This is a genomic window from Streptomyces sp. NPDC001728 (assembly GCF_040297565.1).
GTDB lineage: Bacteria > Actinomycetota > Actinomycetes > Streptomycetales > Streptomycetaceae > Streptomyces.
Genome location: NZ_JBEOZK010000015.1, coordinates 114827 through 172497 on the forward strand (window position 1 = coordinate 114827; position 57671 = coordinate 172497).

The window sequence follows — 57671 nt, forward strand, 5'->3', positions numbered from 1 at the left end:
TGCAGCGGGCCCGCCCGGCGCGGGTCCAGGTTGACGCACCGGGACCGCTTGGACGGGTTGGCCCGCTCGGCGCGGGTGGGGTGGTCCCGGCGGAAGTACAGCAGCTCCGGCACCTGGTGGAAGGGGCCGTTCAGGCCGATCTCGGCGACGAACGTGCGGTCCGCGTGGTGGTAGCTGTCGTGCGGCTTCACCCGGCGCAGCACGTCGGCCCGCATCACCCCGTAGAAGTCGTCGCCGCCGGGCTCGAACAGCATGCTGCGGAAGCGCTCCGGCGGGCGGGGGGAGGCGGTGGCGAGCCCGTACTCGTACGGGACCTTCACCTGGCCCTCGCCGTCGATGACCGCCTGGTCGGCGTGGGCGAGGATCACCTCCGGGCGCTCGTCCAGCGCCTCCACACAGCGCCGCAGCAGGTCCCGGGCGTACAGGTCGTCGTGCGAGGCCCACTTGAACAGCTCGCCGCGGCACTCGGTGAACACGTAGTTGTGGTTCGGTGCGGCGCCGATGTTCCGGGGCAGCCGGATGTAGCGGATGCGCGAGTCCCGCGCGGCGTACGTACGGCAGACGTCCCGGGTCCCGTCGGTCGAGGCGTTGTCGGAGATGACCAGCTCGAAGTCCTCGTAGGTCTGGCCGAGCAGGGCTTCGAGCGATTCGGCGAGGTACTCCTCGCCGTTGTACACGGGCAGGCCGACGCTCAGCCTGGGTCGGGAGGTCATGAGGTCCTCACTTCGGGGATGGGATTCCGGTGGTGCTCGCGCAGGGCGGCACGCAGCTGCAGCCACCACACGGCCGAGCTGCCCAGGGTGGCGGCGGCGACGCCCCAGGCCGAGCCGGCCGTGCCGGCCGCCGCGGCGCCGCCGAGCCCGCCGACGACGTAGCAGGCGGAGGCGGTCAGTTGGCTGCGCAGACTGCGCCTGGCTGCGCCGAGCGCGCGCAGCCCGGCCGCCGCGCCGGTGCCGAGTCCGGCGCCCGCGACGCCGAGGGTGACCGGCACGATGAGCTGGGAGGCGGAGTGCCAGACGCCGCCGAGCACGAGCTCGCCGAGCCGGTCCGGGACGAGCAGCAGTGCCCCGCCCCAGAGCGTCGCGGCGACGGCCTGACCGCCGCCCAGCAGCAGACAGAACGCGGCGAGGCGGTGCGGGGCCCGCCGCAGCACCCGCGCCGCCTCCGCGACGGTGACCAGGGAGAGCCCCATCAGCACGGCGAGGAACGGGCCGAGCAGCAGCTCCGCGCCCCGGACCACCCCCACCGCGCCGACGCCGACGATCGCGCCGAGCCCGTACGCCCGCAGCTGGCTCGCACCGCTGTTGGTGACGTTCTCGACGAGGTACCGGGAGCCCAGGTCGTGGTGCTCGCGCAGCCACTCGCGTGCTCCGGCAGGCCGGGGCCGGACGCCGGACTGGACGACGCCGTACACCGCGGCCACCGCGGCGGACACCCCCCAGGCGAGCACGAAGGCGCCCACGCTGCCGTCACGGGCCGCCACCACCATGGCGGGGACGAGCGCGACCGCCCACACCATGTCGTTGACGAACGCCTTCCGCCCGGCGCCGGCGGCGAAGAACGCGAACCGCCAGGCGTCCTGGAGCAGCAGCCCCGGCAGGACGACACCGAGGCAGGCGAACGCGCCCCCCACCCGGCCGCCGAGAGCGAGGCCGAACAGCAGCGACGCCGCGCCGAGGGCGGCGCCCACGCCGAGCGCCGTACCCGCCGACCGGGCCACCGCGGTGCGCCAGGAAGCGGCCGGGACAGCGCTGAAGCGCACCACCAGCGGATCGGTGGCGAGGCCGCGGGAGACGTTGAGCACCACGCCGTAGGTCACCCAGGCCAGGCTGAACACACCGAAGGCGGTCAGCCCCAGCGACCGTGCGACGTAGATGCCCACCGCGAAGTTGGACACGCTGGAGGCCGCCTGGTCTGCCAACCCCCAGGACAGCCTCCCCGCGACGGCCCGCCGGGCGGCCGACCGGGTGCTCTCCGCCTCCGCCGGCGGCTTCGTCGTGTTCCCTCCTTCGGCGGCCATGGGTGTCATGCCTTGATCAGCCCGGCGCCGCGCAGGGCGTCGGCCGCCGCGGCGACGGTGTCGAAGGGCAGCCCCGACCGCCGGGCGATGTCCAGCAGGCTGTGCCCGCCGTCGGAGAGGTTGAGCACCCAGAGCATGGCCATCTGCGCCTGCTTGGTGTCGCTGCGCCCGCCGAGTGCTTCGTACAGCCCGCGCCGGCCCAACTGCGGCTCGCCGTAGGGGCTGAGGTTGACGTACCGCCGGTTGCGGTCGAGCACGGCGAACGCCTCCCGGCAGACGGCGAGAGTGTCCGCCATCGCCTCCGGGGAGACGAACTCCGGGTTGTCCGCCGAGGTGTGATACTCGGGGTAACCGGCGTACGGGGTCCGGGTGAGCGAGCCCACGCCGAGATCGAACCCGGGTGAGCAGAACTGCCGCTCGTCATACCCGTACGGAGTGAACTCGTTCACGCCGTACGGGCGTTCGGAGGCGGCGAGGACGTGCCGCATCACCCGGTCGATCTCCGCGTCGCCGCGTCGGCTCTGCTTGTACGTCAGCCGGCCCCGGTCTCCCGCGCAGGCCAGCACGAGCCCGTGCTTGACCTGGTCCACCCGCTCCGCGTTGCGGGCCAGCCAGGTGATCGCCCCGATCGTGCCGGGCGCGAACAGGAACCGGTAGGTGTAGTACGGGTTCCGCTCCGCCAGCTCACGGGCGAGGAACGTCGCCACCGCGATCCCCGCCAGGTTGTCGTTGGCCAGCGACGGATGGCAGACGTGGCACGAGACGATCACCTCCTCGGCCACCTGCCCCGGCACCACGTGCTCGGCGTAGGTGAGATGCCCGTCGGCGAGGGTGGAGTCGACGCACACCTCGTACTCGCCGTCCGGCATCGCGTCCAGGGTCTCCTGCGCCAGACAGAACCCCCACTCCGGCTTGTAGTAACTGGTGCGGTACGGCACCCAGGACGGCTGGTCCGGCAGGGTGTGCAGATGCCCCCGCAGCTCGGACAGCGGCATGGTCCGCGCCACCGGCACGCTGTAGCCGAGCACGTGCAGGCTGGACGCGGCGAAGTCGACGACCCGGTGGCCGGAGCCGTCGGCGATGTACGCGTCCCGGATGTTCCACTCCTGCGGCACCGTCCAGTCGAGCACCTGCGTCCCGGTCGGCACCTCGTGCACCTGAAGCGGGATGTACTCGCCGACGATGTCCAGGGTGGCGCGCACACCGTCGCCCGTGATGCTCCGGCACAGCGGGTACAGCCGCTCCACCAGCTCGTGCATCCGGTCGCCGGCCGCGCGCGCCCCCCGGGCGACCGCGTCGTTCTCCTCGTCGGCCGTGGTCACCGGCGCCACCGCAGGGTGTCGTCGACGGCGCCGGCCTCGGACGCCGCGCGCAGCACGGCCAGACGGGTGAAGCGTCGCTCGAAGTCCTCCCTGGTCAGGTCGAACTGCCGGTAGGCGTCGGCGAGTTCGAGCGCGCCCCGCTTCACCGTCCATTCGCAGTCGAAGCCGGGAATCGCGGCGCGGAACCGGGAGAAGTCCACCCGGTACGAGCGCGGGTCGGCGCCGTTCTCGCCGGTGATCCGCACCTTCGAGCCGGGCACCGCCTCGGCGACCTGCTCGGCGATCTCGGCGACCGTGACGTTGTTGACCTCGCTGCCGATGTTGAACGCCCGGTCGTGCACCGCCTCCCGGGGCGCGACCAGCGCCGCCGCGAAGGCCCGCGCGATGTCGGCGGCGTGCACCAGCGGTCGCCAGGGGGTGCCGTCGGACAGCACGAGCACCTCGCCGGACAGCAGCGCGTGGCCCACCAGGTTGTTCAGCACGATGTCGGCGCGCAGCCTGGGGGAGTAGCCGAAGGCCGTGGCGTTGCGCATGTACACCGGGCTGAACCCGTCGTCGGCCAGCGCGTGCAGGTCGTCCTCCACCCGCACCTTGGACTCCGCGTACGGCGTGACCGGGCGCAGCGGAGCGTCCTCGGCCACCAGCTCGTCGCCGCCGGCGGCGCCGTACACCGAGCATGTCGACGCGTACAGGAAGCGCCGCGCCCCGGCCTCGCGGGCCAGCCGGGCGAGCCGTACGGACGCGTGGTGGTTGATGTCGTAGGTGAGGTCCGGCGCCAGCGAGCCCAGCGGGTCGTTGGAGAGCGCGGCCAGGTGGATCACGGCGTCCACCCCGGCCACGTGCTCGGCCGTGACGTCGCGCAGGTCCACCCGCGGTCCCGGCGGATCGGCGGGCGTCGGCCCGAGCACGCAGTCGGCGAACAGGCCGGCGTCGAGGCCGACGACCTCGTGCCCGGCGGCGGCGAGGACGGGAGCCATGACGGTGCCCAGATAGCCCTGGTGCCCGGTCAGCAGTACGCGCAAGGTTCATTCCCCCAGGTCGAGAGTGAGTTTGGTGACGGCGAACGCCTCGGCGTAGCGCGCGTGGCATTCGATCCCGCGAATCCGGGCGAGCCCGAGGAAGGCCTCCCGGTCGTACCAGGGCCGGTGCCGCTGCGAGGGATAGTGCTCCTGCAGCAGCCGCACCTTCTGTTCGGCGATCTCCGGCGACAGCGGCTGGTACGCCACCGGGCGGCCGAGATCGGCGTCCCACTTCACGATCTCGTAGCCGAGCACGAGATGGTCGCGGAACGCGGTGGGAAGCAGTCGCGCCAGACCGCGGTGGTCCTGATGGGCGTCCTCGGTGCGCGGGGCGAGCACCAGATCGGGGTCGGTCCGCTCGCGCAGCTCCTCGACGGCTGCCTTCGCCTCGTCCCAGTGCGCCGGAAGGCGGCCGTCCGGCAGCTTGAGCACGCTCAGCCGCAGATCGGCACCCGGGCAGAAGGCGGCCAGCGCGGCCCGCTCCTCCTGCTCCCGCTCACCGCCCCCGCCGGAGAGCACCAGCGCGTCGACGCGCAGCCCCGGCCGTGCGAGACACAGCGTGAGCAGCGTGCCCCCGGCGCCGATGGCGATGTCGTCGCAGTGGGCGCCCACCGCGACGACCCGCTCCACGCGCCCGCCCCCGAGCCGGATCACGCCCGCGCCCCGGAGCCGCCCGGGGCGACGGTCACGCCGTCCCGCTCCCACACCGCCCACGGACGCTCGCCCCTGGCGTACGCCTCGTCGAGCGCCGCCCGCTCCTTCACGGTGTCGGTCGGCTTCCAGAAGCCCCGGTGCTGGTGCGCCACCAGACGGCCGCGCTTGGCCAGTTCGGCGCAGCCGTCGGCGACCAGGTCGCCGTTCTCCGGGATGTGGTCGAAGACCTCCTGGCGGAGCACGAAGTAGCCGCCGTTCTCCCACAGCGGCAGCTCGCTCACCGGGGTGATGCCCCCCACCAGGCCGTTGTCGCCCAGGTCCACACAGTGGAACGAGGACTGCGGCGGCACCACCATCATCGACGCACCCGCGTCGCGCCGGGAGAACCGGTCGATCATCTCCGGCAGCGGGGCGTCGGTGACCACGTCGGCGTAGTTGGCGAGGAACATCTCGTCGCCGTCCAGATGGTGCCGCACCCGGCGCAGCCGCTCCCCGATCGGCGACTCCATGCCGGTCTGCGCGAAGGTGATCGTCCAGTCCGATATGTCGGTGGACAGCAGCTCGGGCCGCCCGCCCCGCAGCACGAAGTCGTTGGACGTCGTCTCCTCGTAGTTGAGGAAGAAGTTCTTGATGTGGTCGGCCCCGTACCCCAGGCACAGGATGAACTCCGTGTGCCCGTAGTACGCGTAGTAGCGCATGACGTGCCAGATCAGCGGCCTCGGGCCGACCATCGCCATCGGCTTGGGCACGTCGTCGGAGGCTCCGCTGCGCATCCGCAGCCCGTATCCGCCGCAGAACAGTACGACCTTCATGACTTCACCTCGACAACGCTCAGTTCCGGGATGGGGAAGACGAGCCGGCCGCCCCACTCGTGGACGAAGGACAGCTGCTCGGTCAGCTCCTCCCGCAGGTTCCAGGGGAGGACCAGGACGTAGTCCGGCCTGTCGGCGGCGATCCGCTCGGGCGGCAGGATCGGGATGCGGGTGCCCGGGGTGAACCTGCCGTGCTTGTAGGGGTTGCGGTCCACCGTGTACGCGAGCAGGTCGGGCCGGATCCCGCAGTGGTTGAGCAGGGTGTTGCCCTTGCCCGGGGCGCCGTAGCCGACGACCGTCTCGCCGCGCTCGGCCGCCTCGATGAGGAACCGCAGCAGGTCCCGGCGCACCTTGGCCACCCGGGCGGAGAACTCGGCGTAGCCGGAGAGGTCCCGCAGCCCGGCGGCCTTCTCCCGGTCGAGCACCTCGGACACGCGCTGCGACGGCTCGCCGGCCACCTCGGACGGCCGCGCCCACAGCCGGATCGAGCCGCCGTGCGTGGGCAGCAACTCGACGTCCACGAGCGTCAGTCCGCCACTCGCCAGCGCCCGGACCGCCGACGCCACCGTGTAGTACTGGAAGTGCTCGTGGTAGATCGTGTCGTACTGGTTCTCCTCGATCAGGGTCAGCAGGTGCTGCACCTCGACCGAGACCCAGCCGTCGTCCGCGACCAGGGCCCGCAGCCCCTGGGTGAACCCGACCACGTCGGGGATGTGCGCGTACACGTTGTTCGCCACGACCAGATCCGCCGGGCCGTGCTCGGCGCGGACGGTCGCACCGGTCTCCGGGCTCAGGAACTCCGTGACGGTGGGCACCCCCGCCTCCCGCGCGGTCGCCCCCACGTTCACCGAGGGCTCGACGCCCAGGCAGCGGATCCCCCGGTCCACCACGTGCTTCAGCAGGTACCCGTCGTTGCTCGCGACCTCGACCACGAACGCGCCGGGCCCGAGAGCGAGCCGCTCCACGGAGTCGGCCACGAAGGTCCGCGCGTGCTCCACCCAGGAGGTCGAGTACGAGGAGAAGTACGCGTACTCCTCGAACGTCTCCTCCGGCGTGATCAGCGGCGGGATCTGCGCGAGCCAGCACTCCGTGCACACCCGAAGGTGCAGTGGGTACGCGGGCTCCGGCAGGTCCAGCCGGTCCGCGGCGAGAAAGCTCTCGCACGGAGGCGTCGCCCCCAGGTCGACGACGCTCGTCAGCTCCGCCGAGCCGCAGAGTCGGCATCGTGTCATCTGCTACCCCCCATTGATTCCGTCCGACCCGCTGTCGCGGTGCGGTACTCCTCCACCAGGCGCTCCAGACCGACGGCCGGGCTGAAACCCCGCTCGTAACGGCGCCGGGCCGCCCGGCCCATCTCCCTGTTGCGGTCCGGTCCGGTCGTGATCCGGCGCAGACAGGACGCCAGCGAGGCGGGATCGCCCGGCCGGTGCAACAGCCCGGTCACCCCGTCCTCGACGAGTTCGACGAAGGCGCCGTGACCGGCGGCCACGGCCGGGACCCCGGCCGCCATCGCCTCCGCGACCACCAGGCCGAAGGTCTCCTGGGCCATCGACGGGGCGACCACGCCGACCGACCGCGACACCGCCTCCCGGCACTGGGCCGGGTCGTACAGGCCGACGTACCGCACGTCGTCCCGGCCCGCCGCCCAGGCGGTGACCTCCGCCTCCAGCGGCCCCGCACCTGCGATGACCAGCGGCACACCCACCCCGCCGTCGGCCGCCAGCGCGTCCCACGCGGTCATCAGCAGCCGCACGCCCTTGGCTTCCGCGAGCCGGCCGAGGAAGAGCAGATGCTCGCCGTCGCCCGTCCGGGCGGTGCCCGGGTCGGGCACGAAGTTATGCTTCACCGCGAGGCGCTCGGCGGGCATGCCCGACCGCACCAGGATGTCGCGCTGCGCCGCCGAGATGCAGAGGAACCGCTGCACGCCGGACCACCACCGCCGCCGGTTGACCGCCAGGCTGACCGCGAGCGGAACCGTCGCGAGCCGGGAGTTCCGGTAGCAGCCGTGCCGGACGGCCGGCAGCGCCGCCGCCGATCCCACGCACTCGGTGCACGCCCGGCCGTCCCGGTGCAGCGTGCCCGGCGGGCAGACCTGGGTGTAGTTGTGCAGCGTGGCGACCACGGGCACACCGGCGTCGGCGCAGGCGGCGAGGACCGCGGGCGACAGGAGCGGGAAGACGTTGTGGACGTGCACCACGTCCGGCCGCTCGGAACGGAGCCGGGCGGCGAGTTCCGTGCGGACCGCCGGATTCCACGGCACCAGGAGCGGCACCGCCACCTTGCCGAGCAGCGACCGGGCGGCGATGTCGTCGCTGCGCCGCTCGAACAGGTCGACCCGGTGGCCGGCCGCGCGCAGCAGCCCGACCTCCTCGTCGACGACCCTGTTCTCCCCGCTCGGCTGCGCCGAGGAGTAGCGGTTGTGCACCACAAGGACATGCATGGTCAGGTCACCTCCGGGCCCAACGCGGGACGCGTTGTCGGGGAACTTCGACCGCCGGCAGCGGCTCGGGTACGGGTGCGGGCACCACGAGCAGCGAGGCGGCCAGGGTCAGATGCAGGAGATACGCCGAGGCGTCGCCGAGACCGACCTCGGTGTACGAGGAGAGCGCGCAGTAGCTGATCAGGAAGATCGCGCAGGCCCTCGGCAGCGAGGGCGGACGCAGCAGCGCCACGGCCCCGAGCACGATGACCATCGCGGCCACGATGGTGACGCCGATCAGCCCCTGTTCGTCGTAGACGGCCAGCCAGCTGTTGTCGATCGGCAGCCCGTCGAACGACTTGTCGCCCAGACCCGTGCCGAACAGACGCTCCGAGGTCGTCCGGGGCGCCGCGAGCAGGGCGTCCCAGACCTTGGCCCGGCCGGTGAGGTTGGACAGGTTCTGCTGGCTCTGTCCGCGCAGGAACCAGGCCCGCAGCGCGGAACCGAAGACCACCGCGGCCACCGTGGCGCTCAGCACCGCCCAGGCGAAGAACCGGCGGGCGGCCCCGCTGGTCAGGACCAGCGAGCCGATCGCCAGCACCAGCCCGATGATCAGACCGAGGGTGGCGGTCCGGGTATGGGTCATCGCCAGCAGGACGAGCGAGGGCACGATGATCACCGTCGCGCTCACCCCGGAGATCCGGCGGTTCAGTGCCAGCAGCACCGTGAGCCCGATGACCACCGCCGCGTACTGCCCGATCTGCGGCGGCGTCAGCGGCCACAGCGCGCCGACCAGACGCCCGCCGTAGTACTCGGGCATGGCCGTGCCCGGTGAGACGACCAGACCCGCGGCCACCAGCCCGAGCACCGCGAAGTACATCCGGATGTGATGGCGGACGAACGTCAGCCCACCGTCCCACCAGCGGCTGAGCAGCCACAGCGTGGCGACGAAGAGAGCAAGCCGGGCACAGCGGAACAGCGCGCCGAAGCCGACCTCCAGATGCACGCTGGAGATCACGCTCGGCACCAGCAGCAGGGTCAGCAGGAACACGAAGGCGCTCGGCCGGATGCGCAGTTGGAGATTGGCCGCGAGCGCCAGCGCGAACGCGGCGACCAGCGCGCCCATGGTGGCCATCTGGATGAGGGAGCGGGGCAGCGGGACGACGGTCTTCGCCCCGGCGGAGCCGAGCGTGTTGAGGGCGAGCAGCGCCCACGCCGTACCGACGAACTTCGACGTGTGGTCCCCGGCCATCTCAACCACCGTCCCGTACGCGGATCGTGCTGCCCGCGTCCTGTCGGTACGGCGCGCCCCGCCACTGCCCGAAACCGAGCGTCCGGCCCGCGTCGTGGGCGACGAACGTCCACGGTCCGACGTAGGCGTTGTCGTGCCAGCGGTTCTGCTGGCCGCTCGTGATCGCCCCGGCCACGCGCTCGCCCCGGTACGGCGACCAGTCCGGATCGGTGCCGTAGTTGGCGAGCACCGCCATCCGGTCGCAGCCCACCGTGCAGCCGACGACGGACTTGTCCAGCACGAAGCGGTTGGCGTGGATGTCCACCCGCTGGGTCTTCCACCGGCAGTCGGCGTAGAGCGGGGGGCGGGAGATCGCCGGCGGCGCGCAGCGGCCGGTGTCCTTCACCAGCAAGGTGCAGTAGCCGGTCGAGGTGTTGGCCGCGCTGTTGCAGAACCGGTCGGCGTTCTCCCACAGGGTGATCCCGGACCAGTTGTCCTCCAGCAGGTTCCGGTAGATCTCGATCCTGTCCGTACGGGCCCTGACCCGGGGTTCCCCGCCGGACTCGGAGACGTACACGGTGCCGTACGGGAAGTCGTCGCCCTGCCCGGCGGCGTCGCGGCCCTCGACCCAGTTGTTCCGCCGGATCGTGTTGTTCCTGACGACCGCGTTGTAGCTGGTCTCGTAGATCAGCGCGGCGCCGTCGTTGCCTTCGAGGACGTTGCCCTCGACGAGGAAGTCGTTGTTGTTGGTGTCCGCCCACAACCCGGCCCCGCGGTTGTCGTGCACCCAGTTGCCCCGTACGTCGGCGCCGTCCACGGCCCAGAACTTGATGCCCCCGGTGCAGCCGCAGCCCGGCTCCCGCCGCTCCCAGTCGTCGGTGTTGTTGCCCACGACCTCGTTGCCCTCGACCACCAGACCCTTGATGGAGTCACCGGTCTTGTAGGCGTTCATCCCGTACTGCCCGTTGTCGCGCAGACAGCTGCCGCGCAGCTGCTGGCGAGCACCGGCCATCAGCCCCGCGCCGGAGTTGTACTGGATCGTCGCGTGCTCGATCACCCATCCGTCGGCCATGTCGTGGTTGACCACGCCCTCGTTGTTGGGCGCGACGAAGTGCTGCACGGTGAGGAAGCGGAGGGAGACGTCACGGGCGGTGCCCCCGAACGCGTACTGGTTGACCTTCCGGCCGTCGAGCACGGCGCCGGGCGCGCCGAGGTAGCGGTTCCCCTCCTTGGGCATGACCTGCGCATACAGGTCCCGCTCCAGGGTGTGGGTGCCCGGCCGGAGCCAGAAGGTGGTGCCCGGTGGGCTGCTCTCGGTCTTCGCGGCGAGGTCGCCCACCACCGCGGGGTCGACCGTCACCGCCCCCGGCGGCGGCTTCGCCGGCCCGACGGCCGGCTCGGCGCACACCCGCGCGACGGCGGTGGCGGACGCACCGGAGCCGGAGGGCACCCCGGACGGGGACGGCGCCCCGGACGAGGAGCGCGCACCCGTGGGTCCCGCCGGGGCGTCCGACGTGCTCGTGCAGCCGGTCGCCGCCAGCAGGAGCAGCACCAGCGGCGCCGTCCGGCGCCGCCGCTCGATCATCACACGTCCTCCCGGGCGCGGAACCTGAGGACCGTGGTGAAGCCCTCCGCGCCTTCGGTGAAGCCGGTGCCGACCAGGGTCGTGGCGGGTTCCTTGCGCCCGAAGCCCGGGGAGTACCAGCCCAGCGGCGGGTCGCTCTCGCCGCGGTGCGCCCGCCAGGACAGCTCCCCGGGCAGGTCGAGCACTGCGGAGCGGTCCTCGCCGTCCCGGGTCCAGACGAGCACCGCCCGGTTCCCCACCAGCTCCGCACCGACCGCCGGGCCGAGGTGGAACGCGAGGCGCACGGGCCCGCGCTCGCCGTGGACCTCGTCGACCACCCGCAGCTCCTGGCTCTCGGCGGTCAGCTCTACCCGGCGGCGGTGCACGGAGCCCTGGTAGCCGTCGTGCTCGGCGGACCAGCGGGCCGTCCCCCCGTCGGAGACGTCGGACGGGCCCGTGGCCAGGACCCGGGTGCGGGCGTGCCGGGTCCACAGGAACGGGCCGCCGGAGACGGACTGGTCGGCGCCGTCCCGCTCCAGGGTGTTGTGGCCGAGCGTCGACCGGAAGTACCGCCGCCACTCGGGCTGCCCGTGGTAGCAGTACGTCCCCGGGTCGGCGAGCACGTCGACGCCGTCGTGCCGGACCTCCACGGACAGCGCGTCCGCGTGCGCGTGCGCGGCGATGGAAAGGAACCCGTGCGGACCTCCGTCGCAGCGGCACCAGATCCCCTCCGGACCCCGCAGGATGGTCATGCCCGCGTCGGCGAAATGTCCCGGCCGGGCCGCCGGACGGGACACGGCCGATGCGGTACCGCCCTTCGCGTACGGCCGGACGAGCGCGGCGAGCAGCGGGGTGCGCACATCGGTGCCGGCCACGTCCGGCCACCAGTCGAGCCGCCCGAACACGGCGTCCCCGGTGGCGAGCAGCGAGCCCCAGCGGTCGGTGCCCGCACCGTCCACCACCAGCCCGTGGCCGTCATCCGCGTCCCCCTGGCGCGGCGGACGCAGCCGTCCGTCCACGACGGCCGCGAGCGCGTCGGTCATCCGCAGCAGCACCAGCCGGACCGACGCGGGGACCGGCGCCCCGAAGGCATCCGCCTCCGCCACCGCCGCCAGGCCGAGTTCGAGGACCAGCCCGTGGTACTCGGTGGCCAGCTCACGGTTGAGTCCGGAGAGGAAGGTGTTGCTCCGCAGCTGCCGGTCGAGGGACCGCAGCGCGTCGGCCCGCCAGCGCGCCGAGGCCGGGAACCAGTCGAACGCGCAGGCAGCGGCGAACTGCCCGGCGGCCTCCGCGATGACGTGGTTGTTCGCCGAGGACCCCCGGCTGGGGAAGCCGGCCAGCCAGCGCTGGTGGTGCCAGATCTGATGGAGCGCCACCGGGTTGTCCTCGAAGAGCCCGGCCGCACCGGGCCAGCCGTCGAGCAGCCGGCGGACCCACACCCAGGACAGCAGCCGGATGCCCAGCTCGATGCCACTGGTCCAGTGCACCCCGCGCAGCGGCGCGTTCGCCGCCCACCACGACCTCAGGTGATCGGAGACCCGCTCGGCGTACCGCTCGTCCCCGGTGACCGCGTAGGCGGCGGCGAGCACGGTGAGGTACTGGTGCCGGGACAGCTCCCAGATCTGCTTGATGTCCCCGACCGCCTCCTCGTCCCGGTACGGGACGTCGAAGGCGTAGCCCCAGGGCGCACGGCGACCGGTCTTCGGGTCGTACCACCAGTCCGGGTCGACCAGGTCGTCGCGTTCCACCCCGAAGAACCCGGCGTGCCCGGCCATCAGCCGGTCCGCCTCCGCGACCAGCCGCTTCGCGGCGTCCGGGGCGATCGAGGCGACCGTCCCGGCGGGCAGCACGGCGGTGAACCGGGCGCCGGTCACCCTCGGGGCCCTCGGCCGCGCCGACCGCCAGTGCCGCCTGCGCGCCGCGTCGACGGCCCGGCCGCCGACCTCCGCCGGTCCCATCCGGGACAGCCGCCGGAGGTACCAGCCCGGACTTCCCGAGCTCACGGTCATCGCGTCCTCGCCATCGACACCGGAGCACCGCCCGCCAGGGCGTCCTGTACGGCGAGGGTGGCCGTGGTGGTGGCGACCAGCGACTCCAGCGGCACCGGCATCGGCCCGCCGGTCCGTACGGCCCTGACGAACGCGGCCAGCTCGGCGGACTGGCCCTTGTCCCGGGCCTTGGGCAGCCGCGAGGAGACCCACGCCTTGCGTCCGCCGTCGTACACGGCGGCACGGACGAAGTCGTCGAGCCGCAGCACCCTGCCGTCCGCCACCAGGTCCAGCGTCTCCTTGGGGAAGCCGGGCGCGCCGGTGGTGACGTAGCTGATGGTGGCAGTGGAGCCGTCCGGGTAGCCCAGCACGACCTGCAGGTCCTCGTTGCCGGCCGTGCCGACCGCGTACACCGACACCGGATCGGCCCCGAGCAGCCAGCTCGCCGTGTCGACGAAGTGCCCGCCCTCACCGACGAACCGGGTGCCCTCGGTGCCCTGCCTGAGGTACCAGCTGCCGTGGTCGAGGCGGCCCGCGTTGACCAGGTAGCGGAGGCTCGCCGGACCGGTCCGGGCACCGAACCGCTGCCGGGCCTCCCGCAGCATCGGCGCGAAGCGGCGGTTGAAGCCCACCTGCAGCCGGTCGTTGCCGGACTCCTCCACCGCCGCGAGCACGCCGGCCAGCTCCTCGTGGTCGAGGGCGAGCGGCTTCTCCACGAACACCGTCTTCCCGGCGAGCAGCGCCTGCCGGGTCAGTTCGGCGTGCGAGCTGTGCCGGGTGACCACGAACACCGCGTCGACGGAGCTGTCGCCGAGCACGGCGTCGAGATCGGTGGTCGCCGAGGCGAAGCCGAACTTCCGCCGCGCGTTGGCCGCGGACAGCGCCGTCGTGGTGACGACCGTGGACAACTCGACGCCCTCGCGCCCGGCCAGGTGCGGCAGCAGCATCGACGTGGCGTAGTTCCCCGCGCCGACGAACGCCAGCCGCACCGGCCTCCCGGGGGCGCGGACCGGGGCGGACGCACCGCCGGTGCCCCGCCGCACCACCGGCACGGCCACCGCCGGAGCCTCCGCCTCCGAGGTGTCCTCGGGGTACCGGAACAGCACGGCCACCGCCTTCAGATCGCCGTCCTTCAGACTGCGGTACGTCTCGACGGCGTCGTCGAAGTCGGCGACATGGGAGACCAGCTGCTCCACGTCGACGCTGCCCCGGGCGAGCAGATCGAGGAAGCAGGCCAGGTTGCGGCGCTCGGTCCAGCGCACATAGCCGATCGGGTAGTCCCGCCCCGCGAGCTCGTACTCCGGGTCGTAGCGCCCGGGGCCGTAACTGCGGGAGAACCGGACGTCGAGCTCCTTCTCGTAGTACGCGTTCCACGGCAGGTCCAGGCTGCACTTGCCGATGTCGACGACCCGGCCGCGGTCCCGGCTCATCCGGGCGGCCAGCTCCACGGGCTGGTTGCTGTCCCCGCCGGCGGCCAGATACACCTGGTCCACCCCGTGCCCGTCGGTGAGTTCGGCGACGGCGTTCGCCACGCCCGCCGAGGACGGATCGCCGCAGGCCGCCGCGCCCAGCCGCTCGGCGAGGTCGCAGCGCGCCGGATCGGGGTCGACGCCGATGACGCGGACGCCCGAGGCGACGAGCAGCTGCACCACCAGCTGGCCGATCAGCCCGAGACCGATGACCAGCGCCACCTCGCCGAGCTGCGGTTCGCCCTGGCGGACGCCCTGCAACGCGATCGACCCGACGGTGCCGAAGGCCGCGTGCCGGGGCGCGAGGCCCTCCGGCACCCGGGCGTAGAGGTTCTTCGGCACCCAGTTCAGCTCGGCGTGCAGCGCGTGCTCGTTGCCGGCGCAGGCCACGAGGTCGCCGACCTTCACATCGTCGATCCCGGGGCCGACCTGCTCGACCACCCCGCACAGCGAGTAGCCGAGCGGCGTGTACGAGTCCAGCTTGCCCATCACCTTGCGGTAGGTGGCGGGCACGCCGTTGGTGGCGACGCTCTGGACGACCTTGGCCACCTGGTCCGGTCGCGAACGCGCCTTGCCCAGCATCGACATGCCGGCCTCGGACACCTTCATCAGCTCGGTCCCGGTGGAGATCAGCGAGTACGCGGTCCTGACCAGCACACCGCCCGGCTTGCACCCCGGCACCGGCACGTCCAGCACCGTCAGCTCGCCGCTCTTGTAGTTCTGTACGACCTGTTTCACCGAAGTCCTCTTGTCTCTACGCAGTCAAGGAAGCGCTCTGGCCGGACCCGGAGGTCGCGCCGCGATACCAGTACTCGAGGGTCAGCACATGCCACAGATGCTTGGAGTAGTCCTGCTGTCCGGCGGCGTCCGCGGCGACCATGCGCGCCAGCGCGTCCCGGCGGAGCAGCCCCGAGCCGACGAGCATGCCGTCGTGCACCACCTCTTGCACCAGCGGCGCCAGATCCCGGCTCATCCAGGCCCGCAAGGGGGCGCTGAACAGGCCCTTGGGGCGGTACACGATCTCCCGGGGCAGGACCGAACTCGCCGCCTCCTTGAGGACGGCCTTGCCCTGCCGGCCGACGATCTTGCGGTCGCCGGGCACGGCGAACGCCGCCCGGACCACCTCGACGTCCACGTACGGCACCCGCACCTCGGTCGACGCGGCCATGCTCGACCGGTCCGTGTACGCGAGGTTCAGCCCCGGCAGGAACATCCTGGCGTCGGCCAGGCACATCCGGTTGACGAAGTCGTCGAGGTCGTTGTCCCCGTAGACGTCCGCGTGCTCGGTCAGCACGTCGTCGACCGTCCCCGCCAGGTCCGGATCGATCAGGGCGAGCAGCTCGTCCTGGTCGTACATGGTGTAGCTCCGCCGGAACGCGGTCTCCTCCGGCAGATCGGCGAAGGAGAGGAACCGCTTCGCGAAGCGCACCGACCGGTACCCCCGCCGGGCCGAAGCCACCGGCAGCCGGCCCACGGCCGCCGACACGCCGCGCCGCAGGGGCCGGGGGACGCGTTGGTAGCGCAGCGCGATCCGGTTGGCCAGGTGCTTGCGGTACCCGGCGAACAGCTCGTCGGCCCCCATCCCCGAGAGCATCACCTTGACCCCCGCCTCCCGGGCGGCCGAGCAGATCAGGAAGGTGTTGATCGCGGCGGGATCACCGATCGGCTCGTCCAGGTGGTACGTCATCCGGGGCAGCAGATCCAGCACGTCCGGAGCGATCTCGATCTCGTGCAGATCGACCCCGAACCGCTCGGCCACCTGCCGCGCGTACCGCAGATCGTCCGGCATCGCCTCGAACCTGGCGTCCTCCGCGCGGAACCCGATCGTGTAGGCGGAGATCCCCGGACGCTCCCGGGCCGCGAGCGCGGTCAGATAGCTGGAGTCGAGACCGCCGGAGAGGAAGGTCGCCACGGGGACGTCGGAGAGCAGATGACGCCGGGTCGACTCCTCGACCACCGCGGCGAGATCCGGCAGCTCACCGGACCGGGCCCGCTCCCGGCCCTCGGCGGCCACCTCCCGCAGGTTCCAGAACCGGCCGCGGTCCACCCGGCCGTCCGGCCGGAACCGCAGCCAGCTTCCCGGCGGCAGCTTCTCCGCCTCGCGGAACGCACACCGCGAGTCCGGCACCCAGTAGTACAGCAGCGAGGCCACCAGGGCCGCGTGGTCCACCTCCAGGGAACCGCCGGTCACGGCGGAGAGCGCCTTCAGCTCCGAGGCGAACACCAGACCCTCGCCGCGCCGCAGCAGGAACAGCGGCTTGATGCCGAGCTGGTCGCGGGCGAGCACCAGCTCCCCGGTCCGCTCGTCGAAGATCCCGAACGCGAACATGCCGCGCAGCCGGGGCAGGCAGTCCGTGCCCCAGCGCCGCCAGGCCTCCAGCAGCACCTCCGTGTCGGAGGTACCGCGGAAGCGCACCCCGGCGGCCGTCAGCTCCGCACGCAGCTCCGGCGCGTTGTACAGCTCGCCGTTGTACGTCAGGACGAGGCCGTCCGAGGCCATCGGCTGGGCGCCGGTCCCCGACAGGTCGACGATGGCGAGCCGGCGGTGCCCGAGGTGCACCTCGCCGTCACCGACGGGATGGCTGTACCGGCCCGCCCCGTCCGGGCCCCGGTGGGCGAGGGTGTCGGTGAGCCGGTCGGTCACGGCCTTCCCGTCCGGCCACCGGTACGCACCTGCGATGCCACACATGTCCTACCTCACCTCCTGGTCACTGTCGGGTCCCGTCGACGCCCACATCGGCAGCCGCTCCCTGCGCCGCCGGCCCGTGCCGTTCTGCCGGGCCGGCCCCTCGTCCGGGCCGCGCGGCGCGGCCCGGGGCCCGTCCCACAACGTGCCGTCGCTCCGGTCACGCGGATCGGGGTCGATCACCACCACACCGAGCACCGCGACGCGCTGCTCCGCGAGCTGCCGCGCCACCGTGTGCAGCCAGGCGACGCTGCCGTGCCCGGCCCGTACGACGAGGAACGTCCGCGTGCCGAGGTACGGGAGGTCGCTCCATGCCGCGCCGGGCGCCACGGAGCCCACGCCGAGCCTGCGCTCCTTGGGCGCCACGGCCCCGGCGTGCTCGACGCCGACCACGACCGGACCTCCCGCCTTCGGGCGTCGGTCGGCGAGCCGCGTTCCGGGCAGATCGTCGACGACGACCACCGGACCGTCCGCGGCCAGCTCCCCGGCGAGGTCCAGGGCGATCCCGCCCGTGGCGCGCGGACAGCCCAGTTCGAGCAACGACACCGGTTCCGCGGAGCCGCGCACCGTGCGGGCCAGGGATCTGGTGAGCCTGGCCCGTGCCTCCCGGACCCTGCGGCCCCGCCACCGCCCGCCCGAGCGGCCGGGCAGCTCCGCGATCACCGAGGCGCCGAGATGCGCCGCGATCTCCCGGCGCAGCACCGGGCGGTCCGCCACCACCGTGCCGACCGCGGCCACCGCCAGCCCGAGGGCGAGCCCCAGGACGAGCCCGATCCCGGCGTCGGTGGCGACGGCCCTGGGCAGGGAGCGCCGCACCGCGCGCGGTGCGTCCACGATCTGCGTACCGGCGATCAGCCGGGGCGCACCGATCCGCGCCTCCTCCGCGCGCTGCCCGAAGTCCGAGATCCGCGAGGTGAGTTCGGCCCGGCGGGCGAAGAGCGACTCCATGTTCGCCGAGGCCTTCGGCACGCCCTCCGGCGTACCGTCCCCGATGTCCTCGTTGACCTGGGCGAGTTCCCCCCGCAGCCGGTCACGCTGGTCGAGCAGCGCCTTGGCGTCGGCGTCCGCGACCTGCCGTATCCGCCGGACGTGGTCCGCGACGAAGGCATCGGCCAGCGCCTGGGCCCGGGCCACCGCCTCCGCGTCGCTGTCACCGGTCACATCGATCTGCAGCAGGTTGTTGGTCACCCCGGAACCCGTGTAGTCCTTCATGAAGTCCTCCGGCTTCTCGGAGGACTTGAGGGACTCCAGGGCGTTCTCGGCGATCAGTGTCGTCTGCAGCAGCGCCACATCGGTACGGATCAGCGTGCCGGGGTCGTTCGGCTGGTCCTCCTGATGCGCCACAAGGACCTTGGTCACCGCGGTCGGCGGCTGGGGCAGCGCGACCGCCACCGCCGCGCCGAGGACCAGGCCGAGGAGCGCCAGGGAACCCCAGAGGCGCCGCCGTCTCCGTACCGCCACCACCAGCGACTGCAGGTCGATGAGCGGAGCGGCGGCCGACGGCTCCGAGGGTTGCGAAGTCGTACGCGTCGTCACCGTGCGCCTCCCGACGTGCTCTCGCCCACCGCGAGCGCCGGCTCGGCCTCCCGGGGCGCCGTATCCCGAGGACGGCCGGCGGACCGCTTCGAACGGCCCCGGACCGTGCCGACGAGGACGATGCCGACGACCTCGTGCCGGGCGTCCGCGCACGCCTCGGCGATCCCGGCGAGTTCCCCCGCCGTCCAGCTGCCCGCGCTGAGCACGACCAGCGCACCGGACTCCTCGTCGCGGTCCGGCATCATCGGCCGGGACACGGAGACCCCCACCGTTCGCAGCGCGGGGTAGTCCGTGCCCGGGGAAGGGCCGGTCCCGGCCTCGGCGACCAGCTCCCCGGCGGCTCGCAGGGCGATCTCGTCGCCGTCAGGGACGACGACCAGCACGCTTCGGGCGGCGGGCAGCCGGTCCCGGAGCCGGGCGCACACCCGTCGGTAGCGGATCCGCCGGCCGGCCTCGTCGCCGGACGCCCGGGGGTCCGGCACGTCCCAGCGGACGTCGATGCCAAGGAGCCGGCGGAGCCAGGCCCGCAGTCCACCGCCCTCCGGCCGGTGCGCGGGCCGACCACCCGGCACGTCGACGGTGCCGAGGAGAGCCGAGCCGAGCGCGGCGGCGATCTCCGGTTCGGTGCGCAGCCGGCGGCTCATCCGCGCGGCGGTGAGATGGCCGACCACCGCGAGCAGGAAGAACAGCAGCGCCCCTCCGGCGATGAGCTGCGTCCGGGTCGGCGGCGCCTCACCGGCCGGCCGGGCCGCCGCCCCCATGACCACCATGTTGGCCTTCTTGGCGGTCGGACCTGCCTGGTCCAGCTTGTCGACGGACTCCTGCAGCGCGGTCCGCAGCCCCTCCAGCTCGGTGCGGGTCTGCACGCTCTCCACGCTCCGCCCCGAACCGGACGAATCGGCCAGCTCGTTGATCCGGCGGCTGGTCTGCACCACCGTCTTCCGCAGCGCGTCGAGCCGCGCCGCCGCCTCGGGATCGCTGCTGTCACCGACGATCCGCGTGGCGAACGCCACGTACTGCTCGGCCACCTGGTCGGAGAGCCGCTGCGCGCGCTCCGGGGTCTCCGCCGTCCCCGAGATCTTGATGATGTTCCCGTCGGCGGCCTCGGCGGTCAGCCGGTCCCGCAGCTCGATGCCGTCGACCCCGGGCCAGCGGAGCGTGGCGGCCGTACGGTCGACCACCACCGAACTGGTCGCGACCTGCGCCTGGGTCAGCAGCTCGCGCTCCTCCCACGCCCCCGGCAGCAGCACCGACACCGAGGTCGTGTAGCGCGGCGGGAACAGTACGGAGGCGCCGTAGCCGACGAGCGCCCCCACCACCGCGAGGAGGGTGAGCAGCCGCCCCCGCCGACGGATGATCCGCCCGAGGGTGACCAGACGTATCGTGTCGTCGCTCAACGGCGCGGCCTCGTCCCTGCCAGGTCCGGGTCGCTCCCCGGAACCGGAGGCCGGTCACGGCAGGCGGCGGCGTAGGCGGCGAGCAGTGAGCGCTGGGAGTTCCGCCAGGCGAGCGGCCCGTTGATCCGCTCCTGGCCGGACTTCCCCATCCGGGCCCGCTGCTCCGGATCGTCCATCAGCATCGCGATGAGCCGCGCGAACTCGCTCTCGTCGTCGGCGGACGCGTAGACGGCGGCGTCCCCGGCGGAGACGCGCGCCTCCCGCAGGTCGAACGAGACCATCGGCCGGCCCATCACCATGTACTCCAGGACCTTGTTCATGGTCGACACGTCGTTGAGCGGATTGCACGGGTCGGGCGAGAGGCACACGTCCGCGGAGGACAGGTAGCGCACCAGGTCGGCGTCCGGCACGCGCCCGGTGAACTCCACCTGCCCGGAGAGCCCGAGCTCCCGGGACAGCTCCACCATCGCGTCGAAGGTGTCCCCGGCGCCGACGAACACCGCGTGCCAGTCGGTACGGCCCACCTCGTCGCGCAGCTTCGCCAGGGCCCGCAAGGCGTAGTCGACGCCGTCCTGCGGGCCCATGACGCCGAGGTAGCACAGCAGATGGGGCTTGCCGCGCTTCAGCCCCGGCTCGGGCGGCACCGGGTGGAAGCGCTCGGTGTCGGGCGCGCTGCGCACCACGAACACGTCCTCGGGCCGCTTCCGGCCCCGGCGCACCGCGACGTCCCGGTAGCTCTCGTTCGTGGCGATCACCACGTCCGCGGCCCGGTAGGTCCGCCGTTCCAGCGCGCACACGGCGCGGTAGAGCAGGTCCTCGCCGCGGTCGAACCGGGAGAGGTACAGCTCGGGAACCAGGTCGTGCTGGTCGAAGACGAACCGGGCGCCGCGCCGCTTCATCCACAGGGCGGGCAGGAACAGCAGGTCGGGCGGGTTGCAGGCATGGACCACATCGACCGGACCGACCCTGCGGGCCAGCCGGAAGGTGTGCCACAGCGCCGAGCCGTACTCCCGCAGATAGCCGGCCGGACCGCCGGTGGCCGCGCGCAGGGGGTAGCGGTGGATCCGCACCCCGTCGATCACGGCCTCCGGCTCCGTGTCCCGCTTGCTCCCCTGCGGACAGATGACGTGCACCTCCCAGCCCGCGTCGCGCAGCGTCGTGCACTCCTGCCACACGCGCCGGTCGAACGGCACCGACAGGTTCTCCACCAGGATCAGCGCGCGCCGGCCCGGCCGGTCGCCACTGGTCTCTTCACCAAGCAAGGCCCACGTACCCCGGTTCGGCCCGGCGCTGCTCGGCGTCGGGAAGATGGATGAGATCGATGACCACCGGGTCGCCGCCGTGCGGCAGCGCCGCGAGCACCGCCGGGTCCCTGGTCCCCACGAGGCACACCTCCGCGTGTTCGAGGACGTCGTCCACGGAGTCCGCGAGCAGCTGCGCGAGGTGCGGCAGCCGGGTCTCGATGTACTCGCGGTTCGCGCCGAGCAGCCGGGAGAGGCTCACGTTGGCGTCGTGGATCCGCAGGTCGTAGCCCTTGCCGAAGAGTCTCTCCGCCAGCTCGACGAGCGGGCTCTCACGGAGGTCGTCGGTGCCGGGTTTGAAGGAGAGCCCGAACAGGCCGACCCGGCGCTTCCCGGTCCGCTCGACCAGCTCCACCGCGCGCTGCAGATGGTCGGAGTTGGACGGCAGCACATGGGACAGGATCGGCACCGACACGTCGGCCCGCTGCGCGGCGTGGACCAGGCTGCGCAGGTCCTTGGGCAGGCAGGAGCCACCGAAGGCGAAGCCGGGCCGCAGATAGGCGGGGCTGATGTTCAGCTTGCGGTCGGCCAGGAACACGTCGATCACCTGGTGCGAGTCGACCCCGAGCGCCCGGCACACCGCGCCCAGCTCGTTCGCGAAGCCGATCTTGAGGCCGTGGAAGGCGTTGTCCGCGTACTTGATGGCCTCCGCCGTCGGGACCGGCACCCGGAACACCTCGCCGGGCAGACCGTCGTACAGCCCCGCGACCACATCGCCGCTCGCCGAGTCGAGTTCGCCGATGACGGTCTTGGGCGGGTCGAAGAAGTCCCGCACGCTGGTGCCCTCGCGCAGGAACTCCGGGTTGACCGCGACCCCGACGTCCACGCCGGCCGTGCCGCCGACGTACTTCTCCAGGATCGGTACGAGCAGGTTCAGACAGGTGCCCGGGAGCATGGTGCTGCGGAACACCACCGTGTGCCGCCCGCCCCGCTCGGCCAGCGCCGCGCCGATCTCCTCGGTCACCCGCTCCAAGTACGTCGTGCACAGACTGCCGTTGGGTTCCGACGGGGTGCCCACGCAGACCAGCGACACCTCGCTCGCCATGATCGCCTCGCGGACGTCGTCGGTGGCGCGCAGGGCACCGGTCCGCACGACCTCGGCGACGAGCTCGCCGATCCCCTCCTCTACCACCGGGGCCCTGCCGTCGTTGACCAGGTCTACCTTGACCTGGTTCACGTCCACCCCGATGACCTCGTGCCCCATGCTGGCCAGGCACGCGGCCGACACACAGCCCACGTAACCGAGCCCGAAAACGCTGACCCTCACGACCCGTTCCTCCCCCCAGGCAGGCCCTCCCGGCCTGCGGTCCACACGCCGTCCGTACGGGGACGACGCCGCCCCCCGCGCATCAGTAGGCCCCCTGTCCGTGGAGCACCGCCCGCAGCGTCTTCCACAAGATCACCGTGTCCAGGGCGAGCGACCAGTCCTCCACGTACCGCAGGTCGAGCCGGACCGCCTCCTCCCACGGCAGGTCACTGCGACCGCTGATCTGCCACAGGCCGGTCAGCCCCGGCTTGACCAGCAGCCGCCGCCGGATGTCCGGGCCGTAGGCGGCGGACTCCTCGGGCAACGGAGGCCGTGGACCGACCAGCGACATCGATCCGGTGAGCACGTTGAACAGCTGCGGCAGTTCGTCGACCGAGTACCGGCGCAGCACCGCACCCACCCGGGTCACCCGCGGATCCCGGCGGAGCTTGAACAGCGGGCCCGCGCCCTCGTTGCGCTCGGCCAGCGCGGCCCGTGCCCCGTGGGCCCCGGTGACCATGGTGCGGAACTTGAGAATGGTGAACTCGCGGCCGTCCTTGCCGACCCGGCGCTGGCGGTAGAACGCCCCGCCCCGGCTGTCCACGAGCACCAGCAGTCCGACGAACGCCATCAGCGGCGCGAACAGCATCAGCAGGATCGCCGCGCCCGCCCGGTCGACGACTCCCTTGACCGCCCGGCGGCCCCCGGTGAACGTCGGCATGCTGAGCCGCAGCAGCGGTATCCCGAGCACCGCGTCGATGTGCAGCCGCGGGCCGGCCACCTCCATCAGGACGGGCGCCACGACCATCTCGGCGTCACTGCCCTCGAGGTTCCAGGCCAGTCGCCGCAGCCGGTCGGGTGACCAGTGCGGGTCCGGGGTGACCGCGACGACGCGGTAGCCGTCGCGGCGGACGTGGTTGGCGACGTCCGCCAGCCGGCCGACCACCGGAACCCCGTCCACCTGGTCTCCGTCGGGCCCGAGCCCGTCCGTCGTGCACACCCCTTCGACCCGCCAGCCGAGATGCGGGAAGCTACGGGTCCGGGTGATCAGGTCGCTCACGGTGGACGGGCTCCCGGCGGCGAGCACCGGGCGCAGACACCGCCCTTCCTTCCGCTGTCTGTGCAGCCAGAGCCGCAGCAGATACCGCGCGGTCATGGTGACCAGCGCGATCGCGGGGATCGCGACGAATATCCAGAGTTTGATGTTGCGCGAGGTCAGAGCGATCCCGCCGAGGGCGAGCACGACGGTCGCCGCGAACAGCGAGCGTCCGAGCCGGCGGAACTCCTCGGCACCCTGGCCGAGCACGGCCGGAGCCCATGACCGGCTCACCGCGAGCGCCGCCAGCACCAGCAACTCGGTGCAGCAGGCGAGGATTTCCCACTTCTCGTGCCAGTTGGCCGCGTCCCGGGCCCCGAAGAAGTCACCGATCGCCGCCACCACGAAGGCGGTGGCCACGGTGTCGCTCATCATCACGGTACGGCGGTACCGCTGTTCCCACTCGATCGTGGGCTGGTCGATCGCCCCGTCCGCCAGACGCTCGCGCGCCGACGGAAAAGGGCTCGCTAATCCCCCTTGCCGCACAGAACCCCCCAGGTCCCCAGTGGTACGACGTGTTCGCCTCGCACTGTTTCCTCACCGGAGGTCCCCACCCCCCGGCGCACGACTGCCGGTCATTGCGGTGTTTCGTGAACGACGGACGCCGGCGGCGGACTCGCGTGCCCTGCCGGCGTCTCCACGTGCGCGACCGGGAACCCTTCGAGACCTCGGGTGCTCCCCGCACCCGAGGCCCCTTACGGGGCTCCCGGAACCGATCTTCCCCACGTCCGGCGCCGGGGCCGCGACTGACGGCCTTCCGTGATGCCGGACCTTTGGATCCTTATTGGTCGCCTTGTGTCCGAACAGCTGAAGCACGGTCAATCTAGAGCATCGGGGCGGGACTTGAAGAGGGAATGTGGGAAATTTGTGTTCAAGGTCGGGAGTCGGTCAGGTGGTGGAGTCAGGGGGAAACGGAACGTTCGCCGGTGCCCCGAGGGGCACCGGCGAACCGGTTCACTTGGTCTGCGTGGAGAGGCTCACCCCGCTGAAGCCCTGAGCGGCGGCGAGGCTGAAGTAGACCCAGCCGGACGGCGGGTTGTCGATCGTCAGGGTCTCGCCGTTGCCGGCGTTGGTGGACTTCGCCTGGTAGCCGGTGGTGGTGGCCCAGCTGCCGCCGCCGTAGTAGAGGTCGGCGTTGCCGGTGCCGCCGGTGCTGGTGATCGTCAGCTGCTTGACGCCGGCCGGCAGGTACATGAAGTGGTAGCTGTAGTTGCCGGTGGCGGCGGCGAGGTTGTCCCGGCGGCAGTTCTGGTCGAACTGGCGGGGGTCGCTGATGGTGCAGAGCGGAGCGGCGGCCACCGTGGTGGCCTCCGGCAGGGGACCGCAGTCGTTCGTCGCGCAGTCGGTGGTCAGCCAGGTCGCGAAGTCCGCGTCGTACTGGGTGCCGATGGTCTGCTTCAGAACGGTACGGGCCCCGGTCCAGTCACCGGCGCGGTACTTGCCGAGGACGGTCTGCACGTCGGCGGGGTGCTTCTGGAGCATGTAGCGGACCGCGAGCCAGCCCCAGCGGTAGACCCGGTTCGAGCTGACCTCGGGGTCCTCGTCCTGGCCGTAGACGGTGTCGAAGAGCTCGCTGAGCTTGTACGTCTGCTTGCCGGCCTCGGCTATCGCGTCGGCGTTGCGCTCGTTGCGGTAGCCGTACGAGATGTTCTCGGCGATGCCCTCGACCCACCAGATGGTCGGCGTGGTCATGCCCGCCTCGAAGTCGCCGTACATGTTGAAGCGGCCGTCGAGGAAGTGGGTGTACTCGTGGTTGAGGTTCCAGATCTGGAACTCCGGGCGGATCCAGCTGGCCTCGTGGGCGATGAAGCGGGCCTGGTTGCCGGGGACGGCCGGGTTGCCCTCCTCGTACATGCCGCCGTTGTCGACGTCGATGTTGTAGATGGCCCAGGCGTACAGCGCGTACTGGGTGTAGTCGTCGAAGGCGACGACCTCCAGGTTGGTGTTCACGTCACCGGGGATCGCGCCCTTGTCGCCGATGATCCGGTGGAAGTAGGCGTCCTGGTTGATCAGGCTGGTACAGGTGCTCGCCAGCTGGCCGGGGGACATGTCCTGGGCGCGGATCTTGAGGCCCGGGGTGCAGGTGTGCTGGATCGGCAGGACCACGGGGAGCACCCGCTCGCCCAGGTCGCAGATCGCGTAGGCCGCGCAGTTGCCCTTGTCGTACTGGCGCGTGTACCAGCCCAGGTTCATCGTGATCGGCGCCGTGGGGCCGACGTTCGGGTACCGGTTGATCAGGTCCTTGAGCAGCGGCCGGACCCGGTCCTTGAGCTCGGGGACGTCGAGGGCGTAGCCGAGGTACCGGCCGACGTTGCTGACGACGTCGAGACGGTTGAGCTGGTCCTCGTTGCGGGTGATGAAGCCGGCCCAGGTGTCGAGGAAGGCGGGGTCGGCCTTGAGGGCGGCCCGCCAGCCGCGGCCGTCGTTCTTGGCCTTGAAGCCGTTCTCGACGACCCACTCGACGTGCTGCATCGAGAGGTTCATCTGACCCGGCCAGGTGCCGTTGTAGCTGCCCAGCATCCACTTCACGAAGCCGGCGTACCGGCCCGCCTCGTGGGTGCTGTCGATCAGCGTGACGACCTCGTTGAGGATCTCGCCGTTGGCGTCCGTGACGTCCTTGCTGCGCGGCGAGGCGAAGTAGGCGTCCAGAGCGCCGCGCGCCGCACCCTCGAGGGCCGTGCCGTAGTCGCCGACGACGGCCGCGTTGTTGTCCTGCACGTAGTAGCCGGCGCGCAGGAACAGCACCAACTGCCCGATGGAGGTGCTGTTGTCGCCCGCGTAGGAGGCCGAGCCGTCGCGCAGCGCGTTGGCGACGGTCACCATCTGGTCTTCGCGGAAGGCCTTCCGCGCGTTCTCCCCGGTGAGGTTGAACAGCGGGTAGGTGCAGTCGATGCGGGGGAGGGCCTTGAGCTGCTGGACCAGCGCGCTGCCGGTGGCGTTGATGACGCCGGAGAGGTCGGGGCACGCGTTCGCCGTGGCGGTCAGCGACGACTTGCTCGCCTTGAGGGCGGGCGCGGGCGCCGGACCGGACTCCTCGGCGCGGTCCTGCGAGGAGAGCCGGAAGCGGGGGTTCTTGCTGATCGCATGGGGCGACTTGGGAACCGGGATCGCCCGCGGCGCCGCGCCACCCGCGTGCGCGGTGGCCGGAGTCGGGTCGCCCACGGGGGCGGCCTGGCTCTGCGGTGCGAACAGGCCGAGCGTGATGAAGACGGCTGCGCCGAGCGCGGGGAGTCTTCGCGCGCGGTTCTTCGATATGCGGAAGGGATGCATCTGTGGGGGCCTCCGAGGCCGCTGTGGCCACGTGCTGGGACACGGGCAGTTGACGAGCGACCTGTAAAATTTCACATGTCGCATTGTTCTGGAAGCCTTCTGGCCGGAATTAATGCCCACAGCCCCAGAAAAGTTGCCCGACTCCCCGCGCGGCCCTCCCGCTCGCGGCTGCTCGACCGGCTTCCCGGGCTGGTCGTGCGTGGCGCAGTGGATCCCGCCGCCTCCGGTGGCGACGGTGTCGATGTTCAGCTGCACGACCTCCCGCCGGGGGAACTGCTCCCGCAGGATGCCCCGGGCGCGGTCGTCGGCCTTCCGGTCGCCGAACTTGGGCATGTACACCGCGTCGTTGCCGACGTAGAAGTTGGCGTAGGTGGACAGGAAGTCGTCGGTGTGGCCGGTGATCAGGTCGGGGTCGGGCTGGGGGAGGTCGATGACCTCGAACGCGCGGCCCCCGCACGTCGGTTGCCCCGGTGAGTACGGACATGGCATGGTCCGAGGAGCGCGACCATCGGCGATGCTGTGGACGGGAAGCGTGTTCATGCGACGAGCCTCGATGGCGGCGGTTGTCAGAACCGTCCGGCTCGGTTGGCCCTCGGTTGCTCATGCGCCCAGGACCGCGGTCGTGGCCTTCGCCTCAAGCCGTTCGGTCCTACAGCGCGGGGCCTTCGTCCTCCTCGGGGGCCACGAACCGGTACCCCACGCCTCGTACCGCCTCGATCGGCCCCTTCACGCCCGGCCCCGCCTCCTTGCGCAGCTTGCGCCGCAGCCGCAGCACGGCGAACTTCACCCGGTCGCGACCGATCGCCCTCGTGTCGTCCCACACCCGGTCGAGCAACTGCTCGGTGGTGACCACCCGCCCCCGGTTGCGGACCAGGAGCCGGAGGAGCCGGTACTCGATGTCGCTCAGCCGGATCTGACCGCCGTGCCACAGGGCGGTCCGCCGGTCGGGCAGGAGCCGCAGATGCTCGCCCGCCTCTTCGCCGCCCCGGTTGCGGCTTCCGGATCCCGAGCGGCGCAGCAGCGCCTCCACGCGCGCCAGCAGCTCCTCGCCGTCGAAGGGCTTCACCAGGTAGTCGTCGGCGCCCGCGCGCAGTCCACGGACACGGTCCCCGACGTCGTCACGCGCGGAGAGCATCAGGACGGGCACGTCGCTCAAGTCCCGGGCCCGCGCGAGCACCGCCCAGCCGTCCAGCTCGGGCAGCATGACGTCCAGCACCATGAGGGCCGGCTTCTCCTCGAAGAGCAGCCGGAGGCCCTCCCTGCCGTCGGTGGCACGCGCGACCTTGTACCCCCGCCCCACGAGGAGTTCCCGCAGCGCCAGGGCTGACGCCGCGTCGTCCTCCACGATCAGGAGTCTGGGCATGGCGACCGTCGCAGTCGGAGGGAGTTCGGCCGGACGCCGTCGGGGTCCGGAGGGTTGCAGGACTCTCCTCCGGAGTCCGGTGGAGGCGCAGGGCTCTCTCGGGAGCCGGTGGAGACGCGGGCTCACGTCGCGTGAAGCAGGAATGTGGCCCGCTCGCAGGGGCGGCGCGGTCGACCAGGCGGCGATATCGGCCGATAATGGAATCTATGTCCCAGAACACCGCAAAGAAGTCGCACGAACCGTCGACCCTGACGGTCAAGGGGCGGGACATGCGGGTGCGCACCATCGGCTTCGTGGTCCTCGCCGCCCTGGCCATCTGGTTCATCGCGGTCAATACCGGTTCGGTCACCCTGAGGCTGTGGGTCCCGACGGTCACGCTGCCACTCTGGATCGTCCTCACCGTCACCCTCCTCGTGGGCATCGTCCTCGGCCTGCTCATCGCCCGCCGCCGCGCGCAACGGTGACGACAGGCGCCGCCGCCCAGCCGGACGGCGGCGCCTGCGTCCACACCGGCCGCGTCGTCCCGCACCGCGAACGGCCCGGCCGGAACGCGCCTCAGAGCACCGACCGGATGCGCCGTACCAGGACCGACCCCGCGAGAGCCAGGGCGCCCGCGAAGGTGTACAGGGCCGTGTAGCCGCCGAAATGGGTGACGACCGGGGCCGCGATCACGGGGGCGAGGACCTGCGGGAGCGCGTTGGCGATGTTGATGACGCCCAGGTCCTTGCCCCGGTCCTCCGCCGTCGGCAGTACGTCCGTGAGCAGGGCGAAGTCCACGGCCGTGTACACCCCGAATCCGAGGCCGAGCACGAGCGAGGCGACGACGGCGCCCGTCCAGGTCTGCCAGACCGCGAGCAGCAGGGTGGCCGCGGAGATGACCAGGCCGGACCAGATCACATAGGACTTCCGTCGGCCACTGCGGTCCGACCGGATGCCGCTGATCACCACCGTGGAGAGCAGCGTGAGCGCGTTGAGCGCCGTGAGGATCAGTACGCCGTTGTCCGCGTCGCCGTCGTAGCGCACGGCGTCGGTCAGGTAGTAGAGCAGGTACATCGTGCTGATGGAGTACGACAGGTTCATCAGGAACCGGGTGAGCCAGGCCCACCCGAAGTCGGCGTGGCGGCGCGGATCGATCCAGAAGCCGCCGAGGAACGTCCGCCATCGGAAGGCCGGCCGGGTGGCCGGGGCGAGCGGGGTGTCGCGCCGCATCACGGCGTACGGAACGGCCGCGAGCACAGTGAAGACCGCGCACGCCAGATACCCGCCGACCACCCCGCCCGCGACCGTGGCCAGCGCCGTCCCCACCAGGATGCCGACGACCTGGGAGACGCCGAGCCAGCCGCCGACCAGACCGCGCTGCCGCTGCGGCACCTGGTCGGGGACGGCAGCGGTGAGCGCGGCGAAGGCCGCGTTGAGAGCGAGCTGAACGAGGCACCAGCCCGCGATCACCGTCATGACGCTCTGCGCCGCGGCGAGGACGACCAGTCCGGCCGCACCTCCCACCACTCCGCCGACCACCCAGGGGATCCGCCGTCCCACGGACGCCGTCGTCCGGTCGGAGAGCGCGCCGAAGACGGGGTTGGCGACCATTGACACCGCCGCTCCGACTCCCGTCACCAGGGCGAGGGTCGACGCCTTGTGGTCGGGCGTGAGGTGCTCGGCCTGGCGCGCCAGGAGCAGTTGCAGCGGGCCGAACCAGCCGACCCAGACCCCGAGGTTGGCGAGGGAGAGCGCGCCCACCCACCGCCCACCGGCCGGGGTGCCGGGCTCGGGGGCCGGGCCGGCGGCGGTTCCCTCCGCCGTCGTCCCCTCGGCGGTCACCTGCCGCTCTTGATCAGGTCGCGGTACCAGGCGAACGACTCCTTGGGCGTCCGTGCCAGCGTCTCGTAGTCGACGTGGACGAGCCCGAAGCGCTGCCGGTACCCCTCCGCCCACTCGAAGTTGTCGAGGATCGACCAGATGAAGTAGCCGCGGACGTCGGCGCCCTCGGCCATCGCCTCGTGCAGCGCGCGCACATGGCCGTCGTGGTACGCGACCCGGCGGGCGTCGTCGATCCGCCCCGTCCCGGGGTCCGGCCCGTCACCGTACGAGCAGCCGTTCTCGGTGATGTAGAGCGGCGGCAGCCGGTCGCCGTAGCGCTCCCGCATGATCCCGAGGAGTTCGCGCAGCCCGTCCGGGACCACCGGCCAGCCGAAGTCGGTGAGTTCGCGTCCTTCGATCTGCCCGATGCTGAAGGGGAGGTCCGGCGGGATCTCGATGCCGCCGAACGAGGAGCCGGCGGACGCCTCCGTGGCTGCGGCGGCGGCCGGCTGCGGGGCGCCGACGAGCATCGGGTTGTAGTAGTTGATCCCGTACCAGTCGAGGGGTTCCGAGATCGTCTTGAGGTCCTCCGCGACCGGGCCGGGGAGGAGCGAGCCAAGGCCCGCCGGGTAGCTGCCGGTCAGGATGGGGTCGGCGAAGAGACGGTTGGTGAGGGTGTCGTACAGCTCGGCGGCAGCCCGGTCGTCGTCGCTGTCGCCCGCGGTCCAGATGGGGCTGTGGGAGGCGGCGATCCCGATCTCGCGGGCGCCCGCGGCGCGCAGTGCCTGCACGCCCAGCCCGTGGGCGAGGAGTTGGTGGTGGGCCACGGGCAGGGCGTCGAAGACCAGGCGCCGGCCGGGGGCGTGCTCGCCGAGGCCGTAGCCGAGGAGGGTGACCTCGGCGGGTTCGTTGATGGTGATCCATCGGGGTACGCGGTCGGCGAGCCGCTCCGCGACCACCGAGGCGTACGCCGCGAAACGCTCGGCGGTGTCCCGGTTGAGCCAGCCGCCGTCCTTCTCCAGGGCGAGCGGGGTGTCCCAGTGGAAGAGCGTGGGCACCGGGGCGATCCCCGAGGCGCACAGTTCGTCGACGAGCCGGTCGTAGAAGTCCAGCCCCTTGTCGTTGACGCGGCCGTGCCCTTCGGGCAGGACGCGGGACCAGGAGACCGAGAACCGGTAGGCGCCGACGCCGAGTTCGGCCATCAGCGCGACATCCTCGCGGTAGCGCCGGTAATGGTCGGTGGCCACGTCCGCGCGCGAGCCGTCCTTGACGCGCCCCTCTTCCCCGGTGAAGGCGTCCCAGCTGGACGGCCCGCGGCCGTCGGCCGTGAGCGAGCCTTCGATCTGGAAGGCGGAGGCGGAGACTCCCCAGAGGAAACCGGCCGGGAACTCGGGTACGGGCGCTGTCATGAGGACTCGCTTCGATCGGCTGCGTGCAGTTGCTCACGGCACTTTCGGGTCACCGGGTGCACCCTGTCAATGGAAAGTGAGCAAGCCTCATGTTTTTCGACGGCGCCGGGGAGGGCGACCGGTGTCACGACCGATGCGGGGGTGGTGGACGTGCGACGGGGGCGGGTGCGGGATCGGTGCGCACCACGCGGTGGCGCTACCAGAGGGGAAGGCCGCCCGCGCGCCCGCGCGCCCGCGCGCCCGCGCGCCCGCGCGCCCGCGCGCCCGCGCGCCCGCGCGCCCGCGCGCCCGCGCGCCCGCGCGCCCGCGCCGCCCGCGCCGATCCCGGCGCTCGCGATGTCGGCGATCGGACCGGCAGTAGGGCTGCTGCCCCATGCCCGGCCTCACCTCGCCGGGCGGTCCCCGGGGTGAATTCCACCAGGAGCAGGGTGCAGTCGTCGTCGGGCGGCGCCCCGGTGAAGGCGGCGACATCGGCGCGGACCCGGCGGAGGGCTTCCTCAGGACTGCCCTCGCCGGGCAGTGGTCCCGCCCGCTCGCTCACGGGGTAGAACCGGCCTCCGCCGTCCCGCGCCTCACTCAGGCCTTCAGCGCAGACGAAGAGGCGGAATCAGCATCGAAAGGGTGGGGCGGGCCGGCGATCAGGGAGGGCGTATGCCGCACCGCGGTCACCCCGGACGGACGCGCCGTCGGGATGAGCCACCCCGGAGGGGTACTGATTCTCGGCGGCGGCTCCGGTCCCTACCCGGATGCAGCGAGGAACGGGAAGTTCCCGGACGCCCGCGCCTCGCCGTCTGCCGCCACCGTGAGCAGTGCGTACCCCGGCAGAGTGGTGATCCACCGATGCGCCTCGCGCGCGCCCAGGACCATCGCCGCCGTCGCGTAGACATCGGCCCACAACAGTTCCGGGCCCGTCACGGTCGCCGACAGCAGCCCCGTGGCCGGTGCCCGTGTGCGCGGGTCGATGATGTGCGCGCCCCGCTCCGTGGTGCCGGAGGTGGCGACCGCGAGGTCTCGTCCGCTCACCACCGCGAGCAGCCGCCCCGGCCGCCGGGGGTCGGCGATCCCGGTACGCCAGACGCCCGCGGGTCCCGGTGCGCCACCGACCCGTACGTCACCGCCCGCGTTCACACACGTGTCGGTGGCGCCCGCCTTCCGCAGCACCCGCCAGGCCCGCTCGGCGGCCCAGCCCTTCACCAGACCGCACGGATCGGGCCGGCCGTCCGCCCAGGCGTCGAAGGCGCCCCGGGTGCGGCTGTGCGCGAGGTCGCACAGTTCCAGCACGTGCCGTACGGCGGGAGTGGTGTCGGCTCGGCCCGACTCGCCACGTCGCAGGCGGCTCACGGCGCTGTCGGGCAGGAACGGGGAGAACTCCCGGTCGACCTCGTGCAGCAGTGCCACGGCCTCGCCCAGCGCGGTCCGCACCTCGGGCGTCCGGGGGTGACGCAGGGTGAAGGAGACCACGGTGCCCATCACCGGTTCGGCGTGCCGCCAGGGGGCCGCCCCGGCCTCGGTCCGGTCAGCCATGGGCCTGGTCCAGTGCGCTCTGCAGTGACTGGATGTAGCCCTCGCTGGTGTACGTGGCACCCGACACCGTGTCGATGTGCGCGCTCTGCGCGGTCAGGGCTTCGCCGGTGAGCGTGGGCACCGCGTAGCCGGCTATCTCCCGGTCGCGTTCGTTCTCCGACGGGGTCCTGACCGCATTGACGTCGGTGAGCCGTCCGCCCGAGATCGTGACGCGCACCTGCACCGGCCCGTACCGGGTGTCGACGACGTCCCCGGTGTACGTGCCGGACGCCGGGCCTCCCGGTGTCGTGCCGGCGGAACCGGGCGGGGGCGGGCCCGCGACGGCGGCCGGTTGATGCGGCTTCAGGGCGAGCAGCGAGCAGATTCCGGCCACGGTGACCGCGACGGAGAGCAGAAGACGGCGCATGGGGCCTTCTCAGGATCGGTGGGCGGGCAGGTGTCTCGGTCGATCCGGCGGGTTCACCACGTGAACGACTCCTGGTGGATCCGGCGGGCGGGCACCCCCGCCTCGCGCAGCGCCGCCTCCGCCGCCGCGGCCCAGCCGGGTGGTCCGCACAGGTAGCAGACCCGCCCCGCGACGTCCGGGACCAGGCCGCGCAGCGTGGCGGCGTCCAACGGCAGGCGGTAGCCCGCCGGATGACCGACGGAGTAGAGGGCGCGTGCGTTCCGCCGTACGGCGATCGCGTCGATCTCGTGTCGGAGCACCAGGTCCTCGGGCCGCCGTGCCCAGTGGATCAGCACCGGATCCCCCGGCAGCGTCTCGAACAGCACCCGCAGCGGGGTGATGCCCACCCCGGCCGCGAGCAGCAGAGCGGGCCGTCCCGCCGCGCGGTCCGGAGTGAGGGCCCCGTACGGGCCTTCGGCCGATACCAGGGTGCCCGGTCGGACCCTGGCGAGTGCCGCGCTGTGGCCGCCCAGCGCCTTCACGGTGATACGCAGGCTGCGTCCGTCCGGGACGGCGGACACCGAGTACGGCGACGCGGTCCACCACAGCCCCGGTGCCAGGAACCGCCAGCGGAGGAACTGGCCGGGGCGGACGGTGAGTTCGTCGAGTCGCTCGCCGGTGACGACGACGGACACCACGTCCGGGGCCTCCCGGCGGACCTCGGACACCCGCAGCCGGTGGCGCCGTGCCAGCAGCACCGGCGCGAGCAGCCGGTACCGGACGACCAGCGCGGCGGCTCCCGCGTACAGCACGTACCAGCCGACCCGTACGGCCGGACGGTCGAATTCCGCACCGTTCGTGAGCTGATGGCCGAAGGCGAGGAAGACCGCCGCGTACGTGACGAGGTGCAGGTAGAACCATGTCTCGTGGCTCAGCCGGCGGCGTGCGGCGCGCGCCGAGACCACCGCAGTGAGCAGCAGGAGCAACAGCGCGGCCGTCGCCTTGAGCATGTCCGGGTAGTGCAGGACCACCCGGACACTCTCGGTGACCGGATCCGTCCGGCCGACGAGTGCGTAGCCTTCGACGATCAGCACCGCGTGGGCCAGTGTCAGCCCGATGGTGTAGCGGCCCGCCGCCGCGTGCCAGCGCGCCATCCGGTCCGTTCCCACCGTGCGGTCCAGGAGCGGCACCCGCGCCATGAGGACGACCAGCACCGCGCAGGCGTATCCCGCGAGCAGGCCGGTGATCCGGCCCGCCCCGGTCAACCAGCCGGCGGGCCCCACCACCGAGGCCGTGTCCACCCACCACAGGGCGAGCACCGCCGTGGCCCCGGCCCAGATCGCCGCCTGGACGGCGATCACCATGACGGTCGCGGACCGGGCGGAGGCCCGGCCGGCACGACGTCGGCCGCCCGGCCGCACCGTCCGTGCGACTTCCGTGCTCATCCGTTCCCTCGCCTTCGGTCCCGTGACCCGGCACGACGCCGGGGCGGCGTCCACTGTGGTCCGTGATCCTGTGAGAAGCCTCTGAGCCGGGCGCCGCGCGGAGCGGCCCGCCGGGCCCGGACGGCCGCGCCGAGCGGCCCGACCGCCCCGGACCGTGCTGCCCCCGGCCCCGGACGCGGGCGGGTCCGGGACGGCGCCCGGTCGGGCGGCGATGACGTGTTCAGAGGAAACTCAGAGGAAGGGGCGGATCTGCGGCCGAGCGTCGTCCGGCATCCTGGAAGGACCATGAACCCATCGCCACGCACCGAGGTGCGCCGCCCCGACGGCACCCGGCCCCGGGTGCTGGTCGTCGACGACGAGCAGGACCTCACCGAGGTCCTGGCCGCTGCCCTGCGCAGCGAAGGCTGGGAGGTGCGCACCGCGGGAACAGCCGCCGAGGCGACCGCCGTCGCCGAGACCTTCGGCCCGGACGCGGTGGTTCTCGACTGGATGCTGCCGGACCACGACGGCCCGCACGTGCTGGCCCGGCTGCGCGCGGCGCGTCCCGCGCTGTGCGTCCTCTTCCTCACCGCGCGCGACGCCGTCGAGGACCGGATCGCCGGGATCACCGCGGGCGCCGACGACTACGTCACCAAGCCGTTCAGCCTCGAGGAGGTGCTGGCCAGGCTCCGGGGGCTGCTGCGCCGGGCCGGGCTCGCGGAGGTCACCCAGGGCGGTGGACCGCGTCTGGTCCTCGCCGACCTCGTCATGGACGAGGAGGGCTACGAGGTCGCCCGCGGCGGCGTTCCCGTCGACCTGTCCCGCACCGAGTTCGAGCTGCTGCGCTACCTGCTGCGCAATCCGCACCGCGTGCTGTCCAAGCAGCAGATCCTGGACCACGTCTGGCGGTACGACTTCGGTGGCCGCGCCCATGTCGTCGAGCTCTACATCAGCTATCTCCGCAAGAAGATCGACGCCGGCCGCCCGCCGCTCATCCACACCGTGCGCGGCGTCGGCTACGTCCTGCGCCCCGAGCGCCGATGACTGCGCGGCGCCCGTCACGCGTCCGCCGGCGGCGGTTCCGACCCCGCCTGCCGCACTCTCTCCGCGCCCGGCTGACCACCGGGCTCGTCGTGCTTCTCGCCCTCGCGTGCCTCGTCGTCGGCCTGGTCACCGTACTCGCCCTGCGCAGCTTCCTGGTCAGCCGCCTCGACCAGCAGATCGTGGCGGGCGGCGGTCGCTTCGCCGTCAGCCTCGAACACGAGGACCGGCCCGATGCCGACGGCGGGGGAGACACCCGGGGGCAGGCCGACGGGACGCTCGGGGTCCGCCTGCTGCGGGGCCGGATCGCCCAGACCGCTGTGGTACGCGGAACCAGCGACGTCAGGGTGCCGCTGACCGTCGACGACGCGCGGGCCCTCGCCGCCGTGCCCGCGGACGCCCGGCCCCGCACCCTGCACCTCACGTCCCTCGGGAGGTACCGTGTCGCCGCCTGGAGCGGCGACGACGGCGATGTCCTGCTGTCGGGGCTGCCCCTGCATCCCGTCGAGGAGACGGTGGAGCGTCTCGCGGCCGTGGAGACGGTCGTGTTCGCGATCGTCCTCACCGCGACCGGGGTGGCCACCGCGGCCTGGACCCGGTTCTCCCTGCGACCCCTCGAACGACTGGCCGCGACCGCGGACGAGGTGACCCGGCTTCCGCTCGCCACGGGGCAGGTCGCCATGCCGCCGCCGCTGCCCGGCACCCGGCCGGAATCGGAGGCGGGCCGGCTCACCGGTGCGTTCAACCGGATGCTCGGCCATGTCGGCGACGCCCTGGAACGCCGCCATGTGGTCGAGGAACGGCTGCGCACCTTCGCCGCCGACGCCGGACACGAACTGCGCACTCCCGTGGCGACGGTACGGGCCCGCGCCGAACTCGTACTGCGCAGCCACGGCGACACCCTGCCCGACGATGTCCGGCACGCGCTCGAACGGATCGACGCCGAGTCCCGCCGCATGAGCCTCCTGGTGGACGAACTGCTGCTGCTGGCCCGACTGGACGCGGGGCGCAGCCTGCGCAGGGACGACGTCGACCTGACCCGGGTGGTTCTCGACACCGTGGCGGACGCGACCGCCCGGCACCGCGGACACCTGTGGGAACTGGACCTTCCCGAGGAGCCCGTCCATGTCACCGGCGACGGTGACCGCCTCCACCAGGTCCTCGGCAACCTCCTCGCGAACGCTGGCGGGCACACACCGGCCGGTACCCGAGTCACCGTCGGCCTCACCGCCGACGCGGAGGGGGTCGTCCTCACCGTCACGGACGATGGCCCGGGCATCCCGGCCGAGCTGCTGCCCGGCGTCTTCGACCGGTTCACCAGAGGCGACTCCTCGCGCTCCCGCGCGACCGGCTCGACCGGCCTGGGCCTCGCCATCGTGGACGCCGTGATCCGCGCCCATGACGGACGCGCAACGGTCACCAGCCGCCCCGGCCGCACCCGCTTCGCTCTGCGACTCCCGTCGCGGCACGACGAGGACGGCGTCCATGACGGGGACGGCGGGGACGCCTAGAAGAGGACGCGTCGAGCTGTCACCGCCCGAGCCGTCCGCGATCGCTCGATCCGCCGCCATACTCTTTCTGCCGGGGCGAACAGGCCGTGGTACCGGGCCGGAGGAGGGTGGGATGTCACGCAGCCCGAGGGGCGATTTCCTTGATGGCCCGGCTTGGATGTGTTTGAGCATCCTGTTCTTCGGGTGGACGGCGGCCAGTAGCGGCACGGCGCCCTGCGTGAGGGTCGCCGCGACGCTGATGCTGGCGGGCTGGGTGGTGCTGCTCGTGCGGCACTTTCTGCGACGTGCCCGAGACCTCAGGTCTTCCGAGTCGGATGAAGCGGCATCCTGAAGTCGAGACTCCGCAGAGTGTCCGACGACTGATCGGCTCCGGGGTCAGCCGTGGGGGACGAGGGCGACCGGCGAGCGGCTGTGGTGCAGTACCGCGTGGGCCACGCTGCCGATGCGGGTGCCCAGCGTCGACTCCCGGGTCCGTCGCCCGACGACCACAAGAGCCGCGTCCTCGGCGGAGTTCACCAGCTCCTGGCCGGCCGACCCGATCGCCACGCGCCCCGTAGCCGCCAGGTCGGGGAACTGCGCTCGCCAGGGTTCGAGGAGATCGTCGAGCGAACGCCGGATCTCGGGGGCGACGGTGGGCCGGATGTCCGGGACCATGGAAGGGCCGAGCGTCGCGTACACAGGCAGCTGCTGCGCGTGGACGACCTGCAACCGGGCGTGCCGCCGTGCCGCCTCCTCGAAGGCGAATGCCAGCACGGTGTCCACGGGTTGCCGCAGGTCGACGCCGACCACGACGGGGCCCTGCGCGGGTGACAGGTCGAGGGCGCGTACGAGGACGACGGGCCGGTCGACGAGACCGGCGACCGTCATGCCGACCGAGCCGACCAGATATCCGGCCGTGCCGCCCAGGGCGCGCGAGCCGAGGACGAGCAGGTCGCCCTCGTCGGCCGCGGCGACAAGGCTCGGCACGGGCTCCGACGGCATCAGCCGGGTGGTCACCGACAGGTCCGGATGACGTTCGCGCAGCCCTGCGGCCGTACGGGCGAGCAGATCCTCGGCCCATGGCTCGTCGGGCTCTCGCGACACGAATGGCAGCAGGGCATCCGGCGACGCCTCCTGCACGTGCACCAGGTGGACTCCGGTGCCGCGCAGCACCGCTTCCTCCGCCGCCCACCGCGCGGCGGCGTTCGCCTGTTCCGTGCCGTCCAGACCGACCACGATGCCCTGCCTCATGACCGTCCACCTCCTCGTTCGGTGTCGTCGGTGGCGTAGGCGAGACGGGTCGAGGAGACCGAGACCACTCCGTCGACGGTCGCGCACATGCGCTCGACGGCCGGGATCATGCCGCGGAACGGCAGTCTCCCAGCGAGGTTGACCCGCCCGTCACGCACGTCGACCGTGAGCGAGGCCGGGTCGAGACGCAGAGTGTCACCGAGCACGTCCTCGACGATCTCCCGGCGGATGTCGTCGTCCTGGCGGAGGAAGATGCCCAGGAGGTCGCGGCGGCTCACGATGCCCACCAGCCGGTCCTCGTCGTCGACGACGACGAGACGCTTGATCCCCTGGACCTCCATGAGCCGTGCGGCCTCCGCCACGGTCCAGTCCGGGCGGGCGCACACGGCGGGTGCGGACATCAGCTCCTCGGCCCGCGTCCCCTCGGCCTTCGCCCGCTCCCACGCCGCCAGGTCGGGGACGGCCGGCGGATCACCCGGTGCGGCGGCCTGATCGGCGGACTTGCGCAGCAGATCCCCTTCCGACACCACTCCCATCACCCGGCCTCCGCCGTCCACCACGGGAACAGCGGTCACCTGGTGCCGCGTGAGCGTGCGGGTGATCTCTTTGAAAGGCGCGTCGCGGGGGACGCTCACCACCTCACGGGTCATCAGCTCGTCGATCCTCCGGTGCCGCATGGTCCTCTCCTTCCCCGCGCGGACGTGTGTGCCTCGCCCACCGGGCGAGCGGCGCGGCCGTCCCGGGCGTCGAGGGCCGGACGTCGCCCTCGGTGAGTTCCGTCCCGCTGAGTCCGGCGAGCGCCTCCACGATCCTCGGCCCTCCTTCACAGGACGTGGTGTCCCCGCCAGGTCTCACCCTGCTGCGCGAGGCCCGACCACGGCAGTGCCGAACGGTCCCCTTCCGGGACGGTCGGCCCCATGACCAGCGGCCGATCGGGACGCATGGTGGAAGGCGTGAGCGTCGGTCCCGGAAAGGCCGTGGCAGGTCTTCGTGAAGGTGGGGAGGAGTCCCTCCTCCCTTCGTGTCACCCGGTCCGTGCGGGCCGCGCCCGGGACCGACCGGCCCTACCCGGGTCCTTCGGCCCGGTGCGAGCGTGGCAGCAGGCCACCACGCGACCCCGGAGAGGCGGTGGGCACGATGGAATCGCCCCTGGTGGTGGGAGTCGACGGGTCCGACGCCAGTCTCACGGCCCTGGACTGGGCGGTCGACGAAGCCGTACGGCACGGGCTCCCCCTGCGGATCGTCCATGCTTCGCTGTGGGAGCGGTACGAAGGAGTCGTGCCGGCCTGGGCCACGGACCGGCCGTCGGGCCAGATCCTCGCCGAGAACATCGTCGGCACCGCGGCCGAACGCGCCCGGCGCCGTGCACCCGACCTCCCCCTCACCACGGACGTCCTGGCCGAGGACGCGTCCGGCGCGCTCCTCAGAGAGGGAGGGACCGGCGCGATCCTCGTCGTCGGGTCCCGCGGGCGCGGCGAGTTCGCCGACCTTCTGCTGGGTTCCGTCGGACTCGTCGTGGCCGCCAGGGCTCATGGCCCGGTCGTCGTCGTGAGAGGGGACCGGCACGCCCTGGAGGCCCGCCACGGGCGCGTCCTGCTCGGCGTCGGAGTTCACGACGTGGACTCGTCGGCCGTGCGGTTCGCCTTCCGTGAGGCGGCGGTCCGGGATGCGGAACTCGACGTCGTCCACGCTTGGCGACGAGCCGCTCATGAACCCGTCGACCACCCGCTGCCGAGCGGGGACGGAGGAGCCGACTTGGCGGAGCGGTCTTTCGGACTGCTCGGCAAGGCTTTGGCGGACGCGGCGTCCGAGTATCCCCGGGTGCACCTGCGCAGGACCACGGTCGAGGGGCCCGCCCATCGGGTGCTGACCGACCGCTCCGCCGCCGCCGACCTGCTGGTGGTGGGGGCCCGGCGCCGGGACGGGCTCGTCGGTCTGGAGCTCGGCAGGGTCGCCCACCGCGCCCTGCACCACGCCTCTTGTCCGGTCGCCGTCGTGTCCCAGCGGCGTCCGGAGCGGATGGAAGGAGAGCGGTGATGAGCACTGCCGAAGACCGTCATGCCCCACACGCCACGAGCGACCTGGGCCGCCGCGTCGCGGCCAGGCGCGCACAACTCGGCCTGTCCCGGGAGGACGTGGCCGAACGGGCCGGAACCACCCCCGCGTTCCTCGCCTACGTGGAGGAGCGGGTGTCCACTCCGGGGATCGAATTCCTGGTCAGGCTCGCGAACGCCCTGGAGACCACCGTCCGGGATCTCACCGGGTCGACGGCGGACCTCGCACCCGGAGGAGGCCGCGCCGGGTACCGGGCACAGTTGGAGGACATCGGCGAAGCCGAGTGCTGGGAGCTGCTCGACGGCTACGGCGTCGGCCGGGTCGCCCTCGAAGGGCGGGACGGGCTCATGGTGATCCCCGTGAACTACCAGGTCGTCGACCGGGAGATCGTCTTCATGACGGCCGCCGACTCGTCCCTCGCTCGCGGCGCGGCGTCCGGCACGGAAGTCGCCTTCGAGGAGGACCGCCTGGACGAAGCCTTCAGCCAGGGCTGGAGCGTGCTCCTCGTCGGTCCGGTACGAACGGTGTCGGACGAGACCTCGGTACGGAGGATCAGGGAAGCGGTCCACTCGGAGCCGTGGGCCGGGGACGGGCGGGACACCGTGGTGACGCTCTCGCCGCGCCGGGTGACCGGCCGCCGCATTCGGGTGCCGGGCGCGCCCGGCACACCGTCCGGGTCCGCCGGCCAAGGACCTCCCCGACAGTGATCGCCGCCTGCGGGGGGCGGGGATCGTGTCCGCCGCGGCGGGCGCGCCCGGACGCTGGTACGCCTGGTTCAGGCGGCCCAGGGTGGTCCTTCCGTACGTGGTCCCCCCTCGTCCCGCGGGACCTCGGCCCGCTCGGCCGAGGTGCGGGTGTACGGCAGGGGCGCGTCGGGAGGGTTCGGCCACTCCACCCCTGTCAGGCAGGGCCTACGACCGGCACCACGCCTCGGGCGGGGCACTCCGTCGGGGAGATCCGCCGCTGACAGCGCCGAAGCCGTGGCGCCATGGGCCGGTCGGTCCGGGTGCGGCCCGTTCGGCCCCGCCGGACAGCCCCTTTGGACGCTGCGCCACGTGACCTCGTGGGCAGACGATGGAGGTACGGAGGCGGACCGGGCCCGTAAGCCGGTCCCACCGCCTCTCCGTACCGGATCGGGTCCGAGGCGAGCCTCCCGGGCCCCCGAATCGAGGAGCAGAACGATGACCGGTGGCAGGGTGGAACGCAGGCACAGCCTCTTCCCCGACTTCAACGACTGGTTCAACCGGGAGTTTCCGGGGCTGCCGGGATGGCGGCCGGCGACGGCCGCTCACTCCATTCCGGTGGAGGTGAACAGCGGTGACGGTGTGTACGTACTGCGTGCCGAGCTCCCGGGAATGGACCCGGACAACGACATCAGCATCACCGTCGACGACAACCTCATCACCGTGAGCGCGGAGCACAGCGAGGGCGAGGAGGACAAGGATCACTCGGAGTTCCGCTACGGGTCGTTCCGCAGAACCGTACGTCTGCCGGGCACGATCCCGGCCGACGACGTCGAGGCGTCGTACACGGACGGCATCCTCACCATCCGCATCCCGATGCCCGGGCAGGAGACAGGCGCCGCACGCACCATCCCGGTGAAGCGAGGCGGCACCCCGCCCGAAGGAGCCACGTCGTGAACCCCCGACGAGTCCTGGTCGCCTACGGCAGCAAGCACGGCGCGACCCGAGGGATCGCCGACGAGATCGGCCGGACGCTTCGGGACGACGGCTTCGAGGCCGTCGTCCTGCCCGCCGACACCGTCACCGACGTCAGCGGCTACGACGGAGTCGTCCTCGGCGGAGCCCTCTACGCCGGGCACTGGACCGGCAAGGCGCGACGGTGTGCACGGCGCAACGCCGAGCAGCTCAGGCGTCGCCCGCTCTGGCTCTTCAGCAGCGGCCCCCTCGACAGTTCCGCGGAACAGCACGACATTCCGCCGGTACGAGGGGTCGCCAGACGGATGAAGAAGCTCGGTGCCCGTGAGCACATGACCTTCGGAGGTGCCGTGACCGCCGAGACCCCGGGCCGCGTCAGCCGGTCCCTGGTCCGCCAGGGCAAGGGCGGGGACTTCCGCGACCCGGAACGGATCCGGGAGTGGGCCCACCACATCGGAACCGAACTCGGCACCATGCGCTGAACGGTGCCGGCGGCCGTCCGGCAGCGACTCCGCCCGGAGGTGCGACATGGACCGCCACACGCGGTCGGACCCGCGACCCACGCCGTCCCGGTGGGGACCCGGCGCGCGCGCCGCACTGGTCCTCGTCCTGATGATCTCCCTGATCTGCGGCGTCGTGGCCACCGCGAGCCTGTGGAACACCGGAGCCAGGGCCGACCGTGAAATCGCCGCCCACCGCCACCAGGTGCAGGCGACCACCACCGGGCCGGCCAAGGACCCGCCCGTCGCCACCCGGTACGGGGCGACGCCGAGGTCCCTCGCCCCCGCGGTCTGGGAACAGCCCGACCACATCCGTCGGTACGGCACCGTCCACGTCCCTTCAGGGACGCCCCGGGGCGGCACGGTGACGATCTGGGTGGATGACGCCGGCACCCCCGCCCGCCCTCCGGGCAGCGCCGTCGACCGCGCGCTGACCTCGCTCTCGGGCGGGAGCGTCGCCACGGTCTCCGTCGGAGCGATCGGGGTCGGCGCCCTCGTCCTCGTACGGCGGCTGACCGAATCCCGTCGGCTCGGGGCCTGGGAACGGGAGTGGGAAAAGGTCGAACCCGTGTGGTCCGGCCGGCTCCGCCGGGGGAGCGCTCCGGGGTCCGACGACGACTGACCGCGCGGACACGGGTCGGGCCGGCCTCGTACCGGTCGGTGGCAGTCCGGCTACGTACGGCCCTCGGCGGTGAGCTCGCACCGTACGTCCACCACGCCCTCGACGGAGCGGGCGAGGCGGGCCGCGAGCGGGATGAGCGCGCTGTCGCGGACCTCGCCGGAGAGCGTGACGACTCCGGCGTCGACACGGACGTCGACCCGAGGATGAGACAGCGGGAACAGGTGCTCGACGACATCGCGGTGCACTTCGGTGGCGAGATCCTCGTCCGGGCGGAGGAAGACCTTGAGAAGGTCGGAGCGGCTCACGATCCCCTGGACGACGCCGCTCGCGTCCACGACCGGCAGCCGCTTCACGCGATGGGCGGCCATGAGGCGGGCGGCCCGGGACAGGGAGGCGTCGGGAGCGACGGTGACGGCGGGCGAGGTCATCAGATCCTCGGCCCTGCGGGAACCCGCCTTGGCCGTGGCATCGAGATGCCGCATCTGCTCCACGAGCCCGGGGCGGTGGTCGTGGAACTCCTCCTTGACCAGGAGATCGGCCTCGGAGACCACGCCGACGACACGGCCCTCGCCCTCGACGACCGGCACGGCGGTCACCTTCCACCGCTCCATGGCGGTGACGATCTCCTTGAACTGCGCGCCGGGCCGCACGGCGACGACCTTCTTGGTCATCACGTCGGCGACGGTGAACGGCTGGGGTGCCATCGCTCTCTCCTTACCTGAGGAGTCGGCCCCGATCCGAGCAGTCGGGCGTGCCGGCGCTGCCGCGACGGCCGTGGGGAGGGCCGTCACCGGACCAGGACGGCCTCACCCGAGCGCGGTACGACGGCGGCCCAGCCCAGTTCGTGGTCGATGCGGTCGCGCAACGCCTCGGACGCGGCCGGTTCGCCGTGGACGAGGTAGGTGGTGTGCGGGGGAGGGGCGCCGCGCAGCCAGTCGAGGATCTGGTCGGCGTCGGCGTGGGCCGAGAAGTGGGGTACGTCGGCGACCTCGGCCCGTACGGGCACGTACTCGCCGAACATCTTCAGCGTCCTGGCACCGTCCACCAGGTCCCGCGCCCGGGTGCCGGCCGCGGCGAAGCCGACCACGACGACCGCGTTGCGCGGGTCCGGGAGCAGCCGGCGCAGGTGGTGCAGGACACGACCGCCGGTCGCCATACCGGCCGCCGACACGATGACGGCGGGGCCGCCGACCTCGTTGATGTCGATGGACTCCTGGACCGTGCGCGCGGCGAGGAACGGCTCCGGGCTCAGCGCGGCAGCTCCCTCGGCGAGGACTTCCGGCCGCAGCTCGGGGGAGCGCTCGCGTACCGCGTCCCGGTAGACGTCCAGGGCGGCCAGGGCCATGGGGCTGTCCACGTACACGGGGACCGACCGGGGCAGGACACCCGTCTCGCGCAGCAGGGTCAGCTCGTGCAGGACGACCTCGGTGCGGTCGATCGCGAAGGCGGGGATGACGACGGTGCCGCTCCGGGCGAGGGTCCTGGCGATCACGGCGGCGAACCCCGAGCGGGCGGACTCCTGGTCGTGGCGGCGGTCGCCGTACGTGGACTCCATGAGCAGCGCGTCGGCGCCGGAGAACGGCTCGGGCGGCAGCAGCAGCGGGTGCCCGGGCCGCCCCAGGTCCCCGGACACGGCCAGTGTGTGGCCGTCCTCCAGCGTCAGGCGGGCCCAGGCCGAACCCAGGATGTGCCCGCCGTGGTGCAGCGTCAGCCGGGTGCCGGCCATGATCTCCACGTCCTCGCCGACCGGGACCGGGTCGAGGAACGCCAGGGTCTTCTCCACATCGGAGTCGTCGTACAGCGGCTTGGCCGGGCGGTGCTTGGACCAGCCGTGCTCGTCGGCGTGCCGGGCGGCCTCCATCTGGAGACGGGCGCTGTCGCGCAGCACGATCGCGGCGAGCCTCGCGGTGTGGGCGCTCGTGAGGATGGGTCCCCGGAAGCCCTGCCGGACCAGGCGCGGCAGATATCCGCAGTGGTCCAGGTGGGCATGGGTGACGACCACGGCGTCGACGTCCGCGGCGTCGCGGGCGAACCGCTCCCAGTTGCGGCGCCGCAGGGTCGCGAAACCCTGGAAGAGACCGCAGTCGAGGAGGATCCGCGCATGGTCGCTCTCGACCAGGAACTTGCTGCCGGTGACGGTGCCCACGCCGCCCAGGAAACTGAGCAGTGCGGGCCGCGGAGTGCTGCGAGGGGCATTCGGGGCTGCCTCGGTCATGGCCGGCCCTCCTTCGGAACGGACCGGTCTCCAGCGTGACACCCGGACCGGCCCGTCCGGAGGGTCCGAGCGGCCCCGTTTCGGGGGCCGACCGGCTCATGTGCGGGCTGAGGGTTCCACAGAGCCTGGTGACGGGGACCGCGGCTACGCACGAGAGAAAGCGGGTGGACGCCATGATGGCGCTCGTCTTCCAGGGGCCCGGTGACATCGCCTGGCGGGATGTACCCGACCCGGGGATCGAGGACCCCGCCGACGTGATCGTGCGGGTCGACGTCGTCACGATCTGCGGCACGGACCTGCACATCCTGAAGGGGGACGTGCCGGAGGTGACGTCCGGCCGGGTCCTCGGTCACGAAGCGGTGGGCACCGTGGTCGAGACCGGCGGCGACGTCCGCTCGGTGCGACCGGGAGACCGCGTCCTGGTCTCCTGCATCTCCGCCTGCGGCAGGTGCCGGTTCTGCCGTGAAGGCCGCTACGGGCAGTGTCGCGGCGGAGGCGGCTGGATCCTCGGCCACACGGTCGACGGCACACAGGCCGAGTACGTCCGCGTGCCCTTCGCCGACCTGTCCGTCCATCCGTTGCCGGACTCGATCGAGGGCACCGACGCGGTCCTGCTGGCCGACATCTTCCCCACGTCCTACGAGGTCGGGGTTCTGAACGGCGCCGTGCGCCCCGCAGACACGGTGGTCGTCGTCGGCGCGGGTCCCATCGGTCTCGCCGCCATCACCACGGCCGGCTTCTACAGTCCGAGCCGGATCGTCGCCGTCGACCTGGCCGAGTCGCGACTGGACGCCGCCCGTGCCCTGGGCGCGGACGCCACGGCGAACGCGGAGGAAGGCCCCGAACAGCTCGTCGCGGATCTGACCGACGGTCTCGGGGCCGACGTCGTCATGGAGGCCGTCGGTGTCCCGGAGGCGTTCGAGATGTGTACGCGGATGGTCCGGCCGGGCGGCCGGGTCGCCAACATCGGAGTGCACGGCAAGCCGGCGGTCCTCCACCTCGAAGACCTGTGGATCAAGGACGTCACCATCACCACCGGGCTGGTCGACACCTCGTCCACTCCCATGCTGCTGCGCATGATGGCCGCCGGGCGGCTGCCGGCGGCAGAACTGATCACCCACCGGTTCGAGCTGGGACAGATGGAGGAGGCGTACGAGGTCTTCGCCGGAGCGGCCGAGACCGGTGCCATCAAGGTCGCGCTGGGCGGCCCGCAGCACACGGCCGTGAGCGTCCCCGACGCGCCGGTGGCCTGATGAACGGCCGGGGCCCGGGTTCTCAGCGGCCGGCCGGTGTCGTTCTCGACACCGACGGCGTTCTGCTCGACACGGCCGCCGTGCACGCGCAGGCGTGGAAGACCGCGTTCGACGCCTGCCTCGAACGGCCGGCGCCCGGCAGCGGGACCCAGCCGCCCTTCGACGCGGACGCCGAGTACCGCCGCTTCGTCGACGGCAGGTCCCGGTACGACGGCGCCGCCGCCTTCCTTGCCGCGCGCGGCCTTCACCTCCCACCGGGAGAGGCCGATGACCTGCCCGGCTGTGGCACGGTGTGGGCCGTCGCGGCACGCAAGGAACAGGCATTCGTCGAGCTGCTCCGACGGCAAGGCGTCACGGCCTTCGCCGACGTCCGGCCGGCTCTCGGGCACCTCCGCACGGCGGGAGTGCCGTGCGCCGCGGTCTCCGCCTCCCGGCACGCCCGGGCACTGATACAAGGCGCGGGGCTCGGCAGTCTCCTCACGGTGATCGTGGACGGCGGGGACGCCACCCGGCTCGGCCTCGCCGGAAAGCCGGATCCCGCGCTCTTCCTCCGTGCGGCGGGCCTCCTCGGCACCCGCCCCCGGGAGACCGCGGTCGTCGAGGACGCACTCGCCGGAGTCGAGGCGGCTCGGCGCGGCGGTTTCGGGCTGGTCGTCGGAGTCGACCGCACCCCGCTGCGGCGCACCGCCGCCCTTCTGCGAGATCAGGGTGCCGACCTGGTGGTTCCCGATCTCACCTCGCTGGTCCGGAGCGTGTGGGGGGAGCGCGGATGACCACTGCCTGGACGTGGGCGTACGACCACTACGACCCGGCGCGCGAGCCGCTGGTCGAAGCGCTCTGCACGCTCGGCAACGGCCGGTTCGCCACCCGGGGCTCCGCTCCCGAGTGCCCGGCCGGAGGCCCGCACTACCCCGGGACCTACCTGGCCGGCTGCTACGACCGGCTCACCTCGGTCGTCGCCGGCGAACGGGTCGACAACGAGGATCTCGTCAACCTTCCGAACTGGACGCTTCTGCGCTACCGCTGCCTGCCGGCCGAGGGGCCGGCCGGCGAGTGGCTGACTCCCGACGACGGGCAACTGCGGCACTGCGACATCCGTCTCGACCTCCACTCGGGTGTGCTCATCCGGCACCTGTTCTTCGAGGACGCCCTCGGGCGGGGCCTGCGCGTCAGCCACACCCGCTTCGTGCACATGGGAGACCCCGGGCTGGCCGCCCAGTGCACCGTGTTCCGCGCCTACGGCTGGAGCGGCGCCGTCGAGGTGCGCTCCGCCCTGGACGGCGCGGTCACCAACCTCGGGGTGGAGCGCTACCGGCACCTCGACGGGCGTCACCTCACGGACCACCGGACCGGGTTCGAGCCCGGCGGCGTCGCGTGGATCTCCTGCCGTACCGCAGACCCGGGCATCAGCGTCGCCATGGCCGTGCGCACGGTCACCGTCCCGGCGCGGCCCGCGCGGGAGACGGCCACCGGGACCGGCACCGTACAGACGTACCGCATGCCCGTCGGCGCCGGCCGCACGGCGAGGGTCGTGAAGACCTTGGCCCTGCGCACCTCGATGGACCGGCCCGCCGCCGACGCGCTCTCGGCGGCCACCGACGCGATCGCTCGCGCTCCTTCCTTCTCCCGACTCCTCTCCGCCCACAAGGCGGCCTGGCAGCGTGTCTGGGAGCAGGGCGAGTTGTCCGTGCCGGGAGAGGCGGGCCGTATTCTGCGGCTGCACGTGTTCCACCTGCTGCAGACGCTCTCCCCGCACACGGCGGACCTCGACGTGGGCGTCCCCGCGCGAGGTCTGCACGGCGAGGCGTACCGGGGGCACGTCTTCTGGGACGAGCTCTTCGTCCTGCCCTACCTCGACCTCCACTTCCCCGAGGTGGCCCGGGCGCTGCTCATGTACCGGCATCGCCGGTTGCCGGCCGCACGCGAGGCCGCCCGCCTCGTGGGCCTGCGAGGAGCCATGTACCCATGGCAGAGCGCGAGTTCCGGTCGGGAGGAGACGCAGGCGCTGCACCTCAACCCACGCTCAGGGCGCTGGCTGGCCGACCACTCCCGGCTCCAGCGGCATGTGGGCTCGGCCGTCGCGTTCAACGTCTGGAGGTACGCGCGGGCCACCGGCGACCGTGGATTCCTCCACTCCGCCGGGGCGGAGATCCTCCTTGAGATCGCCCGGTACTGGGCCGGGGCCGCCACGTTCGACCCGGCGCTCGGCCGCTACCGCATCCGCGGGGTCGTGGGACCCGACGAATACCATGACGCCTATCCCGACGCCGCGAGCCCGGGCATCGACGACAACGCCTACACCAATGCCACCGCCGCCTGGGTGCTCGCCCGCGGCCTCGACCTGCTCGGCGAACTGCCCGAGGCCCGGCGATCGGAACTCGCGGAGCAACTGGCCCTGGACGAGGGCGAACTCGCTCACTGGGAAGATGTCTCCCGCGGCCTCCACGTGCCGTTCCACCAGGGTGTCGTCAGCCAGTTCGAGGGGTACGGGGACCTCGCGGAGCTCGACTGGGAGGCGTACCGCACCCGCTACGGCGACATCCGCCGCCTCGACCGGATCCTGGAGGCCGAGGGCGACACGGTCAACCGCTACCAGGCGTCGAAGCAGGCCGACACCCTCATGCTCGGCTACCTCTTCCGGCCCGAGGAGCTGCACGGCCTGTTCGGCCGGCTCGGCTACCCGCTGGACGACGAGGTGTGGCGGGCGACCGTCTCCTACTACCTGCGGCGCACCTGCCACGGTTCGACGCTCAGCAGCCTCGTCCACGGCTGGGTGCTCGCCCGGCAGCTGGGTGCCGATGCCTGGAGGTACTGCGAGGAGGCCCTGCTCGCCGACGTGGCCGACGTCCAGGGCGGAACGACCGGCGAGGGCATCCACCTCGGCGCGATGGCCGGCACCGTCGACCTCGTCGAACGCGGGATCACCGGCCTCGAAACGGGACCGGACGGCCTGCGCGTGGCTCCGGTGCCGCTGGCGGAGATCCCCAGGTTCACCTTCACCCTGTGCGTCGGCCGTCATCGAGGAGTGCGCCTGCGGGTACTACCCGGACGGCTGGCCGTCCGGGTACCCGCCTCGCCCGCGGGCCTGCTCTCCGTCGTTCTCCCCGGCGAACGGAGGGTGACCGTCCCACCCGGCCAGGAGCGCTGGTTCCGTCTGTGAGGAGTGGATTCGTCGAGATGCGGATTCGTCCGGGATCCGGGAGGAGCGGTTCAGTCGAAGGCGAGCACCTCGGAGACCGGACGGCGCGGCGTGGCCCGCCCATGGGGGCCGTAGCCCAGGCGGAACACCATGTGGACGAAGCCGATCGCCGAACCGGGATCGCGCGCGTCGGAACGGAGTTCGGGCCATTCCAGCGGCTGGGACATGAGGGAGCTGGCAAGGCCGTCGAGGGTGGCCTGCAGCAGAACCCGTTGCATGGCCTGGCCTGCCTTCAGCCAATCCTCCGGGGCGTCACCGACCGTGCCGAGCAGCGCGAGCTGCGGCGTCTTCTCGAAGCGTGCCGAGGCACGGCCGGGCACCTGGCGGGGCGCGCCGAAGTCCCGGACGGGGGAGGTCACGTCGTACTGCCGCGGGCCGAAGGCGTACGAGGGGATGCCCTCGGTGCCGGGGCCTTCCCCGGCCGCCCCCGTGCGCGTCCAGGCGGCGATCTCCGCGCGTACGGCCTCGTCCGCCGCCTCGAACAGCTCGGAGGCGTGGACGAGATCCATGACGGCGTCGGTGTGCCACGCACCCGGTACGACGAGTCGGCAGCCTTCGAGGAGGGCCGCGGCACGGAGACCGTCGACCACCTCGGTCGGGATCCGCTCCTCGGTGAAGGGGAAGCGGCTGGTGTGCCGGCGCGACAGGGCGTCATGGAGGACGCCCAGGTCGCTGTCGGCGTCGTCGGGGCCATCGACGCGCAGGTCGGCGAGATGCCAAGGGGCGTCCGGACGGGGCAGCAGCCGGACCACGGGGTGAAGGCCCCGGTGCACGGCGGCGACGCGCAGGCCGAACAGGGCGGCGCCGCAGCCGAGGTGGAGGGCGCGGTGGTCCGGGTCCTCGTGCGGCATGCCGCGCAGCGGATCCCCGTGCAGTTCGATGACTCCGGTGCTCGTCCTGTGGACGAACTTCCAGGGCTGTGCGTTGTGCATGGAGGGAGCCGTGACGGCGTCTTCGATCAGCGATGTCACGAGTGGTCGGGTCAGGGCGGTGGTGGACACGGTTCGTCCTGTCTGCGGTGGGTTACCAGGAGACGTCGTGGGGAGTCCGGGTGGGGGATGTGAGGCGGGTGTCGTCCTCGGGGAAGGACAGCCGGTCCACGACGGCGACGACGCCGTCGACGCGCTCGGAGAGTCCGACGAGCGTCAGGGCCTGACTCCGCCGCCGTACGCGGCCCCCCAGCGTGACCACGCCGTCGAGGACGTGCACGTCCACCGCGTTCCCGGGCAGGTCCATGGCGTCCGTGAGGACGTCCTGACGGATGCGGCGCCGTATCTCCGCGTCCGGGCGGAGGTAGACACAGAGCAGATCGCGTCGGGTCACGATGCCGACCAGTCGTTCCTCCTCGTCGACGACGGGAAGGCGCTCGACTCCGCGGCGCACCATCAGGCGTGCGGCGTCCGCCACCGTCTCCTCGGCGTGAACGGTGACGGCCGGTGTGGTCATCAGGCCCCCGGCGGTCAGCTCGTGGCGGGCCAGGAGGTCGCTCTCGGAGACGACTCCGAGGACATGGTCGTCGTCGTCGACGACGGGGACCCCGCTGATGTCGTGCTCGGCGAGCACCTTCGCCACCTCCCGGAACGATGTCGCGGGGACGGCGGAGACCACGGCGTCGGACATCAGACCGCCGACCTTCATGTGCTTCATCACCGCGCCTCCTGTTCGAGGGTTCGGACGGTGCTTTCCACGTCACCACCTTCCGACGCGCACGGGGGGGCCTGCGAGGGCCGAATGGTCCACCCTCAGGACCGAACGGGCTCGTCATGGCGGGTACGCGCCCGAACGGGCTCGTCATAGCGCGTCCCGGCCTGCGCCCGGCTGCCGACCAGGAAGAAACCCGTTCCTTCCGCTGCCCGTGCTCGCGTCCACCCCGCTGGCCGCGGCAGGCGGTGAGCCACGACGACGGCGTGCTACTTCTCCTCGGTCTCGTGCTCGTGGACCTGCGCGGCGATGACGGCGGCCTGGACACGACGCTCGACGCCGAGCTTGCCCAACAGCCGTGAGATGTGGTTCTTGACCGTCTTCTCCGAGAGATAGAGACGTTTGGCGATCTGCCGGTTGGTGAGTCCCTGGCCGATGAGTTCGAGTACCGAACGCTCCCTCTCGGACAGCACCGTGAGCCGCTCGTCCTCGGGCGGCTTCACCGACTCGGGGTCGCGCAGCGAGTGCATCAGCCGGGCCGTCGTGGCGGGATCGAGCATCGACTGGCCCGTGGCCACGGTCCGTACCGCCGACACCAGATCGGACCCGTTGATCTGCTTGAGCACGTACCCGGCGGCGCCGGCCATGATCGCGTCGAGGAGTGCGTCCTCGTCATCGAACGACGTCAGCATCAGGCAGGCGAGCTCGGGCATCCGGGAGCGCAGCTCCCGGCAGACGGAGACGCCGTCGCCGTCGGGCAGCCGGACGTCGAGCACCGCCACGTCCGGCCGGAGCGCGGGTCCCCTGGCCAGCGCCTGCTCGGCCGTCGACGCCTCGCCGACGACCTCCAGGTCGAGCTCGTCGTCGAGCAGGTCGCGAAGGCCCCGGCGGACGACCTCGTGATCATCGACGAGGAAGACCCGTGTGCGTGCGGTGGCTGTCGGCAGATCGGTCATGGCGACCCCTGTCGTCGGTCGGGTACGTGCCCGCCCCCACCAGGATTGTCCGTCATGGAGCGGTTCAAGGGGCAGCGAGATCCATCCGGACGTCGACGACGCCCTCCACGGCCCGCACGGCGCGGGCGACCAGCGGTACCAGTGATCGGTCGGAGAACGTCCCACCGATCACGGCCACACCGTCCGTGACCGTCACGTCCAGCCCCGCGGGCGCCGCCGCCTCGCCGAGCACGGAATGGCGGATGTCCTCCTCGATCTCGGCGTCCGTACGGAGGAACACCTTCAGCAGATCGCTCCGGCTGACGACGCCCTCCAGCATGCCGACGCCGTTGACCACGGGCAGGCGCTTCACCCTCCGCGTCGCCATGATCCGGGCCGCTTCGGCGAGTGTCGCGTCGGGGTGGACGGTCACGGCCGGGCTGGACATGAGTTCCCCGGCCCGTACGGCGCCGGCCTTGGATGCCGCGGGGAACTCGTCCGGGCGGGGCTCGTCGACGCGGAACTCCTCCTTCGGAAGGAGATCGGCCTCGGACACGACCCCGATCACCCGTCCTTCACCTTCCAGAACGGGCAGGGCACTCACCTTCCACTGGTCCATGAGCGTGACGATGTCCTTGTAGGGCGCGTCACGGCCGACGGCGATGGCGGTGTGGGTCATGACGTCGCTGACGGTGTATTTCGAGGAGGGCATCGTGTTCTCCGCAGGACCGAGGGCGGGGTGGTCGCGCGATGCCGGAGAGGGGCGGGGCCTCGTGCGACCACCTGAGAGTCTTCCCTACCGAGTCTCCCCTCACCGGCCGATGGTGAGGAGGGCCGGATGGCCCTCCCGCCCTGCCTCTGGACCGGCCGAACGGTTGTTTCCCGCTCCGTTCGCTCCGTCGGCCGGGAGGGAAGAAGGGTCAGGCGAGGGTGAGGAAGAGCTTCTCCAGCTTCTCCTGCGTCATGGGCGGGGCCTGTGAACCCTCCGCGAGGCACTGGCGCATTCCGCTCGCCACGATCTTGAATCCGGCCCGGTCCAGGGCCTTGGAGACGGCCGCGAGCTGAGTGACGACGTCCTCGCATTCCCGGCCGGACTCGACCATCGCGATCACGGCGGCCAGCTGCCCCTGCGCCCGCCTGAGCCGGTTCAGGACCGGCCCCATCGATTCTTCGTCCACCTGCACAGGAATTCTCCTCCTTCACCCCCACCGGGCACGCCTTGGAGCATGCGTCCTTACATTATTTCGAAGCCGCGTCCTGGTGGACACGGACAGTCGGCCGAGGGCGGGACGCCCTCGAGCGCCTCCGCAGCAGGGTGGCGACCGCGACCGTCGCCCCGGCTCCGAGCACGGCCCAGGTTGCGGGGTGGGTCCAGACGGCGGTGTCCAGCTGCTGGGCGAGGACGAAGACGCCCATGACGACGACGAACCAGCCGAACGCCTTGCGCAGCGCGTCCTGCGGGATGCGTCCGGCGAGGCGGGCGCCGATCAGGCTGCCGATCACAGCCGCCACGGTCACGGTCATCGCGACGCCCCAGTCGATGGAGACGCCGGAGAGGTGGCCGGCGAGTCCGGCGAAGGACTTCATCGCGATGACCAGCAGCGAGGTGCCGACCGCGATGCCCATCGGCAGTCCACCGAGTATGGCCAGGGCCGGAACGACGAGGAATCCACCGCCGGAGCCGACCAGGCCGGTCACGGCGCCGACGACGAGGCCCTCGACCGCGATGTGCTTCAGCGGCAGGTCACTGTGGGCGGGCCGGGCCTTCTTCGCCGCGTCACGCGGCTTGCGGAGCATCGCGTAGGCGGTGGCGAGCATCATCAGTGCGAACGCGATGAGCAGGATGGTGCCGGGGATGTACTCGGCGACCCGGCCGCCCGCGTAGGCGCCGACCATGCTGAAGGCGCCGAAGAGCAGGCCGGTCCGCCAGCGGACCCGATGGGCGCGAGCGTGCGGGACCAGGGCGGCGAGGCTGGTGACGCCGACGACGAACAGCGAGGTGGCGATGGCCTCCTTGGTCTCCTGACCGACGAGGTAGACCAGGATCGGGACGGTGAGGATGGACCCGCCGCCACCGAGGATGCCGAGGCTGACGCCGATCAGGAGGGAGACCGCGACGATGAGGGCGGTCATGACGCGCTCCGCAGCTCCGCGATCACGCTGCGGACGTCGATGCGCGGGCCCCGGTTGTACGGGAGCTTGGAGAGCAGCACGCCCATGGCGCAGGAGTTGCTCAGCGCCGCGTAGGTCAGGCCGGCGCCGATCGCCGTACCGACGAGGTGGGCACCGGGGACGGCGATGCCGATGAGGCCGGTGGCCAGGACGACCGAGCCCGCGACGAGGCGGACCTGGCGCTCCATGTCCCACCGCTCGGGGCCCCGCTTCACGGGAGCGCTCGCCGCCTCCCAGGCGGTGATCCCGCCCTCCAGGACACGGAGGTTGGGCAGCCCGGCCTGTGCGAGGGCCTGCTCGGCCTCCTTCGCCCGCTGACCGGAACGGCAGACGAGCACCACCTCCTCGTCCAGGTGCGAACGCAGCTCCGCGCGGTGCTCGCGCAGGGTGCTCAGCGGCACGTTGTACGAGCCGGGGATGTGGGCGGTACGGAATTCGCCGGGGGTGCGCACGTCGAGCAGGCGTGGCGCACGGCCCTCCTGGACAAGGCGGTGCAGGACGGCGGGGGTGATCGACTGGATGGTGCGCTCGGCGCTCATGCGTGACTCCGGAAGGCGTGTACGGGTGGGGGTGTGCGAGGGGGCCGGGGTTGTGGCGGCGGCCCGGGCAGAGAGGGAGAAGGGGCCCGTCGTGGGCGGGGCGGGGGAGTGCGGCCCCGCGCCGCCCACGACGGGTGGGGGGAGCGGCGGAGGCAGTGCGGCCCCCGGCTCTTCCGCGGGTTGGGGGAGCGGAGGCAGCGCGGCCCCCGCCTCCCCTGCGGGCCGGCGGTGCACGGTGGGAAGAACCCGGGTGACCCGTGCCCGCCGGCGGTTCGTGAGCGGTCGGGCGCGCTCAGACCTCGGCGGATTCGGTCGCGAGGGCCCAGGCGGCCCAGCCGCCGAGGATGTCGGAGACGTCCTCGACGCCGCGGTGGCGCAGCAGGCTGGCGGCGATGGAGGAGCGGTGGCCGCCCGCGCAGTGCAGGACCAGCGGCCGGTCGGTGGGGAGTTCGCCGACGCGGGAGGGCAGTTCGCTCAGCGGGATGTGCAGGGCCTCGGGGATGAAGCCGTTGGCCTCGCGCTCGCCGCACGTGCGGACGTCCACCACGAGCGGCGGGTTGTCTCCGGCGAGGGCGTCCTTGAGGTGGGTGGCGGTGAGGCGGCTGGCGGGGGTGACCTCGCCCTCCATCACACGCAGCGCGTCCTCGGGGTTGCGGACGTAGCCCACGACACGGTCGAAGCCGATACGGGCGAGGCGTGTGACGACCTCCTCCTCGCGGTTCTGCGGCGCCATCACCACCAGTTCCTCCGCGGGGTCCAGGACGGTGCCGGCCTGTTCGGCGAACCGGCCGTCGGCCGGCACGTTCACCGCACCGGTCAGGTGCCCGGCCGCGAACTCCTGCGGATCACGCGCGTCGACCACCACCGCGCCATCTGCCCGCAGCCCGGCGAACTCCTCCAGGGACAGCGGACGGGCCATGGCGGCGAAGTCGTACAGGGGACGCTCCTTGCGGTTGAGGTCGGCGTCATAGGCGAAGTAGCCCGGTGCGGCGGACTGTCCCGCCGTCACCAGCGCGACGAACTCCTCCTCGCCCATCGGGGCGCAGGCGTAGTTGGTGGCCCGCTGTTCCCCGATCGTGGAGGACTTCTCGGTCGACAGGTTCTTCCCGCAGGCCGAGCCGGCGCCGTGGGCGGGGAAGACGCGGACCTCGTCCGCGAGGCCCATCAGCTTGTTCTGCACACTGTCGTGCAGCATCCGGCCCAGCTCCTCGGCCGTGACGCCCACCGATGCCAGCAGGTCGGGGCGGCCGACATCACCGATGAAGAGGGCGTCGCCCGTCAGGACCCCGTAGGGGACGGCGTCGTCGGCGTGTTCGTAGACGAGGACGCTGATCGACTCCGGGGTGTGCCCCGGGGTCTCCATGACCTCCAGCACCACGTCACCCAGGGCGATCCGCTCGCCCTCGGCGAGGTGACGGATCGGGTACTCCGTCTCGGCACGGGAGCCGTAACCGATCCACGCACCGGTCTCGTCGGCCATCTCCAGGTGGCCGGCGACGAAGTCCGCGTGGAAGTGGGTGTTGATGACGCCGACCACGGTGAACCCGTGCGCCCGCGCATCGGCGAGGTATTCCGACACGTCCCGGCGGGGGTCGACGACGACCGCCTGACCGGTCTTCTCGTCGGCGATCATGTACGACGCCTGGGACAGGCAGTCGAGGTAGTACTGGGCGAAGAACACGGTGGACCTTTCGACGGAGAAAGCGGTCGCGGAGCGGAAGCCCCGCGAGACGGGAAGAAGTGCGGTGAGGGTGGGCGGCCGGCCGTTCAGGCGGCCCGGGCGTCCGTGCCGCGAACGATCGGGCGGCCGGTACGGGCCCACCCGGAGGTGCCGCCCGTCACCGAGACCGCGCGGACGCCGACGGCCTCCAGGTGCTCCGCGGCCCAGGCGCTCCGGTTGCCGCTCGCGCAGATCACGTAGACGGGCCGGTCGGCGGGGAACGCGGCGAGGTGGGCGCCGAGCTCGGAGAGCGGTGCGGGGCGGACCCCGGGTACGTGGCCGTCGCGGTACTCGTCCGGTTCTCGTACGTCGATGGCGAAGGCACCCTCCGCCAGCTCGGAGGCGAAGACGTCCAGATCCACTTCACGCATGGAAGATCACCCTTTCGGATACCCCCCGGGGTACTTACGCCGCCGACTGTAGACAGGGGCGGCGAGGGAAGTCA

At 72.3% G+C, this 57671-nt stretch carries 49 protein-coding genes and 2 pseudogenes (1 of these 51 cut by a window edge); 11 read left to right on the plus strand and 40 right to left on the minus strand.

All coding sequences use genetic code 11. The features are described 5' to 3' along the window. The 21 genes and pseudogenes from ABT154_RS22515 to ABT154_RS22615 form a co-directional block, all read right to left on the minus strand. Positions 1–713: the 5' portion of a glycosyltransferase family 2 protein gene (locus tag ABT154_RS22515; RefSeq protein WP_351858615.1), read on the minus strand. 235 nt of this gene lie to the left of the window's left edge; the window shows 713 of its 948 coding nt (coding positions 1–713); its start codon is at positions 711–713; its stop codon lies beyond the left edge, outside the window. Beyond that, positions 710–2020, minus strand: coding sequence for an MATE family efflux transporter (locus ABT154_RS22520; RefSeq protein WP_351858616.1), 1311 nt, complete (start codon positions 2018–2020; stop codon positions 710–712). The genes ABT154_RS22515 and ABT154_RS22520 overlap by 4 nt, the downstream gene beginning before the upstream one ends. A 5-nt stretch (positions 2021–2025) precedes the next feature. Then, positions 2026–3279, minus strand: coding sequence for a DUF4910 domain-containing protein (locus ABT154_RS22525; RefSeq protein WP_351858668.1), 1254 nt, complete (start codon positions 3277–3279; stop codon positions 2026–2028). 59 nt (positions 3280–3338) lie between these two features. Beyond that, positions 3339–4364, minus strand: coding sequence for an NAD-dependent epimerase/dehydratase family protein (locus ABT154_RS22530; RefSeq protein ID WP_351858617.1), 1026 nt, complete (start codon positions 4362–4364; stop codon positions 3339–3341). Positions 4365–4367: 3 nt separating this feature from the next. Further along, a complete protein-coding gene (locus ABT154_RS22535) occupies positions 4368–5015 on the minus strand; it encodes a PIG-L deacetylase family protein (protein WP_351858618.1) in 648 nt (215 codons plus the stop codon). Then, the gene (locus ABT154_RS22540; RefSeq protein ID WP_351858619.1) at positions 5012–5827 is read right to left on the minus strand and encodes a sugar phosphate nucleotidyltransferase; all 816 of its coding nucleotides are present in this window, start codon (positions 5825–5827) and stop codon (positions 5012–5014) included. Before ABT154_RS22540 ends, ABT154_RS22535 begins: the two co-directional genes overlap by 4 nt. Then, positions 5824–7059 carry a class I SAM-dependent methyltransferase gene (locus ABT154_RS22545; protein WP_351858620.1) on the minus strand — a complete coding sequence of 412 codons (1236 nt, stop codon included), beginning with the start codon at positions 7057–7059 and terminating at the stop codon, positions 5824–5826. The genes ABT154_RS22540 and ABT154_RS22545 overlap by 4 nt, the downstream gene beginning before the upstream one ends. Then, positions 7056–8267: a glycosyltransferase gene (locus ABT154_RS22550; RefSeq protein WP_351858621.1), complete on the minus strand. Its 1212-nt coding sequence runs from the start codon at positions 8265–8267 to the stop codon at positions 7056–7058. Before ABT154_RS22550 ends, ABT154_RS22545 begins: the two co-directional genes overlap by 4 nt. Positions 8268–8274: 7 nt before the next feature. After that, on the minus strand, positions 8275–9498 hold the full coding sequence (locus ABT154_RS22555; RefSeq protein WP_351858622.1) for an O-antigen ligase family protein: 1224 nt from the start codon (positions 9496–9498) through the stop codon (positions 8275–8277). A gap of 1 nt (position 9499) precedes the next feature. Further along, positions 9500–11062, minus strand: a complete 1563-nt coding sequence (locus tag ABT154_RS22560) for a right-handed parallel beta-helix repeat-containing protein (protein WP_351858623.1) — start codon at positions 11060–11062, stop codon at positions 9500–9502. Continuing rightward, positions 11062–13050 (minus strand): heparinase II/III family protein, encoded by a 1989-nt coding sequence (locus ABT154_RS22565; RefSeq protein WP_351858624.1) that lies wholly within the window; start codon positions 13048–13050, stop codon positions 11062–11064. Before ABT154_RS22565 ends, ABT154_RS22560 begins: the two co-directional genes overlap by 1 nt. After that, positions 13047–15236 carry a bi-domain-containing oxidoreductase gene (locus tag ABT154_RS22570; protein ID WP_351858625.1) on the minus strand — a complete coding sequence of 730 codons (2190 nt, stop codon included), beginning with the start codon at positions 15234–15236 and terminating at the stop codon, positions 13047–13049. Before ABT154_RS22570 ends, ABT154_RS22565 begins: the two co-directional genes overlap by 4 nt. A gap of 16 nt (positions 15237–15252) precedes the next feature. After that, entirely contained in the window at positions 15253–17187 is a 1935-nt protein-coding gene (gene asnB, locus ABT154_RS22575; protein WP_351858626.1) for an asparagine synthase (glutamine-hydrolyzing), read from the minus strand. Positions 17188–17190: 3 nt separating this feature from the next. Further along, positions 17191–18720 (minus strand): Wzz/FepE/Etk N-terminal domain-containing protein, encoded by a 1530-nt coding sequence (locus tag ABT154_RS22580; protein ID WP_351858627.1) that lies wholly within the window; start codon positions 18718–18720, stop codon positions 17191–17193. Beyond that, on the minus strand, positions 18717–20117 hold the full coding sequence (locus ABT154_RS22585) for a polysaccharide biosynthesis protein (RefSeq protein WP_351858628.1): 1401 nt from the start codon (positions 20115–20117) through the stop codon (positions 18717–18719). The genes ABT154_RS22580 and ABT154_RS22585 overlap by 4 nt, the downstream gene beginning before the upstream one ends. Continuing rightward, complete coding sequence (locus ABT154_RS22590) at positions 20114–21379, minus strand: glycosyltransferase family 4 protein (RefSeq protein WP_351858629.1); 1266 nt, start codon at positions 21377–21379, stop codon at positions 20114–20116. The genes ABT154_RS22585 and ABT154_RS22590 overlap by 4 nt, the downstream gene beginning before the upstream one ends. Further along, positions 21369–22685, minus strand: a complete 1317-nt coding sequence (locus ABT154_RS22595) for a nucleotide sugar dehydrogenase (protein ID WP_351858630.1) — start codon at positions 22683–22685, stop codon at positions 21369–21371. Before ABT154_RS22595 ends, ABT154_RS22590 begins: the two co-directional genes overlap by 11 nt. Positions 22686–22767: 82 nt before the next feature. After that, the gene (locus ABT154_RS22600) at positions 22768–24246 is read right to left on the minus strand and encodes a sugar transferase (RefSeq protein ID WP_351858631.1); all 1479 of its coding nucleotides are present in this window, start codon (positions 24244–24246) and stop codon (positions 22768–22770) included. A 468-nt stretch (positions 24247–24714) separates the two neighbouring features. Then, on the minus strand, positions 24715–27114 hold the full coding sequence (locus tag ABT154_RS22605; RefSeq protein ID WP_351858669.1) for a M9 family metallopeptidase: 2400 nt from the start codon (positions 27112–27114) through the stop codon (positions 24715–24717). 87 nt (positions 27115–27201) lie between these two features. Then, positions 27202–27538: pseudogene (locus tag ABT154_RS22610) on the minus strand (agmatine deiminase family protein); the annotation flags it as partial. A gap of 141 nt (positions 27539–27679) precedes the next feature. Next, on the minus strand, positions 27680–28393 hold the full coding sequence (locus ABT154_RS22615) for a response regulator transcription factor (RefSeq protein ID WP_351858632.1): 714 nt from the start codon (positions 28391–28393) through the stop codon (positions 27680–27682). Positions 28394–28599: 206 nt separating this feature from the next. Here ABT154_RS22615 and ABT154_RS22620 point away from each other — a divergent pair, with 206 nt between their 5' ends. Beyond that, entirely contained in the window at positions 28600–28857 is a 258-nt protein-coding gene (locus ABT154_RS22620) for a DUF1049 domain-containing protein (RefSeq protein ID WP_351858633.1), read from the plus strand. Between the two features lie 91 nt (positions 28858–28948). On the opposite strand, the gene ABT154_RS22625 is transcribed toward ABT154_RS22620, so the two are convergent. From ABT154_RS22625 to ABT154_RS22650, 6 genes and pseudogenes are all read right to left on the minus strand, one after another. Continuing rightward, positions 28949–30214 (minus strand): MFS transporter, encoded by a 1266-nt coding sequence (locus ABT154_RS22625; RefSeq protein ID WP_502969565.1) that lies wholly within the window; start codon positions 30212–30214, stop codon positions 28949–28951. Then, a complete protein-coding gene (locus ABT154_RS22630; protein ID WP_351858634.1) occupies positions 30211–31602 on the minus strand; it encodes a GH1 family beta-glucosidase in 1392 nt (463 codons plus the stop codon). Before ABT154_RS22630 ends, ABT154_RS22625 begins: the two co-directional genes overlap by 4 nt. Before the next feature lie 196 nt (positions 31603–31798). Beyond that, positions 31799–32194 (minus strand): annotated as a pseudogene (locus ABT154_RS22635) (SpoIIE family protein phosphatase); the annotation flags it as partial. A 146-nt stretch (positions 32195–32340) separates the two neighbouring features. Beyond that, positions 32341–33126 carry an FAD:protein FMN transferase gene (locus ABT154_RS22640; RefSeq protein WP_351858635.1) on the minus strand — a complete coding sequence of 262 codons (786 nt, stop codon included), beginning with the start codon at positions 33124–33126 and terminating at the stop codon, positions 32341–32343. After that, on the minus strand, positions 33119–33532 hold the full coding sequence (locus ABT154_RS22645) for an FMN-binding protein (protein ID WP_351858636.1): 414 nt from the start codon (positions 33530–33532) through the stop codon (positions 33119–33121). The genes ABT154_RS22640 and ABT154_RS22645 overlap by 8 nt, the downstream gene beginning before the upstream one ends. A 53-nt stretch (positions 33533–33585) precedes the next feature. After that, the gene (locus ABT154_RS22650) at positions 33586–34956 is read right to left on the minus strand and encodes a ferredoxin reductase family protein (protein WP_351858637.1); all 1371 of its coding nucleotides are present in this window, start codon (positions 34954–34956) and stop codon (positions 33586–33588) included. 285 nt (positions 34957–35241) lie between these two features. On the opposite strand from ABT154_RS22650, the gene ABT154_RS22655 reads away from it, so the two are divergent. Then, the gene (locus tag ABT154_RS22655) at positions 35242–35979 is read left to right on the plus strand and encodes a response regulator transcription factor (protein ID WP_351858638.1); all 738 of its coding nucleotides are present in this window, start codon (positions 35242–35244) and stop codon (positions 35977–35979) included. Then, a complete protein-coding gene (locus tag ABT154_RS22660) occupies positions 35976–37487 on the plus strand; it encodes a sensor histidine kinase (RefSeq protein ID WP_351858639.1) in 1512 nt (503 codons plus the stop codon). Before ABT154_RS22655 ends, ABT154_RS22660 begins: the two co-directional genes overlap by 4 nt. Positions 37488–37862: 375 nt before the next feature. Here ABT154_RS22660 and ABT154_RS22665 read toward each other — a convergent pair whose 3' ends face one another. Continuing rightward, a complete protein-coding gene (locus ABT154_RS22665; RefSeq protein WP_351858640.1) occupies positions 37863–38717 on the minus strand; it encodes a universal stress protein in 855 nt (284 codons plus the stop codon). Next, positions 38714–39394 (minus strand): CBS domain-containing protein, encoded by a 681-nt coding sequence (locus ABT154_RS22670; RefSeq protein WP_351858641.1) that lies wholly within the window; start codon positions 39392–39394, stop codon positions 38714–38716. The genes ABT154_RS22665 and ABT154_RS22670 overlap by 4 nt, the downstream gene beginning before the upstream one ends. Positions 39395–39854: 460 nt before the next feature. Here ABT154_RS22670 and ABT154_RS22675 point away from each other — a divergent pair, with 460 nt between their 5' ends. The 5 genes from ABT154_RS22675 to ABT154_RS22695 all read left to right on the plus strand — a co-directional run bounded on the left by ABT154_RS22675 (position 39855) and on the right by ABT154_RS22695 (position 43552). Next, the gene (locus ABT154_RS22675; protein ID WP_351858642.1) at positions 39855–40754 is read left to right on the plus strand and encodes a universal stress protein; all 900 of its coding nucleotides are present in this window, start codon (positions 39855–39857) and stop codon (positions 40752–40754) included. Next, a complete protein-coding gene (locus tag ABT154_RS22680) occupies positions 40754–41479 on the plus strand; it encodes a helix-turn-helix domain-containing protein (protein WP_351858643.1) in 726 nt (241 codons plus the stop codon). Before ABT154_RS22675 ends, ABT154_RS22680 begins: the two co-directional genes overlap by 1 nt. Before the next feature lie 474 nt (positions 41480–41953). Further along, complete coding sequence (locus ABT154_RS22685; protein ID WP_351858644.1) at positions 41954–42412, plus strand: Hsp20/alpha crystallin family protein; 459 nt, start codon at positions 41954–41956, stop codon at positions 42410–42412. Beyond that, entirely contained in the window at positions 42409–42912 is a 504-nt protein-coding gene (locus ABT154_RS22690) for a flavodoxin domain-containing protein (protein WP_351858645.1), read from the plus strand. The genes ABT154_RS22685 and ABT154_RS22690 overlap by 4 nt, the downstream gene beginning before the upstream one ends. Before the next feature lie 46 nt (positions 42913–42958). Then, positions 42959–43552 carry an Rv1733c family protein gene (locus ABT154_RS22695; protein ID WP_351858646.1) on the plus strand — a complete coding sequence of 198 codons (594 nt, stop codon included), beginning with the start codon at positions 42959–42961 and terminating at the stop codon, positions 43550–43552. 50 nt (positions 43553–43602) lie between these two features. Here the strand turns inward: ABT154_RS22695 and ABT154_RS22700 are convergent, their stop codons facing one another. Both ABT154_RS22700 and ABT154_RS22705 read right to left on the minus strand, forming a co-directional pair. Then, on the minus strand, positions 43603–44256 hold the full coding sequence (locus tag ABT154_RS22700) for a CBS domain-containing protein (RefSeq protein WP_351858647.1): 654 nt from the start codon (positions 44254–44256) through the stop codon (positions 43603–43605). Positions 44257–44339: 83 nt separating this feature from the next. Continuing rightward, positions 44340–45767: an MBL fold metallo-hydrolase RNA specificity domain-containing protein gene (locus ABT154_RS22705; RefSeq protein WP_351858648.1), complete on the minus strand. Its 1428-nt coding sequence runs from the start codon at positions 45765–45767 to the stop codon at positions 44340–44342. 173 nt (positions 45768–45940) lie between these two features. Between ABT154_RS22705 and ABT154_RS22710 the strand changes: the two genes are divergently transcribed. Genes ABT154_RS22710 through ABT154_RS22720 form a run of 3 tightly spaced genes read left to right on the plus strand, consistent with a single transcriptional unit; the run spans position 45941 to position 50180 of the window. Next, entirely contained in the window at positions 45941–47020 is a 1080-nt protein-coding gene (locus ABT154_RS22710; RefSeq protein WP_351858671.1) for a zinc-dependent alcohol dehydrogenase family protein, read from the plus strand. Continuing rightward, entirely contained in the window at positions 47020–47793 is a 774-nt protein-coding gene (locus tag ABT154_RS22715) for an HAD family hydrolase (RefSeq protein ID WP_351858649.1), read from the plus strand. Before ABT154_RS22710 ends, ABT154_RS22715 begins: the two co-directional genes overlap by 1 nt. Next, a complete protein-coding gene (locus tag ABT154_RS22720) occupies positions 47790–50180 on the plus strand; it encodes a glycoside hydrolase family 65 protein (protein WP_351858650.1) in 2391 nt (796 codons plus the stop codon). Before ABT154_RS22715 ends, ABT154_RS22720 begins: the two co-directional genes overlap by 4 nt. Positions 50181–50230: 50 nt before the next feature. Here ABT154_RS22720 and ABT154_RS22725 read toward each other — a convergent pair whose 3' ends face one another. From ABT154_RS22725 to ABT154_RS22765, 9 genes are all read right to left on the minus strand, one after another. Continuing rightward, positions 50231–51220, minus strand: a complete 990-nt coding sequence (locus tag ABT154_RS22725) for an Acg family FMN-binding oxidoreductase (RefSeq protein WP_351858651.1) — start codon at positions 51218–51220, stop codon at positions 50231–50233. A 22-nt stretch (positions 51221–51242) separates the two neighbouring features. After that, the gene (locus ABT154_RS22730) at positions 51243–51866 is read right to left on the minus strand and encodes a CBS domain-containing protein (protein WP_351858652.1); all 624 of its coding nucleotides are present in this window, start codon (positions 51864–51866) and stop codon (positions 51243–51245) included. Positions 51867–52129: 263 nt separating this feature from the next. Further along, on the minus strand, positions 52130–52816 hold the full coding sequence (locus ABT154_RS22735; protein WP_351858653.1) for a response regulator: 687 nt from the start codon (positions 52814–52816) through the stop codon (positions 52130–52132). A 64-nt stretch (positions 52817–52880) separates the two neighbouring features. After that, complete coding sequence (locus ABT154_RS22740; protein ID WP_351858654.1) at positions 52881–53507, minus strand: CBS domain-containing protein; 627 nt, start codon at positions 53505–53507, stop codon at positions 52881–52883. Positions 53508–53715: 208 nt separating this feature from the next. Next, positions 53716–53958 carry a metal-sensitive transcriptional regulator gene (locus ABT154_RS22745; protein WP_351858672.1) on the minus strand — a complete coding sequence of 81 codons (243 nt, stop codon included), beginning with the start codon at positions 53956–53958 and terminating at the stop codon, positions 53716–53718. A gap of 76 nt (positions 53959–54034) precedes the next feature. Further along, a complete protein-coding gene (locus ABT154_RS22750; protein ID WP_351858655.1) occupies positions 54035–54928 on the minus strand; it encodes a sulfite exporter TauE/SafE family protein in 894 nt (297 codons plus the stop codon). Then, the gene (locus tag ABT154_RS22755; RefSeq protein ID WP_351858656.1) at positions 54925–55506 is read right to left on the minus strand and encodes a rhodanese-like domain-containing protein; all 582 of its coding nucleotides are present in this window, start codon (positions 55504–55506) and stop codon (positions 54925–54927) included. The genes ABT154_RS22750 and ABT154_RS22755 overlap by 4 nt, the downstream gene beginning before the upstream one ends. A 292-nt stretch (positions 55507–55798) precedes the next feature. Beyond that, positions 55799–57187, minus strand: a complete 1389-nt coding sequence (locus tag ABT154_RS22760; RefSeq protein WP_351858657.1) for an MBL fold metallo-hydrolase — start codon at positions 57185–57187, stop codon at positions 55799–55801. Positions 57188–57273: 86 nt separating this feature from the next. Beyond that, complete coding sequence (locus tag ABT154_RS22765) at positions 57274–57597, minus strand: rhodanese-like domain-containing protein (protein ID WP_351858658.1); 324 nt, start codon at positions 57595–57597, stop codon at positions 57274–57276. Positions 57598–57671 lie beyond the last annotated feature (74 nt).

Excerpts from the sequence above, each read along its gene's own strand:
- ABT154_RS22520 (WP_351858616.1), bottom strand. The coding sequence starts at position 2,020 with ATGGCCGCCGAAGGAGGGAACACGACGAAGCCGCCGGCGGAGGCGGAG.
- ABT154_RS22525 (WP_351858668.1), bottom strand. The coding sequence starts at position 3,279 with ATGCACGAGCTGGTGGAGCGGCTGTACCCGCTGTGCCGGAGCATCACG.
- ABT154_RS22540 (WP_351858619.1), bottom strand. The coding sequence starts at position 5,827 with ATGAAGGTCGTACTGTTCTGCGGCGGATACGGGCTGCGGATGCGCAGC.
- ABT154_RS22545 (WP_351858620.1), bottom strand. The coding sequence starts at position 7,059 with ATGACACGATGCCGACTCTGCGGCTCGGCGGAGCTGACGAGCGTCGTC.
- ABT154_RS22550 (WP_351858621.1), bottom strand. The coding sequence starts at position 8,267 with ATGCATGTCCTTGTGGTGCACAACCGCTACTCCTCGGCGCAGCCGAGC.
- ABT154_RS22555 (WP_351858622.1), bottom strand. The coding sequence starts at position 9,498 with ATGGCCGGGGACCACACGTCGAAGTTCGTCGGTACGGCGTGGGCGCTG.
- ABT154_RS22560 (WP_351858623.1), bottom strand. The coding sequence starts at position 11,062 with ATGATCGAGCGGCGGCGCCGGACGGCGCCGCTGGTGCTGCTCCTGCTG.
- ABT154_RS22565 (WP_351858624.1), bottom strand. The coding sequence starts at position 13,050 with ATGACCGTGAGCTCGGGAAGTCCGGGCTGGTACCTCCGGCGGCTGTCC.
- asnB (WP_351858626.1), bottom strand. The coding sequence starts at position 17,187 with ATGTGTGGCATCGCAGGTGCGTACCGGTGGCCGGACGGGAAGGCCGTG.
- ABT154_RS22605 (WP_351858669.1), bottom strand. The coding sequence starts at position 27,114 with ATGCGACATGTGAAATTTTACAGGTCGCTCGTCAACTGCCCGTGTCCC.
- ABT154_RS22615 (WP_351858632.1), bottom strand. The coding sequence starts at position 28,393 with ATGCCCAGACTCCTGATCGTGGAGGACGACGCGGCGTCAGCCCTGGCG.
- ABT154_RS22620 (WP_351858633.1), top strand. The coding sequence starts at position 28,600 with ATGTCCCAGAACACCGCAAAGAAGTCGCACGAACCGTCGACCCTGACG.
- ABT154_RS22630 (WP_351858634.1), bottom strand. The coding sequence starts at position 31,602 with ATGACAGCGCCCGTACCCGAGTTCCCGGCCGGTTTCCTCTGGGGAGTC.
- ABT154_RS22640 (WP_351858635.1), bottom strand. The coding sequence starts at position 33,126 with ATGGCTGACCGGACCGAGGCCGGGGCGGCCCCCTGGCGGCACGCCGAA.
- ABT154_RS22645 (WP_351858636.1), bottom strand. The coding sequence starts at position 33,532 with ATGCGCCGTCTTCTGCTCTCCGTCGCGGTCACCGTGGCCGGAATCTGC.
- ABT154_RS22650 (WP_351858637.1), bottom strand. The coding sequence starts at position 34,956 with ATGAGCACGGAAGTCGCACGGACGGTGCGGCCGGGCGGCCGACGTCGT.
- ABT154_RS22655 (WP_351858638.1), top strand. The coding sequence starts at position 35,242 with ATGAACCCATCGCCACGCACCGAGGTGCGCCGCCCCGACGGCACCCGG.
- ABT154_RS22660 (WP_351858639.1), top strand. The coding sequence starts at position 35,976 with ATGACTGCGCGGCGCCCGTCACGCGTCCGCCGGCGGCGGTTCCGACCC.
- ABT154_RS22665 (WP_351858640.1), bottom strand. The coding sequence starts at position 38,717 with ATGAGGCAGGGCATCGTGGTCGGTCTGGACGGCACGGAACAGGCGAAC.
- ABT154_RS22670 (WP_351858641.1), bottom strand. The coding sequence starts at position 39,394 with ATGCGGCACCGGAGGATCGACGAGCTGATGACCCGTGAGGTGGTGAGC.
- ABT154_RS22675 (WP_351858642.1), top strand. The coding sequence starts at position 39,855 with ATGGAATCGCCCCTGGTGGTGGGAGTCGACGGGTCCGACGCCAGTCTC.
- ABT154_RS22680 (WP_351858643.1), top strand. The coding sequence starts at position 40,754 with ATGAGCACTGCCGAAGACCGTCATGCCCCACACGCCACGAGCGACCTG.
- ABT154_RS22685 (WP_351858644.1), top strand. The coding sequence starts at position 41,954 with ATGACCGGTGGCAGGGTGGAACGCAGGCACAGCCTCTTCCCCGACTTC.
- ABT154_RS22695 (WP_351858646.1), top strand. The coding sequence starts at position 42,959 with ATGGACCGCCACACGCGGTCGGACCCGCGACCCACGCCGTCCCGGTGG.
- ABT154_RS22700 (WP_351858647.1), bottom strand. The coding sequence starts at position 44,256 with ATGGCACCCCAGCCGTTCACCGTCGCCGACGTGATGACCAAGAAGGTC.
- ABT154_RS22705 (WP_351858648.1), bottom strand. The coding sequence starts at position 45,767 with ATGACCGAGGCAGCCCCGAATGCCCCTCGCAGCACTCCGCGGCCCGCA.
- ABT154_RS22710 (WP_351858671.1), top strand. The coding sequence starts at position 45,941 with ATGATGGCGCTCGTCTTCCAGGGGCCCGGTGACATCGCCTGGCGGGAT.
- ABT154_RS22715 (WP_351858649.1), top strand. The coding sequence starts at position 47,020 with ATGAACGGCCGGGGCCCGGGTTCTCAGCGGCCGGCCGGTGTCGTTCTC.
- ABT154_RS22720 (WP_351858650.1), top strand. The coding sequence starts at position 47,790 with ATGACCACTGCCTGGACGTGGGCGTACGACCACTACGACCCGGCGCGC.
- ABT154_RS22730 (WP_351858652.1), bottom strand. The coding sequence starts at position 51,866 with ATGAAGCACATGAAGGTCGGCGGTCTGATGTCCGACGCCGTGGTCTCC.
- ABT154_RS22735 (WP_351858653.1), bottom strand. The coding sequence starts at position 52,816 with ATGACCGATCTGCCGACAGCCACCGCACGCACACGGGTCTTCCTCGTC.
- ABT154_RS22740 (WP_351858654.1), bottom strand. The coding sequence starts at position 53,507 with ATGCCCTCCTCGAAATACACCGTCAGCGACGTCATGACCCACACCGCC.
- ABT154_RS22745 (WP_351858672.1), bottom strand. The coding sequence starts at position 53,958 with ATGGGGCCGGTCCTGAACCGGCTCAGGCGGGCGCAGGGGCAGCTGGCC.
- ABT154_RS22750 (WP_351858655.1), bottom strand. The coding sequence starts at position 54,928 with ATGACCGCCCTCATCGTCGCGGTCTCCCTCCTGATCGGCGTCAGCCTC.
- ABT154_RS22755 (WP_351858656.1), bottom strand. The coding sequence starts at position 55,506 with ATGAGCGCCGAGCGCACCATCCAGTCGATCACCCCCGCCGTCCTGCAC.
- ABT154_RS22765 (WP_351858658.1), bottom strand. The coding sequence starts at position 57,597 with ATGCGTGAAGTGGATCTGGACGTCTTCGCCTCCGAGCTGGCGGAGGGT.